Here is a 57671-nt window from a genome sequence, read left to right on the forward strand (position 1 = left end):
GCACTCCAGGAGGAGACGGCGCAACCGGCACTCCAGGAGGAGACGGCGCAACCGGCACTCCAGGAGGAGACGGCACGACCGGTACTCCAGGAGGAGACGGCACGACCGGTACTCCAGGAGGAGACGGCGCAACCGGTACTCCAGAAGGAGACGGCGCAACCGGCACTCCAGAGGACGGAGCAACAGCTGATTCAGAACAGGATAGAGATCCCTCTCTAGCAGAGAGACTTCCATCTACAGCGACCGCATTGTGGACGATTGGACTGATTGGTCTGGTGACAGCGGGAACTGGAGCAGGTATCAAGCTCTTCAAAAAGAATAGCAACAAGTAATAAGGGAGAATGAATGAGTGAGCAGGAACACGCTGATTTTTTAAGCAAAGCGTTCCTTCTTGCAGTTCATCTGCCGGCACAAATACAGCACCTTCCTCCCAAGATCGATACCCCCGGAGGAGGGTGCGTTTTGTTTGAACGGAAAAGATGTATACTATAAATAACGAAACAAGTCGGACGATGGTCCGCCAAACTGAAGGAGATGATCTTATTACTGCACATGAGAAAAACAGGACAAAAATGCTGGCATCAGCGAAATTGCTGTCCGTAACTGAATTGGCTATTTACTTTGAAAATAAAAAATCGGCGGACGTATTGGCATTGGACACTGTGATGGTCAAAGATGAGAGCGGGCAATCCTGTCCAGTGGAATCTATAGACAGACAAAAAGACAAGGGGAGTGTGGTCCTGAAGGGACAGTTTAGCGTTGAAGCAGCTCCCTATACGGTATCTTTGGATGAAGAAAGCATCCCGGTTCTAATAGGATGGAAAATCAAGGATCAGCTTTACAACTATAAGGATGTACTGGGAGCCACACTTCAGTTGGACGGAACGGCAGAACTGACTGTCTGGTCACCCAGTGCTGACCGGGTAACGGCCGTGCTCTACGATAAGACTGACCCGGAACAAAAGCTTGGTGAAGGCATCGCAATGAATCGAAAACAGCAGGGGGCCTGGAGTGTGAGGCTGAACGAAGAGAATACCGGACTGGAGGACTTGACTGGCTATTTCTATCATTTTGAAATAGAAAGAGCAGGAAAAACAGTCTTGGCCCTGGATCCCTATGCCCGCTCACTGGCTGTATGGGACAGCTCACGTCCGGAGCACAGAGTGGCGAAAGCCGCGATTGTCGATCCCAAACGAATCGGTCCTGAAATGGGGTATGCAGAGATTGCAGGGTTCACTAAGCGTGAAGATGCGGTGATTTATGAAGTGCACGTCAGGGACTTTACATCCGACCCTTCCATCAAAGAAGAGCTGGCAGAGCCTTTCGGTACCTTCAGAGCTTTTACAGAAAAGCTAGACTACATCAAGGAACTGGGAGCCACACATATCCAGCTGCTGCCGGTCATGAGTTTTTATCATATAAACGAAGCTAAAAAAGACGAACGTTTGCTTCACTATGCCTCCAATGATGTGAATTACAACTGGGGCTATGATCCTCAAAGTTACTTTGCATTGACCGGCATGTATTCCACAGATCCGACTGACCCCGAAAAGCGGATCGAAGAGTTCAAAGAACTGGTTCAAGCGATTCACGAGCGGGGAATGGGCGTCATTTTGGACGTAGTCTACAACCATACAGCTCAGACCCATATCTTTGAAGACCTGGAGCCAGAGTACTATCATTTTATGGACCGGAAAGGCCACCCAAGGGAGAGCTTCGGTGGAGGCCGGATTGGAACGACACACGCGATGTCTAGACGCCTGCTGGTCGATTCGATTCTGCACTGGGTTGATACGTATAAGGTGGACGGTTTCCGTTTCGATATGATGGGCGACCATGATGCTCAGACCATACAGGAAGCATATGACCAAGCGGCTGCTTTGAATCCCAATCTTTTAATGATTGGTGAGGGCTGGAGAACTTATGTTGGAGATGAGGGGGAAGAGGATATTACGCCCGCTGATCAAGACTGGATGGCTTACACCTCAGCTGTCGGTTCCTTTTCCGATGATTTCCGAAATGAATTGAAGTCAGGCTTTATGAATGAAGGCGAACCGAGCTTCCTTACCGGAGGTCCGCGCGCCATTAACAGGCTATTTGATAATCTGACGGCCTGTCCCCATAATTTTAAAGCAACCGATCCTGGTGACGTGGTCCCGTATATTGAAGCGCATGACAACCTGACTCTGCACGATGTGATTGCCAAGGCAATCGGCAAGGACCCGGATGCCCATCAGGAAGAGATCCACAAACGGATCAGGCTGGGGAATGTCCTAACACTGACTGCTCAGGGAACGGTTTTTATACATGCAGGTCAGGAATACGGGCGGACAAAACAGTTCAGAGACGATGCCTTTACAGAAGCTGTTCCTGAAGAGCAGGTGCCTGACCGGTCAATTTTTGTGACGGACAGCCAAGGCAAACCGTTTAACTACCCTTACTTTATTCATGACTCGGTCTATGCGACCGATGCGGTAAACCGTTTTGACTGGTCTAAAGCACTGGACAATGCAGCGTATCCTCTGCATACAGAGACTCAAAAGTATACCCAAGGCCTGATTCAGCTGAGAAGAAAAACAGACGCTTTCCGTAAAGGCTCTCTGGAGGAAATCCGTCAGTCGGTCTCACTGATCGAAGCACCGGAAATTGCTGAAGAGGATCTTGTGATTGCCTTTCAGGCTGTGGATTCGTCCGGGGACCGTTACGCTGTCTTGGTCAATGCGGATGAGACTGAACGTGTACTGACAACAGATACGGATTTTTCAAAGGCTCAGGTCATTGTCGATGCAGAAAAAGCGGGGACAGAGACAATCCGTTGTCCGTCAGGCCTAGCTATAGACAAACAGACGGTGACCCTGAAGCCGTTGAGTGCCGCCGTCTTGCTCATGAAAAAGAGCTGACAGGAGGCACGAAAGGCAGGGGGTCCCAATCGATACAGGCAGGGGCCCACCTTATGTTCACGGCTCAGGATGGATAAACATTCACTGAAGCAGGATGGCCTGTGTATAAAGCACATCACTTATCTGTTTGTGGAAGCCGGCAGATTAGAGCATTTTATTTTATTAAGCCTTATCAAGGCCCAAGGACCTTACTTCAGATAAATAGATAACTAAATAGGGTATAATATCAGTAATCACAAGAGTTTTCTAAAAGTGAATAAGTATAAGGAGGGGAGCATATGAAAAGCCAATGGTGGAAAGAGGCGGTCGCCTACCAGATTTATCCGCGGAGTTTTTACGATTCAAACGGAGACGGAATTGGTGATCTGCAGGGAATCATCCAAAAACTTGACTACTTGCAAGAGTTGGGAATCGATGTGCTGTGGATCAATCCTGTCTACCAATCCCCCAATGACGATAATGGCTATGATATCAGTGATTATTATGCCATTATGGATGAATTCGGCACGATGGTCGATTTTGATGAACTGCTTGAGGCAGTACATAAGCGTGGCATGAAAGTGATTATGGACCTGGTGATTAATCACACCTCAGACGAACACGAATGGTTTATATCATCCCGCTCATCAAAAGACAGTCCCTACCGTGATTTTTATATCTGGCATCCCGGAAGGCCTGACGGCAGTGAGCCGAACAACTGGGAGTCCTTTTTTGGAGGCTCGGTGTGGGAATACGATGAACAATCGGAAGAATACTACATGCATATTTTCTCGAAAAAACAGCCGGATCTGAACTGGGAAAATCCTGAGGTCCGCAAGCGGCTCTATGAAATGGTCAACTGGTGGCTTGATAAGGGGATTGACGGCTTTAGAGTTGATGCGATTACGCATATCAAAAGAAAAAGCGGCTTTCCTGATCTGCCCAACCCGCTGAAGAGGAAATATGTGCCTTCCAATGCGGGCCATGCCAACCAGCCCGGTATCGATGTATTTCTGACAGAATTTGTGGAACAGACCACGAGACACTATGATGTCATGACGGTAGGCGAGGCTGGTGGGGCGACCTTTGAAAATGCAAGGCACTGGGTAGAGAAAGACGGCTACTTTGACATGATTTTTCAGTTTGAACATCTCGGCTTGTGGAAAGCCAGAGAAGGCCAGTTGGATATGGCGGAGCTGAAAAGCGTTTTGACCAAGTGGCAGACGGGTCTGAATAATCGAGGCTGGAACGCCCTTTATCTGGAAAATCATGATTTACCCAGAAGTGTGTCTACGTGGGGAGACGACAAAGATCTGAGAAAAACATCAGCCAAAGCGCTGGCGACTTTTTACTTCCTCATGCAAGGGACCCCTTTTATCTATCAGGGTCAGGAAATCGGTATGACCAATGTTCGCTTTGATTCAATCAGAGACTACAATGATGCCGGGCTAATCAGCATGTATGCCTATGAAACCAGCAACGGCAAGTCTCACGAAGAAATGATGGAATTTGTCTGGAAAAATGCCAGGGACAATGCACGTACACCGATGCAGTGGTCCAGCGGAGCAGAAGCCGGCTTCACGACCGGGACGCCCTGGTTTAAGGTCAACCCTAACTACCCTGACATCAACATTGAGGAATCCACCCGCAACCCGGACTCCGTTTACCATTACTACAAAAAGCTGATTACCTTAAGAAAATCAGTTCCGACTCTGATTTACGGTTCCTATGCACTGATTGCTGAAGACCATCCACAAGTCTATGCCTATCTGCGCGAGCATAACGGCGAGGTGTATGCCATCATTGTCAACCTGACAAATGAAGTAGCGGACTTTAGCCTGGATAAAGGTCTGTCATGTGAACAACTGCTGCTGTCCAACTATCACGTGGAAGAGGACCATTTGTCGACCATGACTCTGCAGCCTTTTGAGGCCCGCGTTTATAAAGCAGCAAAAGGGTAAAAAGAAAGGTCATGCTGCTGATTCAAAACAGAGCCTGTCCCGCCCCTTGCTCCGAACATCCCCGCTATAACTAAAACGGGCTCTCAACAGCAGTGGGAAGATGCCAAAAAGCTTTTACATTAAATCATACGGATGCACTCTTAAGAGTGCACCCCGTATGATTTTTTACTATTAATAGAAAAAGGCCAGTCAAGTGTTTGGTCAGTGACTTGACTGTATGTAAATAGACCCTAAGAGGCGAATATGTTGCTTGGTGAACAGAGTCGCCCGAACATAAATGCTTTCATCATCAAGAGCAAGCTACCGAGATGGCTGATTTTGCTGCTTTCGTTGCAAGTGTGCGTTCAATCAGTGTCCACTGATAACGATTAGAAGCTATTCATGACAAATAGCGTCAAAAAGAACAGTGGATCTAACGATTAATCTTTAATCGTTAGATCTTCTCTCTAAAAACCATCTGACTCATAAGGATTAAAGGTTCGTCTTCATGAGAAGAGCTCAGTGGGATAAAGTATAGGGGGTGTCTTTCATTCACCTGTCTAAAGGGGAACAAGCAGGTTCAGCTCGCCAAGTTGACTGACCTGTCATCACTTACAGATAGCCGTCGTCCGTGAATAGGACGACGGCTATCTGTTGTCTGACGGAAGAAAGTGCAAAAAAGGGGGAGTGAAATAAAAACAGCAAAAGATGATACCGATAACAGAGAGAAAAGTATTGAAAGCATTTTAATCTGGGCGTATGATTAGTTCTGTTGTCCTAAGTGGACAAGGAAAACGTTTCTCAGGATTCGGAAAACATTATGACGGAGAGTGCAGTGACATGAAGAAGCAGTGGTGGAAAAAAGCGGTCGCCTACCAAGTGTATCCGCGGAGTTTTTATGATTCAAATGGTGATGGTATCGGTGATCTGCAGGGGGTTATCGAAAAACTGGATTACATCAAAGAGCTGGGTATCGATGTCATCTGGATCAGCCCAATCTATCAGTCGCCCAACGATGATAACGGTTACGACATCAGTAACTACCATGCCATTATGTCGGAATTTGGGACAATGGATGACTTTGATACCTTGCTTAAAGAGGTGCATCAGCGTGGAATGAAAGTCATCATGGATCTGGTGATCAACCATACATCGGATGAGCATGAATGGTTTATTGAGTCCCGGTCATCCAAGGATAATCCTTACCGTGACTTTTACATCTGGCATCCGGCCAAGCCTGACGGATCAGAAATTAACAACTGGGAATCGATCTTCGGCGGATCGGTCTGGGAACTGGATGAGCAGACGGGAGAGTATTACATGCATGTCTTTTCCAAGAAACAGCCGGATCTGAACTGGGAAAATCCCAAAGTCAGAGAACATGTTTACGAAATGGTCAACTGGTGGCTGGACAAAGGAATCGACGGCTTCAGAGTGGATGCCATTTCCCACATCAAGAAGAAAAGCGGCTATCCTAACTTGCCGAACCCGATGGACAAGGACTATGTGCCATCCTTTGACGGTCACATGAATCAGCCGGGCATTGATCTGTTTCTTTCCGAGTTTGCCGACCGGACCATCAGCAATTATGACGTGATGACCGTTGGGGAAGCGAATGGGGTAACGATTAAAGATGCAGACCGCTGGGTTGGTGAAGATAAAGGATACTTCAATATGATTTTCCAGTTTGAGCACCTGGGTCTGTGGGGAGCTAATGGAGAAGGCCTCGACCTCAAAGAACTGAAAGAAGTCATGACTAGGTGGCAGAAAGGTCTGGATGGCCGAGGTTGGAATGCCTTGTTTATTGAAAACCATGACCTGGCCCGCAGCGTATCGACTTGGGGCAATGACGGGGATTTAAGAAAAACATCAGCCAAAGCTCTGGCGACTTTCTATTTCTTTATGCAGGGGACCCCGTTTATTTACCAGGGACAGGAAATCGGCATGACCAACGTTCAGTTTGATTCAATCGAGGACTATGATGATGTCGGCATGAAAAATATGTATGAGATAGAAACCAGCAACGGTACAGCGCATACAGAAGTCATGGAGTACATCTGGAAAAATGGACGCGACAATTCACGTACACCGATGCAATGGTCCAACGCACCTGAAGCCGGTTTTACAACCGGCACACCCTGGCTGGGTGTAAATCCGAACTATCCGGACATCAATGTCGAGCAGGCAGTGAACGATCCGGATTCCATCTATTATTTCTATAAAAAGATGATTCAGATGCGCAAGTCGACACCGGCTCTGATCTACGGACACTATGAGCTGATTGCCAAGGAGCATGAGCAAGTCTATGCCTACCTCAGGGCATATGAAGGAGTAGAGTATGTTGTCATTGTCAACTTGTTCAATGAGTCAGCAGAGCTGGATATCAGTGAAGAACTGGACCTGGGAGAGTTGAAGCTAAGCAACTATACGGTGACGGATACGCAAAATGCAAAAATGACGCTCAGACCTTACGAGTCTAGGGTGTACAAAGTGGCCAAGCAGAAGATTTGGCACGATCCAAACTACTATACGCTTTAAAAGAATAGGTATGAGGAGTATGAACATGAAAAAGACGGCAATCGGTATTGACCTGGGCGGCACAACCATCAAGTTTGCCTGGATAACTGAAAGCGGAGAAGTGACGGAGCAGTGGGTCGAACCGACCCCTGTTCATGATCACGGAAGTCAGATTGTTCCGACGATTCTGGCTTCCCTTCAAAACAAAATGAAAGCGCATGGATTGACGCCAGGAGACTTTTTTGGTATAGGTATGGGTTCTCCTGGTGCAGTCGATCATCAGGCAGGAACGGTTACGGGAGCGTATAACTTGAACTGGACAAAAACGGTTCATATTAAACAGCAAATAGAAAGCGCTCTTAATCTCCCCTTTGTTCTGGACAATGATGCCAATGTGGCAGCCTTGGGTGAGCAGTGGAAAGGGGCAGGAAATAACGCAGCAGATGTTGTCTTTGTCACGCTCGGTACAGGTGTTGGGGGCGGCGTGATTTCAAGAGGGAAACTGGTCCGGGGCGTGTCTGGTGCAGCCGGAGAAATCGGGCACATCAAAGTAGAACCCAATGGCTTTCCCTGTACTTGTGGAGGCACAGGTTGTCTGGAGACCGTAGCCAGTGCGACAGGGATCGTCAATCTGGCAAAAGCAGAAGCAGAAAGCTTTGCGGGCACGTCTGGTCTAGCTCAGCTCATCATGAAAGAGGAAGCCGTATCGGCTAAGATAATTTTTGACCGGGCAAGACAAAAAGACCCTTTTGCAGAGCTGGTTTTGCAGAAGGTCGGGGGCTATCTGGGCATAGCTTGTGCGAATATAGCCAATATTCTCAATCCTTCAGCCATTGTTCTGGGCGGAGGGGTATCCAAAGCAGGGGAACTGCTGCTGCACTATGTGAGGCCTTATTTTGAACAGCATGCCTTTCCGTCGGTTAAGGAAACGACCAGCCTTCGTATTGCCACACTTGAAAATACAGCCGGTGTACTGGGAGCAGGCCTTTTAGTGTTTAAACAGGTGGAGACAGACGAAACAGTTAAGCAGCACGTACAAATCCAACAGAGAACAGGAGCATAAAAATGAAAAAGATGATGAATTTTGAGTTCTGGCAGAAGTTCGGTAAGGCATTGATGGGTGTGATTGCGGTCATGCCAGCCGCTGGTCTGATGATCAGTATCGGTGGATCGATTCCGATGATCAATCCGGACCTGGCTGCTTTAGTAGCTTTTGGAAGTGTAATAGAAAATATTGGCTGGGCAATCATTGGGAATCTACATATTCTGTTTGCCTTGGCCATTGGAGGAAGCTGGGCCAAGGATAAAGCGGGCGGTGCATTCGCTGCCGGAATTGGCTTTATTCTGATCAATCGGATCACTGGAGCGATTTTTGGTGTCTCCAGCAGTATGCTGGCAGAAGAAGGTGCCGTCACTCAGACGTTATTCGGGACAGAGATTCCTGTGGACGGATACTTTGTTTCGGTGCTCGAAGCTCCTGCGCTGAACATGGGTGTCTTTGTCGGGATCATTGCCGGGTTCATGGGCGCCATGGCATACAATAAGTACTACAACTTCCGTAAACTGCCGGATGCCTTATCTTTCTTCAACGGCAAGCGTTTCGTTCCTTTTGTCGTGATCGGCTGGTCGCTGATTGCCGCACTGATCTTGTCCGTTGTATGGCCTGTAATTCAGGGAGGCATCAACAGCTTTGGCGTCTGGATTGCCGAGTCGCAGGACAGTGCACCTGTACTGGCTCCTTTCCTGTTCGGGACACTTGAACGACTGCTGCTACCTTTTGGCCTGCACCATATGCTGACAATTCCAATCAACTATACGCCTCTGGGAGGCACGTATCAGGTTCTTAGTGGTGCACAGGAAGGGGCTCTTGTCTATGGACAGGATCCTCTATGGCTGGCCTGGACACGTGATCTGGTTAATCTGGATGCTGCTGGAGATACCAGCACGTATCAGTATGCAATCGAAAACTTTGTCCCGGCTCGTTTCAAAGTAGGGCAAATGATCGGTTCATCCGGTATCCTTATGGGACTGGCTTATGCCATGTACAAGAACGTGGATGAAGACAAGAAAAAGGGTTACAAGTCTATGTATCTGTCTGCCGGACTGGCTGTTTTTCTGACTGGTGTGACGGAGCCGCTGGAGTTCATGTTCATGTTTGCCGCCATGCCGCTGTACGCTATTTATGCGGTTCTTCAAGGAGCGGCCTTTGCCATGGCTGACATTGTAAATTTAAGAATTCATGCGTTCGGAAATATCGAGTTGTTGACCCGGACCCCACTGGCGATGAGAGCCGGCCTGGGACTGGATATGCTGAACTTCTTATGGATTACGGCTGCTTTTGCAGTCGGGACCTACTTCCTGGCTAACTACCTAATCAATAGATTTGGCTATGCGACACCAGGACGCAAAGGGAACTACGAAAACACAGGGGCAGCCGCAGAAGGTGGCGAACCCGTAGATGCTTCGCAGCAGGTCTATGATGTGATTCATCTCCTTGGGGGCAAGGATAATATTGAAGACGTCGATGCCTGCATGACCCGTCTGCGTGTCAGTGTTAGGGATACAGACAAGGTCGGCAGTGAGGATAAATGGAAAAAAGCCGGAGCGATGGGACTGGTGCATAAAAATACCGGTGTCCAGGCTATCTACGGTCCTAAAGCGGATATATTAAAATCCGACATCCTGGATGTGCTGGAATCCAATGCAGCGATTCCGTCCTCTTCTATAGAATAGGACGCTTGTGTTATGATTAAATCAGCTGGCTGGATGAATATTTAGAGGCGGTAAAACAAATAGTCAGGTTCGTATCATCACGAGGCGTGCAGGCCGGCCGGAACAGCTGGTCTGGATGTCCTGGCTGATGACTGTCGGGCCTGATTTTTACTGTGCCGAAGGGCGTCGATGGAAGCCTGTGACGTTTTGACTGTCAGCAGAAAGAAAGACAAGCAAGCATATTTGAGCATAAACGACAAAGGAGCACAGAAATGAACGTATTGACACTGAACACGCACGCCTGGATGGAAGATGACCCACTTGAAAAGCTGGACAGACTGGCTGAACGGATTGCCGCTTCTGCTTATGACTTTATCTGCCTGCAGGAAGTCAATCAGTCTCTCGCCGCAGATGAAGCCGAAGACCCGTTTTTTATCACACCGGAGGAAAACCGGCATACGGTCGCTGTGAAAAAAGACAATTATGCCCTGCTGCTGATTCAGAAGCTCAGGGAACAGGGGATAAACTATTACTGGAGCTGGACGGCTAATCATATTGGCTACAGCATGTACGATGAAGGAGTCGCTCTGCTTAGCTTGCAGCCTTTTGTAGCTGAAGGACATCTAGTCTCTCTGTCGACAGACTATGAGCATCACTATACCCGTAAGATACTGAAAGCCAAGGCTGAAAGAGGCGGGAAACTCTGGACTGTTTTGTCTGTGCACTACTCCTGGTGGCAGTCAGAAGAAGGAGAAGCGCTTTTTCAAAGTGAATGGGACAAGACCCTTGACCAGATCGGTACGGGGGAAAAAGACCATCTGCTGATTATGGGTGATTTTAACAACGATCCCTCGGCTGAGTCCGAAGGGTATCACTATGTCAGACAGACGGCTCCTTATTTGCAAGACGCTTTCCTGGTTTCTGAAAAGCAGACCGGTGAAGCGACAGTTGAGAAGGAAATCGATGGCTGGGAAGGGCACAAGGCCCATAAGCGGATCGACTATGTCTTTGCGGGACAGAAACTGGAGATAAAGAGCTACCGGGTTGTGTTTGATGGAATCAGCGGGCCTGTCATCAGCGACCATTTTGGAGTGGAAGCGGTTATAAATGAGGAATAACTCATGTTCTTACTAAAAGTTAGGGATATGACGTGACACGCCCGGGTCAAGATGATATAGTAAGCACTGGATATTTAACCATTCAGTGCTTTTTTAATGCATGGATAAGAAAAGGGGAGTATTTAGTATGAAAAAGTCTTTACTATACACAAGTGTTTTGACCATGAGCGGTTTCCTGCTGGCCTGCGGTAATGGCGCAGATGACAGCGCGGACGAGGCGGAAATGGATGCAACAGAAGAAACGGCTGAAGACACGGGAGAAGAAACAGCTGGGGACGATTCTTGGGCTACAGTTGAAGAAGAAGGTGTACTGACCGTGGGGACATCAGGGACTTATGCGCCCATCACTTTCTTTGATGAAAACAATGAGCTAACCGGCTTTGAAGTTGAACTGGTCCGTGAAATCGGTGAACGTCTTGACTTGGAAGTTGAATTTGAAACCATGGACTTTGACGGCATCTTGCCTTCTCTCAGAAATGGTCAGATCGACGTGGCGGCACATGATTTTGCCATCACCGAAGAGCGTCTAGAAGTGTTTGACTTTGTCGATCCGCATAAATTCTCATACGGCTCAGTAATCGTACGGGCAGAAGATCAGGACCGCTTTGAATCTGCCTACGATCTGGAAGGTGTTGACGTCGCTGTCGGTTCCTTGACTAGTAACTATGCAGTGTTTGCTGACAACATCGGTGCTAACGGTACCGCCTATGACGGAGGTGTTGAAGCGATCTTAAGAGATGTCATCAACGGCAATCAGGATGCCTACCTGAACGATTATCTGGTTTTAAGCAATACCCTGGAAGAATTTGGTGATGATCGTCTGGCGATTGCAGAAGACGTACGGTTCCACGCAACAGAAAGTGCCATGGCTGTTCTACAGGGCAACGAAACACTGAGAGACCAGTTGAGCGAAGCGCTCGCTGAGCTCCAGGAAGAAGGCGTTGTATCTGAACTGGCCATCGAGTTTCTCGGTGTAGACGTTACAGAACCGCTTGACGACGAGGACATTGTCGGTTTGGACGGAGAATAAGCAAGAGAATAAACATACAAGAAGCCAGCTCTTCTTGTATGTTTTCTTTTTAAGCTGTGAAATCATAAAAGAAAGAGGGTTCTAAGATGTTTGAAACGTTCCGTGAAATCCGCTGGGACTACCTGTTTGATTTTGAATTAGCGGCAGACTCGCTGCCGTTTCTACTGGAAGGCCTGCAGGTGACCATGATTATCGCCCTGTTCAGTATGTTTTTTGCGCTGATACTGGGGATGGTGATAGGTATTGCCCGCATGTCCAAGTATGCTGTGCTGCACTTGCCGGCAAGGCTGTATATCTCTTTCATGAGAGGTACCCCTTTACTGGTGTTTATCTTTATTCTTTATTACGGCTTGCCCGTGATTGGTATCGAGTTTGACAGTGCGGTGGTGGCTGCAATCGTCGGAGTCAGTCTGAACTTTGCAGCCTACAATGCAGAAGTTGTCCGATCGGCAATCCTGTCGGTGCCCAAAGGACAGTGGGAAGCGGCGGCAACACTGCAGATGGATTATTTCCAGACTCTGAGAAGAATCATTATTCCGCAGGCGACCCGGATCGCCCTGCCGCCGACGTTCAATATTTTTATGGATGTAGTCAAAGGAACATCGCTGGCTTCGGTTATTACCGTCCAGGAACTGCTGTACAGCTCACGTCTGGTTGCGGGAAGAACATTTGACAGCATGACCATGTACATTACGGCTGCGCTGATTTACTGGCTAGTGTGCATTGTGATCGGTTATTTCCAGGACCGCCTGGAAATTCGCTACAATCGCTACCTGACTAATTAAGGAGGATACACAATGATAACGGTTAAAAATCTCAAAAAAAGTTTTGACGATACCCCGGTGCTGAAATCGATTGATCTTCAGGTCGAAAAAGGAGACGTGGTCTGCCTAGTCGGGGCATCAGGCTCAGGGAAAACCACCCTATTACGCTGCTTGAATCTGCTGGAGACTCCCGACGAAGGAAGTATCAGAATCGGAGACAAGGAAGTACAGTTCGGTGAAAAGCCACTGACCAAAAAAGACACCAAGGAAATCCGTCATTATTCAGGTATGGTTTTTCAGGGGTTTCACCTGTTCCCGCATATGACGCTGATAGACAATATTACAGAAGCCCCGCTAACAGCCAAAGAGCAGGACAAGGACACAATCATGCAGGAAGCACATGCGCTGCTTGAGAAAGTAGGTCTATCTGAGCATAAGGATAAATATCCGGATGCCCTCTCTGGCGGACAGCAGCAGCGGGCAGCGATTGCCCGGGCGCTGATGATGCACCCGGATGTCATGCTGTTTGATGAGCCGACTTCCGCTTTGGATCCTCAGCTTGTTCGTGAAGTACTGAAGGTTATCGAAAGTCTGGCCAAGGAAGGGCAGACCATGGTGATTGTCACACATGAAATGAACTTTGCCCGACGGATTGCAGACAAGGCATTCTTTATGGGTGACGGCTATATCGTGGAAGAAGGACCGGCTGATCAGGTACTGGCGGATCCGAAAGAAGACCGGACTCGCGAATTTCTGGCGCTGCTGGAAGATGAATAATCTTTTTCGACCTATTATTGCCTGTGTTGTTGAGTGTAAGCAGGCCAGCACGCCATAAGTGGCCTGCATCGAGTCTACCAGATAGTTTATCTGAACATGTCTTTAAAAAGTGTAGTTTTGGGGCTAAAAGTCAGTTCAGCCTAGAAGAAGGAGCCTGAACTGACTGGTCAGCTCTCAAGATAGGAATAAGTGAGGCTAAGCATATGAGCACACCCGCATGGCACTTTGTGTCTCTTTGAGTAGAGAGCAAGGCAGCACACGGGTGTGTTTTTTATAGTGGAAATGTAAGGCTTTTCTTTTTTGTGATAGAGGTGTTTTTGTTATGGTGAAGCTGTATAAAAAAACGAAGGGAGTCTATAGATAAAATGAAGATAAGCGCAGCTGTTACCGCAGAAGACGGGAAGGCATTTGACATCAGGGAGATTGAACTTCAGGAACCTAAAGCCAATGAGGTGCTGATTAGGGTCGTGGCTTCAGGAGTCTGTCATACGGATATGGTAGCCAGAGATTCAGGGATTACGCCGAAACCGGCGGTACTGGGACATGAAGGGTCAGGTATCGTTGAAAAGGTGGGTACGGGAGTCGAGCATTTTGAAAAAGGCGATCATGTGGTCATGAGTTATGTACATTGCGGAAACTGTGAGCAGTGTCTGACCGGCTATCCGGCGACCTGTGAATTTCTGACACCTATGAATTTTGAAGGAAAAGCTCAGGACGGGACCCACCGCCATTTTGAAGGGGAACAGAGCTTATCCATGTTTTTCGGCCAGTCGTCCTTTGCAACCTATGCGATTGCGCATGAGCAGAATATTGTCAAAGTAACCAAGGATGTCGACTTAAATATTTTAGGTCCGCTCGGATGCGGGATTCAGACAGGGGCCGGTACGGTCTTGAATAATCTGAAGCCGGCATTTGGGACCAGCATTGCGATATTTGGAGCCGGAGGGGTAGGCTTGAGTGCAGTGATGGCGGCCAAAATTAAAAACTGCCAGCACATTATTGCAGTGGATGTGCATGACAGCCGGCTTGAGAAGGCCAAAGAGCTGGGAGCTACTCATACAATCAATAGCAAGAACACTGAAGATGTCGTGGAAAAAATCAGAGAAATCACCGGTGGCGGCACACACTATGCCCTGGATACGACCGGTATTTCTCCTGTCGTCAAGCAGGCCCTGCAGGGATTAAGAGCCCGAGGGGAGCTGGCTGTTGTGGGGATTGGATCGGACTTTGAAATGGATCTGATGCAGGACCTGATGGGACAAGGGAAGACTATCAAAGGAGTTATTGAGGGAGATGCCGTACCGAAAGTCTTTATCCCCAAGCTGATTGCCTACTATCAGCAAGGACTGTTCCCCTTCGACAAGCTGATCAAAGAATATGACTTTGAAGACATCAATCAGGCCTTTAGTGATTCAGAGTCAGGGAAGACAATCAAGCCAGTGCTGAAAATCAAACAGTAGAGCGGCACCTGTAGCCAGGATGCAGCTTTGTCTGCTCGGATAGTCAGGATAAACGGCAGAATCCCCCCGGTCCAAAGCCATTAAAAGGCTGGACCGGGGGGATTCGTTTATTTAAGTTCAGGCCAGTAGCCTTTATTGGCTTCGATCAGGTCGTCCAGCAGCTCTTTAGCTTTCTCCGCGCTGGGCACAATCTTCGAGAGACTCAAAGCCTGCCAGAGTTTCTGATAGCTGCCTTCTACGTAAGCTTCTACTACCATTTTCTCCACTGTGACTTGCTGCAACATTAGAGCCCGTTCAAAGTTAGGTATTTTTCCTTGAGATAAAGGTTCCGGTCCGTCGCTGCCTACAATACAGGGAACTTCAACCATGGCGTCATCGTCAAAATTGGCAATAGCTCCATTGTTTTCTACAATCAAAAGCATGCGTTCTTTGGCATTGAAAGCTATCGCCCGTGCAAGGTCAACGATAAAGGAGGCGTGACTATCGATGTGAAAACCGCCGTTTTCAGCAGTGCCTCGGGCGATAATATCTCTGGCAGCTGAAAAGACCTCTCTCTCCCGTCCGTTCATAACTTCATTAGCACGGGTGAAAGTTGGGTTTGACAGGCCGACTTCATAATCTGGATAGAAATAGTATTTAAGATACGTATTAGGCAGGAAGCGGGGTTCAATAGCCAGCAGGTCCTTGGCTTTTTTGTGCGTAGCCTGCCAGCTTTCATCCATATGCTGAGTATCGACTTCAACTTGTGTCAAATAGCCGTTCTCTGCTACATAGGTTTTGATGTCCTCAAGGTAGTCATAGCCGCTTTCCTTATCTTTAACACTGGTCCACCAGCCGAAATGATTCAAGCCGAAGTAGCTGACTTCCAGTTCATCTGGTGTCTTGCCGACGATTTGTGACATCCGGCGGAGGGTGCCGACGGGCATGTCACAAATATTCAGTACCTTGGAATCCGGGCGCAGGACTCTGCAGGCTTCAGCAACAATAGCAGCTGGGTTGGAATAATTGAGCATCCAAGCTTCAGGTGAATACTCCTCCATGTAGTCAATAATGTCCAGCATGCCTGTGATGCTGCGCATGCCATAAGCGATGCCGCCGGGTCCACAGGTTTCCTGACCGACAATGCCGTATTTCAACGGAATCTTTTCATCCTGTTCACGCATCTCGTATTTTCCGACACGGATGTGGGCCATGACGAAATCCACTCCGCTAAAGGCTTCCTTCGGATCTGTTGTATAGGAAAATTTTAAATCAGGTGCCTGTTCTTTTAGAAGAATTTCAAGGGCTTCACCCAGAACAGCCTGCCTATCTCCATCATTATCGTATAGTTTCAGTTCTTTCATCGGGAAGCGGTCACTATTTTCTAGCATCATCATGACAATACCGGGTGTAAATGTGCTGCCTCCACCTGCTATAACTACGGATTGGCTTTTTTTCATAACTAAATCGTCTCCTTCTATAATGAATAAATTAATCTTCAGACGGGCGGCCCAGATAGGCTTCTACGGATCGTCTGACTTTGTTGACCTGAAGACCATAAACAACTTGGACGTTACGGTCTTTGACAATCACTCCGCTGGCGCCGGTCTGATCTTTCAGAACAGACTCATCGACCCTACCAGGATCATCCAGTGTCAGTCTCAGTCGGGTGTAGCAGTTTGTTATGGTTTTGATGTTCTCATCTCCACCCAAGGCGCTGACAATGGTATGAGCTATACCATCCTGTGGATGAACCTGTTCAGAACCAGGTGCTGTACTGGACTGTCGTTCCTTATAATCTTTTTTGGAATAGAGGCGGGTATCTTCAGCTTTGTCTTCACGCCCAATTGTTTTCAGGTTGAAACGGGTGATTAGAAAACGGAAAAGGGTATAATATAGGCCAAAGTAGAGCAGACCTACAAGAATGTAAAGTGGCCACCTAGTTCGTTCAACTCCGAGCGGGATATTGTATAGCAGAAAATCGATAAAGCCATTAGGTCCGATTGCCCGAACGTTAAGCAAGTTTAGCGTAACCATGCTGAGTCCACTCAGAACGGAGTGGATAACAAACAGCACAGGTGCAATGAACATGAAAGAAAATTCGATAGGTTCTGTTACACCTGCAATAAAAGAAGTGAATACTGCTGGAATCAGGATCGCCTTGGCCTTGGCTTTATGTTCAGGCTTAGCAGTATGGTACATTGCTAAGCAGGCTCCAATCAGGCCAAACATTTTAGAAATTCCGCGCGCATCCCAGATTACACTTTCAGATAGAACACGAACCGTCGGATCTGCCATTTCCGCAAAGTAGATATTGCGTGCCCCTTCAAAAACTTCACCACCAATTTCGGCCACACCGCCCAAAGAAGTATAAAGGAAGGGAGTATACACCAAGTGATGCAGTCCGGTAGGAATCAGAAGTCGCTCCAACGTACCGTAAAGGAAAAGGCCAAAATTGCCAGCCTGATTGATGAAAACCCCAGTTGAATCAATAGCTGACTGAATGACTGGCCAGATGAAGCTCATTAAAATGGCGGACAAAACAACAATAGGAATAAGGACAATAAAGACAAAACGTGACCCGCCGTATATCTGGAAAGCATTATCGAACTCGATGTCTGCATACTTGTTGTGAACTAAAGCAGTAATGACACCAAGTATAATACCGAGAAAAACACCCATGTCGAGGACTTGCACGCCTAGGACCATAGTCTGTCCTGTTCCCTGTAACGAGGAAGAGTCGACTAGCAGGTCATTGAAAGACAAGTAATTGTTCATGGCATGGATGAAGACCAGAAAACCGAGTAAGGAAGTAAAACCAGCCTCTGCTTTTTTCTTGTCAGCCAGGCCAACTGCGATACCCACGCAGAAAATCAGTCCCAGGTTGGTCAGTATTGAAACAAGTGAGCCGGACAGGATACTGCCGAAGCCGGTAGTGACCGGATTGTCCATGATCGGAAAGGTTTCTATCAACTGCGGATTGGTAAAGAGATTGCCGAAAGCAATCAGGATACCGGCAATCGGCAGGATTAGAACAGGTATGAACATAGCTTTGGCAAAGCGCTGCATGCCGTTCATCAGTGTGTCTTTCATAAGTATTTCCTCCAAATAAAATAATTTTCAATCCAGCTTATGTGATCGATGCATTGAGTATAACGTGTAAGCGGTTAAAATGTTAGGGTTCTCAAAGCAAAGGAAACGTGTTTCACCGAAGTGGAACACGTTTCCTGATAAAGTATGCGGGATTTAATTCAAGTAGCGTTCAACAATTAACTCAAATGAGAGCAAAACTCCTGGAAAGAAAAGGTTAGGTAGCAGATTTCGGTCATCCAGAGAGTGAGAGTCGCGAATTTTTAGATTCAAATTAGAAATTTCAGCTATCCGGTTAGGTGCTTCATGCGTGTAGGAAACTGTAAATATCTTGGCATCAGCCGCTTTTTTTAGTTTTTCGTACACTTGCTCGGTTTCACCGGAACGGGATATCACTAGCATAACCGCAATATCATCCAAGTTGTTTTCAAAAATGCCGACCGAATCAGACCCACTTGCGAGTATCGCTTTTTTACCTAGGACCAGAAGCTTTTTGTAAAGGTATTCCGCCACAATTTTTGAAAAGCCGGTAGCATAGAGAAAGACATACTTGTCTTTGCTGTTCAGGACTTTGTCGATGAAAAGATCCATTGTTTCCTGAGTACAGTTTGCCAACATGTCTATTGAATCGGTATTTTTAATCAATCTAGAGTCATCGTAGTCCGTGTACTCAGCTTGCTTGACGAGAGGGAGCAGTGAATAATACATATCTGTGAAGCCGCTGTAGCCTAATTTTTTGGACAAGCGAATAACAGAGGCGGGAGATGTAAATGTTTCTTTAGCTACAGCACGAACGCCCATATCCTGTATTTCAGAGATATGAGCAATGATGTATGTTAGGATATCAGTCTCCATAGCTGTCAGTTTTTTTCCTGAAGTCAGTTTATTCAAATCAATCAACAAGGCAGCCTTCTTTCTATAATAACAATCACTTTAGCATTTTTTTCGTTTATGCTGAATAGCCTTTCTGACTTTATCCAGTGAATCTGCTCCCTGTTTATCCAAAGTCATCATAAGAGTGACAAAAAGAGCATCTAAAATACTCAACTGAGCGATTCGGGAAGCGAGGGCTTCGGAACGAAAGTCGGTCTCTTCCGACAAAGTATAAAGAGGGATGTCTACGGCTTGGCTGAGAGAAGACTGGGTAAAGCCGGTAATGCCTATAGTTGAAACCTTGTTCTCACGGACGATATCGAGAACATCCAAAATGTCTTTTGACTGGCCTGTATGGGAAATAAGGATAGCAACGTCGCCTTCCTTCAGCTGAGAAGCCGACATCAGCTGCATGTGCCCATCGATTTGAACATTGACGGAAAGGCCGGTACGGATAAACTTGTGGTAGCCGTCCAGAGCAATAACATTGGATCCGCCAAAGCCAAAAAATTCGATCCGACTAGCCTGGCTGAGTGCCTCGGCAGCTGCGCAAAAATCTTTTTCATCGATGACGGTCAGGGTGTCTTCCAGTGTCTTGATATTGAAATGAAACACTTTTTCTAGAATTGTCTTTTCATCGTCATCTGCCTGGATCATATCATGAATATCACCGCTCAGCTGTGCTTTCTCTGCTGCCAGAGATATTTTAAGGTCCTGGTATCCAGTATATCCGAGCCTTTTGCAGAAACGAAAGACGGTCGAATCAGCAATAGCCAGCTCGTCGGCTATCTGATTGATGGTGCCGCGGATAATGCGTTCCGGCTGTTTCAGAATATATTCCGCTATGAGATGTTCTTTCTCACTCATGGAGGAATTCAGCAGGCGGACCCGTATCTTAAAAGGCTTGCCCTCTAGTGATTTACTCAAATTTTTCACCTCTTCTGTAGATTGCTCATACTCACAGTATAAAAGGTAAAAGCAAAAAAAGAAATAATTTTCTTTAAAGCGCTTGCAAAAAATAAAATTCTTTTATATAATTCAACTATCGAAAATAATTTCACGGAGGAGATCAAAATGAAACTGGGAATATGCGGCTTGGGGAAAATGGGACTCAATCTGGTAGATAATTTGATTAGAAATAACCATGAAGTCGTGGCCTATGACATCGACGGCAGTCTGGTCGCTGCTGCAGAGTCACTGGGGGCGCAGGGCACCCATTCACTAGAAGAACTGACGGGAGCTTTTGAGGGTAAGAAAATCGTCTGGATGATGGTGCCTTCGGGAGAGATCACGCAAGGACTGCTGGAAGACTTGACGCCTCTCTTATCCGAAGGAGATGTGCTGATGGACGGGGGCAACGCCTTTTATAAAGATTCTATTCAAAGACACCGTACACTAAAAAGTAAGGGCATTCATTATGTGGATGTCGGGACTAGCGGTGGCATGGAAGGAGCCAGAGACGGCGCCTGTACGATGGTCGGGGGAGACAAGGAAGTTGTTTCGGCTATCGAACAGATATTCAAGGATATATCGGTTACTAACGGCTACCTGTATACCGGTGAAGCTGGAAGTGGGCATTTTCTGAAAATGGTTCATAACGGCGTTGAATACGGCATGATGCAGGCGATCGGAGAAGGCTTTGATATTCTGGAAAAAAGTCCATATGACTTTGATCATGAATCTGTGGCCCGTGTCTGGAACAACGGGTCAGTGATCCGGTCCTGGCTGATGGAACTGATGCAGGATGCGTTTTCCGCAGATCCGAAACTAGACGATATCAGAGGCGTCGTTCATGCTTCAGGAGAAGGCAAGTGGACGGTAGAAACGGCTATGGAACTGGAGACAGCAGCACCTGTGATCGCCTTGTCTTTAATGATGCGTAACCGCTCGCTTGAATCAGATACATTCAGTGGCAAAGTCGTGGCTTCTTTAAGAAATCAGTTCGGTGGCCATGCAGTTGAAACGCACTAAGATCTACTACAGGAGAGGATGAAAATTATGTCAAATACAATGCTTATACTCGTTGCAGCTGCCGGTATAGCTTTGCTGCTGTTTCTGGTCATTCGTGCCAAACTGCACGCTTTCGTAACCATCATGCTGGTCAGTCTGCTGGTCGGGGTCGGAACGGGGATGCCCTTAGATACAGTCATCGATTCAGTCCAGCGAGGAATGGGAGGCACCTTGGGGTTTGTGGCCATCGTGGTAGGCCTGGGTGCCATGTTCGGGAAAATGCTGGAAGTATCCGGAGGAGTCGAGCGGCTTGCAAGCTCACTGCTGGATAAATTTGGAGAAGATAAAGCCCAGTGGGCCTTCGGCATCGCGGGCTTTCTTGTAGCCATCCCGGTATTTTTTGATGTTGGCTTTATCATCCTCGTGCCGATCGTCTACGGTCTGCAGAAGAAAACGGGGCGATCACTCCTGTATTACGGTATTCCGCTACTTGCGGGCCTGGCCGTTACCCATGCATATATTCCGCCGACTCCGGGACCGATTGCAGTAGCCGATTTGGTCGGTGCTGATCTCGGGTGGGTCATCCTGTTCGGTGCCATTGCAGGCTTGCCGTCCATGATCTTAGCGGGTCCTGTATTTGGACGTTATATCTCGAAAAAAGTACATATCGAGATTCCAGAATACATGAATTTTGAAGACAAGGAGTGGGAAAAAGAACTGCCGAGCTTTGGACTGGTTGCTTCGATTATTCTTGTGCCTTTGGCGCTGATATTGGCTAACACGTTATCCTCAGTAATTTTTGAAGCAGGCAGTCTGATTCGTCAAGTCACGATGTTTATCGGGAACCCGATTGTTGCTCTGCTGATTGCGACACTGATTACCTTCACGGTGCTGGGAACCAAGCGTGGCTATTCAAGAAAAGATGTTCAGGACATCGCCACCAAGGCACTTGAGCCAGTAGGCATCATTATTCTGGTTACTGGGGCTGGTGGAGTTTTCAAAGAAATTCTCGTTGATTCTGGTGTAGCGGATATTTTAGGCCAGCAGATGGCTGCTTCGCCACTGCCGCCAATCCTACTGGCCTTCATGATTGCGGCCGTCGTGCGGATTGCTCAGGGATCAGCAACTGTAGCCATGGTCACAGCTGCCGGACTGATTGCTCCCGCGCTTCCAGCCATGGGAGTCGAGGGTCCCGGCCTGGCACTGATCGTGATTGCCATCGCGGGTGGCTCGACCGGCTTCTCTCATGTCAATGACTCTGGCTTCTGGCTGGTGTCCCGCTTCTTCGGCTTAAGTGAAAAAGACACACTGAAAACATGGACAATCATGGGATCGATCATCGGTTTTGTCGGTCTGGGGATGGCACTTCTGATGGGATTGTTTATTATCTAAAGATCGACTAAAGTAAAGAGGAAGCATGCACTGATTTTATGATAGGAAAGGGATGCACATATGGGCAAGTATTCTATGGGAGTCGATATCGGCACGACCAGCTGCAAGGCTGTGTTGTTCAAGGATGACGGAAGTATTTTATGTCAGTCAGCTGTTGAATATCCGATGCTGACGCCGGAACCGAAGGCGGCTGAGCAGGATCCGGAAGAACAGTTTGAAGCAGTAGTGGTGGCTGTCAGGGCGGTGATGGATCATCCGGCTGTAGAGGCAAAAGACATCAAGCTTGTGTCTTTCAGCGCTGCTATGCACAGTCTGATTGCACTGGACGCAGCGGGTAAGCCGCTGACCCGGTCAATCATCTGGGCTGACCAGCGAAGTGAGCCGCAGGCCCGAAAGATTAAAGAAGATAACGGACACCGGTTGTATGAAAAAACGGGGACGCCGATCCATCCGATGTCACCTCTGTGCAAGCTGGTCTGGCTGAGAGAGGAAAAGCCGGAGCTGTTCAGACAAGCGCACCGCTTCATCGGTATCAAGGAGTACGTTTTTTACCGCCTGTTCAATAACTATGTTGTAGACTACTCCATCGCTTCGGCGACCGGCCTTTTTAACATGTATGACCTTTCCTGGGACCAAGAGGCACTGGAAACAGCCGGGATCACTTCCGGCCAGTTATCCGAAATTGTCCCCACAACCGAGGTGTTTACAGGACTGAATACCCTGATGGCTGAGAGAATGGGGCTCGATCCTCAGACACCCTTTGTTATCGGGGCCAATGACGGCTGTCTGGCTAATTTGGGAGTCAATGCAATCGATAAAGGGGTCGTAGCTGTGACAATCGGCACCAGTGGGGCGATTCGAACCGTGACTGACAAGCCGGTCACGGATCCTAAAGGGCGGATCTTCTGCTATGCCCTGACCGACAAGCACTGGGTGATTGGTGGTCCGGTCAATAACGGGGGGATGATCTTCAGGTGGCTGAGAGATGAGCTTTGTGCTGAAGAAATGGCTCAGGCAGAGGCGGAAGGACGGGACAGCTATGATGTGATCACGGAAAAGATCGCGCAGGTTAAGGCGGGTTCCAACGGTCTGCTTTTCCATCCCTACTTGTCTGGTGAACGGGCACCTTCCTGGAATGCCAATGCCAGAGGCTCCTTTTTCGGACTGGCCTTGGATCACAAAAAAGAGCATATGATGCGGGCTGTGCTTGAAGGCATCAACTTGAACTTGTACATGGTCCTTTTGGCGCTGGAAGAAATCATCGGTCTGCCTGAACGTGTCCACGGTACAGGAGGCTTTGCCCATTCACCTGTCTGGAGGCAGATGCTGGCGGATATTTTCGATCAGGAAGTCCATATTCCTGAAACAGTGGAAAGTGCCTGTTTGGGAGCAGCTGTTCTGGGACGCTATGCCATCAAAGATATCGATGAGCTGACCGAAATTCGCCAGATGGTCAGCACCAAGGAGATAAACCGTCCGCAGAAAGAGAATGTAGCAGTGTATGAGCAGCTGATGCCTCTATATATCAGGCTAAGCCGGCTCTTTGAACAGGAATACGAAGCGATTACGACTTTCCAGCAAAAGTACAAATGATGTATAAATCAACGTTCCAGTCAGCCTGACGCTGGCTGGAACGTTTTTGTCTGCTGTAATTTAATTTTTTTTGCACGACCGTGCATGCTGAATGTATATAAAAGAAAGAGCCGCCTAGGGAGAAGGAAGGGTTCCTTGAAGAGGAGACAAGGGCTGCTGTTTAGGGTTTTAAACAGCTACTGGCTGTCAGTGAAAAACAAAGTAAAAATGGCACAGTTTATTTGAAAGCGCAGTCATTTGTATACAGTTATAATACACATAAACCCTTTTTTAAACAAAAAAGCCCCTTTTTTATAAAATATATTGCATAAATATTTTATAAATGATATCATTCTCCTCAAGTGATAAAAGAAAAAGGAGAAAAGGGATATGAAAAAAAGATTAATAGGATTTATTACACTATTATTAATGCTGACTGGACTAGGCCTGGCACCGGATCAGGCTAATGCTGAAGACGGTTCAGCTCTGCAGAGAATACAGGACGCAGGGGTCCTGGTTGTGGGGACGAGTGCAGACTTTCCGCCGTTTGAATTTTATGCGGTCGTTGATGGGGAGCGTCGGGTTGTCGGGATGGATATCATGATTGCCGAGCAGATTGCTGATGACTTGGGCGTCGAGCTACAGATACAAGATATCGGTTTTGACAGTCTGCTTCCGGCTCTGGAAGCCAGAAATGTGGATGTCGTGATTGCCGGGATGACTCCGACGGCTGAGCGCCGAAGAAGTGTTGATTTTTCTGATATTTATTTTGAAACCTTTCAGAATCTGATGGTCCGAGCAGAGGATCAGGAAGTGTTTGACTCAATCGAATCACTGAGAGGTCAGCGCATTGGCGTCCAGTCGGGCTCTCTGCAGGAAGGGCTAGCCGAACAGATTCCGGATGCTGAAATCATGAGCCTGACGGATTTAAGTGACTTGCTTTTGGCACTGAGAACCAACCGAATTGATGCCATGGTCATGCAGGGGCCGAACGCGGAAGCCCATGCCGGTCATGATGATTCGCTGCATACCTTTGTCGGCGACTTTGATCTGGAAGATGATGATGCTGGATCCGCAATTGCTTTCAGACAGGGAGAGGATTCACTTGTCGAAGCGGTGAATGAAACATTGAGTTATATTGCTGAAGAAAATTTGACTGAAGAATTTCTGGCTGTAGCGGGTGAATACATGGCTCAGGCTGAACTGGATGAAGAGGGAGAAGAGATTGAAGAAAGCTTTATTTCCAGCTACTGGGAGTATTTCAGAGATGGAACCTTGATCACTTTGCTGATTTCTGCCTCGGCTGTCTTTTTCGGATTGGTGCTTGGGTCGCTGCTGGCTCTGATGCGTTTGTCCAATAAATTCCTGATCAGACCGCTAGCTACGGCTTACATTGAATTTGTCCGCGGTACACCGCTTCTGATTCAGGTCATGTTCATCTACTTTGCTTCAGGGATGCTCTTCAACCTTCCTGCGCTGACTGCCGGAATCATTGCGGTTTCCTTGAATTCAGGGGCCTATATCGCTGAAATCATCCGAGGAGGCATCAACTCGGTCAACACGGGTCAGGAAGAAGCCTCCAGAAGCCTGGGGATGAGCAAGAAACAGGCTATGCGCTATATTATTTTCCCGCAGGCCTTGAAAAACATCTGGCCGGCATTGGGGAATGAGTTTATTACTATCATCAAGGAATCATCCATTGTTTCCGTCATCGGTGTGGGAGAACTGATTTTCCAGACACGAGTGGTCCGTTCCATTTCTTTCCAAGGCATTCTGCCGCTCTTTGTCACGATGCTGATTTACTTCGCTTTGACCTTCTCACTGACGAAGCTACTGAATTACTATGAGGGGAGCATGAACCATGATTAAAGTGAACCATTTAAAAAAATCCTTCGGTAAAAATGAGGTACTGAAAGATATCAATGAAGAATTCAATCAGGGAGAGGTCGTCGTCGTCATCGGCCCGTCCGGTTCAGGGAAATCTACTTTTCTGCGCTGCCTGAACCTGCTTGAAGAGCCGTCGGATGGGGAAATTGTATTTGAAGGCACACCGCTGACCGGTTTGAAAGAAAAAGAGCTGAACCAGCTGCGTCAGAAAATGGGAATGGTATTCCAGCAGTTCAACCTGTTCCCGCATAAGACAGCCAAAGAAAACCTGACGATTGCTCCGGTCAAATCCAAGGGAGTAAACGTCAATGAAGCCAATCATAAGGCATCTCAGCTCCTGCAGCAGGTCGGCCTAGGAGATAAAGAAGAGGCATACCCAGCCAATCTGTCCGGGGGGCAGCAGCAGCGTGTGGCGATTGCTAGAGCGCTGGCAATGAAGCCGGATGTCATGCTCTTTGATGAGCCCACTTCCGCCCTTGACCCGGAAATGGTCGGAGAAGTCCTGAAAGTCATGAAAGATCTGGCTCAGTCCGGAATGACTATGGTTGTTGTGACTCATGAAATGGGCTTTGCCCGTGAAGTGGCCGACCGTGTCCTCTTTATGGATAACGGCTCCATCGTCGAGCAGGGGACGCCGGAGGAAATCTTCTCCAATCCGAAAAACGAACGTACTCAGGACTTCCTTTCCAAAGTGCTGTAATAGAAGAGGTGGCTATCCCAATTTGGGTAGCCACTTTTTTTAATGCAATAATTTATCCAATCTAAAGCCACTGATGAATATGTTACGTCATACGACTTCTTATCAACCTTACTCTCGATAGAGTTTAGAAGGACTATGATGAATGAACTACACCGTGCGTGTAGTTCAGCCCACTTTAAAAAACTGAACTGCATCCTGGCAGTGAAACAACGGCATATTGTTTAGTTTAGAAATCTGAACTACATTATTTTAGCTGTTTGGTTGAGTTCAGCGATACATAAACAAATCTACTATACCAACGGGCGAGTTTAGTTTTATGTAGCGACATATGTTGATGAAAAAGACAAGTAGTTCGTTATTTTATAAAAACACAACACTTATAATCATGATTATTTAAAAACAAGACCATAAATACGAACATTAAGCGATTAGAATAATTTGATATTCATCAAAAAGGTTGACTCGTTCATGTAGTTTAATTAAGATGAAGACACAGTTATAAGTGAACGATATATCGGATAAGCAATTTTAATGTTCGGTTTTGTATAAAATAAGGAGGCACCAACTAGTGATAAAAGGTCAGTTATTATATGAAGGCAAGGCGAAAGCGTTATATACTACCAGCGACAAGGACCAGCTTTGGGTGGAGTACAAGGATCAGGCGACAGCCGGAAATGGCGAAAGAAAAGAAACGATCGCCGGTAAAGGTCAGTTGAATAATCAGATTACTAGTACGGTTTTCGAGTATTTATTGTCTGAAGGCATACCGAGTCATTTCGTCAAGAAACTGTCCGATACTGAACAAGTCATAAAAAAAGTCGATATGTTCAGCCTGGAAGTAGTTGTGAGAAACGTCACAGCCGGAAGCTTTTCCAGACGCCTGGGGGTTGAAGAAGGAACTCAGCTTGATTTTCCTGTAGTCGAGTTTTACCTGAAAGAAGATGAGCTGAACGATCCTTTTATCAATGAAGACCATATAAAAGTGCTGAAGTTGGCAACTGATTCGGAAGTGTCTGAACTGAAGGAGAAAGCGCTGGAAGTGAACGGAGCGCTCAAGAAACTGTTTGATTCAATTGGCATCACACTCATTGACTTCAAGCTGGAATTTGGCAAAGACAGTGAAGGGGCCATCCTTTTGGCAGATGAAATTTCACCGGATACATGCCGCTTATGGGAAAAAAACACGAACAATCGTCTGGACAAGGATGTATTCAGACAACAAACTGGAGACATTGTTCCAGTCTATCAGGAAGTATTGAATCGACTGACACCATCACACGCGAGATAAAAAGGAGACGAAAATTAATGTACAACGTCAAAGTATATGTAACTTATAAAGAATCCATTCTTGATCCACAGGGAGAGGCCGTCAGAGGAGCCGTTCACCGTATGGGGTTTGAGGAAATTGACTCGGTCAGAATGGGTAAGTATTTTGAAATAAAAGTACAGAATCATGATGAACGCTCAGTTGAAGAGGTTATCGAAACAGTCTGTGACAAGCTGCTGGCTAATGTAGTGATGGAAAGTTACCGTTATGAAATCGAAAAAGTAAAGGAGACCGTGTAGCCATGCGTTTTGCAGTCATACAATTTCCCGGTTCAAACTGTGATGTTGATTTGCTTCATGCCATTATAGACGGGACCGGCGAAGAAGCTGAATATGTTCCGCATACTGCCGAGAGTCTGGAAGGCTTTGATGGTGTTCTCCTGCCAGGGGGCTTTTCTTATGGGGATTATTTAAGAAGTGGAGCTATTTCACGTTTCTCAGCGGTGATGGATGAAGTGAAGCGGTTTGCAGAAGAAGGCAAACCCGTTTTCGGTACTTGCAATGGTTTCCAGATTTTAGTAGAGGCGGGTCTGCTTCCCGGTGCCCTTCAGCGCAATAAAGGCCTGCATTTTATCTGCAGACAGTCAGAGCTCAAAGTCGTCAACAATACAACTCGCTTCACGTCAGCCTATGACAAAGACGAACAGTTGACCATTCCGATTGCCCACGGGGAAGGAAATTACTACTGTGATGACGAAACACTTAAAGAGCTTCAGGAAAACAACCAGATTGTCTTTACCTACGCATCGGAGAATCCGAATGGCTCTGTAGCTGATATTGCCGGAATCATCAATAAAAAAGGCAATGTGCTCGGAATGATGCCGCACCCGGAAAGAGCCGTGGAAGACCTGCTTGGTTCAAGTGATGGCCTGCGCTTTTTCCAGTCAATGGTACAGAATTTTGCAAAGGAGACTGCCGACGTATGAAAACAATTTTCGAACCGTCACCAGAACTAATCAGAGATGAACGCATTTATGCTCAGTGGGGATTGACGGATGAAGAGTACCAGCTGATTTCAGGAGATATTTTAGGCCGTCTGCCGAACTATACAGAAACCGGCTTGTTTTCTGTGATGTGGAGCGAACACTGCTCATATAAAAACTCTAAACCCGTTTTGAGAAAGTTTCCAACAGATGGCCCGCATGTTTTGCAGGGTCCAGGTGAAGGTGCCGGTATTGTCGATATCGGAGACAATCAGGCCGTTGTTTTCAAGGCAGAAAGCCACAATCACCCCTCAGCAGTTGAACCTTATGAAGGCGCAGCTACAGGAGTGGGCGGGATTATTAGAGATATTTTCAGTATGGGAGCCCGCCCGATAGCGATGCTGGACTCTTTGCGTTTTGGTGAACTGGATAATGAACGCACAAAGTATTTACTGGAAGAAGTAGTGGCTGGAATCGGCGGCTACGGTAACTGTATCGGTATTCCGACCGTTGGTGGCGAAATCGGCTTTGATCCGGTCTATAAAGGCAACCCCCTCGTTAATGCGATGTGCGTCGGTCTGATTGATCATAAAGACATTCAAAAAGGTCAGGCAAAAGGTGTCGGCAATACCATTATGTATGTAGGTGCCAAGACTGGCCGTGACGGGATTCACGGGGCTACCTTTGCCTCAGAAGAATTTAGTGATGAAGAAGAAGCAGAACGTTCGGCTGTACAAGTCGGCGATCCTTTTATGGAAAAACTGCTGATGGAAGCTTGTCTGGAACTGATTCAAGATCACAGTGACATTCTTGTCGGCATTCAGGACATGGGCGCTGCCGGGCTTGTTTCGTCCAGCTCGGAAATGGCTTCAAAAGCCGGGAGCGGACTGATTCTGAATCTGGATGACGTGCCTCAGCGTGAAACAAATATGACGCCATATGAAATGATGCTGTCGGAATCACAGGAGCGCATGCTGATTTGTGTGACTAAAGGGACGGAAGAACGTGTCAAGGAACTGTTTTCCCGCTATGAACTGGATGCTGTGACGATTGGTGAGGTAACCGATGACGGGCAGTACCGACTGTATCATCACGGTCAGCTGGTAGCGGACCTGCCTGTTGATGCCCTGGCGGAAGATGCGCCGGAGTACCAGAAAGACTACACAGAGCCCGAACGCATTCAACAATACAGAGAAATGAAAGCTTTTGAACCGAAAATAGACAAGGCGGAAGACACACTGAAAGCTCTGCTTCAGCAGCCGACAGTGGCGTCGAAAAAATCAGTATTTGAAACGTATGATTCGATGGTTCGCACCAGCACGGTTGTGGGACCTGGAAGTGACGCGGCAGTGGTCCGTATCCGCGGAACTAAAAAAGCTCTAGCCATGACGACCGACTGCAATGCGCGTTACCTGTATTTGAATCCGGAAAGAGGCGGACAGATGGCAGTGGCAGAAGCGGCTAGAAATATCGTTGCCAGTGGGGGAGAACCATTAGCCATTACGGACTGTCTGAATTACGGCAACCCGGACAAGCCGGAAGTGTTCTGGGAACTGTGGACATCTGCAGACGGGATTTCAAAGGCCTGCCAGACACTAGGCACACCGGTCATTTCAGGAAATGTGTCTTTATACAATGAAACAAGCGGCGAAGCAGTCTATCCAACACCGGTTATCGGAATGGTTGGACTCGTCAAAGATTTGGATCACGTGACAACTTCGGAATTCAAGCAGGCAGGGGACGTTATTATCGCTGTTGGAGAAACGAAGGCAGACTTTAACGGAACGGAACTACAGAAAATGCAATTGGGGAAAATCGAAGGCGAGCTGTTCGATTTTGATATAGAAAAGGAAAAAGCAGTGCAGGATAAGGTGCTGAAAGCTATCCGAAGCGGCTGGGTACAGAGTGCTCATGACTGTTCTGAGGGCGGATTGGCCGTTGCATTAATGGAGGCAGCATTTACAAAAGAGTTGGGACTGTCTGTGAATCTTGATATGCCTAAAGAATGGCTGTTTTCCGAATCACCGTCACGCTTTGTTTTGAGTATTAAAGCAGAAGACATCGGGGCTGTTGAGAAACTGTTTGGCAGCGATGCGTCAGTGATAGGAGAAGTGACCGATAACGGCATGGCTTCGATTCAGACAACAGATCAGCTGCTGGAATGCAGTGTAGGAGAATTGAAAGAGCTTTGGGAAGGAGCAATTCCATGTTTGCTGAAGTCAAAAGTTTAAACGAAGAATGCGGCGTGTTTGGTGTGTGGGGCCACCCCGATGCAGCCCAGCTGAATTTCTTTGGGCTTCACAGTTTGCAGCACCGCGGTCAGGAAGGGGCAGGCATTGTTACTAACCATAATGGACGCCTTAGAGGACACAGAGATTTAGGGCTTCTGTCAGAAGTATTTAAAGATGAAAGAGACCTTCAGAGACTTAAAGGAGAAGCTGGCATCGGGCATGTCCGTTACAGCACGTCCGGGAACAACAGTATCTTGAATATTCAACCTTTCCTCTTCAAGTTTCATGATGAAGAAATTGCTCTGGCACACAACGGGAATTTGATTAATGCCTTGAGCCTGCGTCAGGAACTGGAAAAAAACGGGGCTATTTTCCACTCCAATTCGGATACGGAAGTACTGATGCACTTGATTAGAAAAAGTAGACAGGAAACCTTGCTTGAACGTATTAAAGAAAGTCTCAACACGGTCAAAGGGGCCTTTGCTTATGTGATGCTGACACCGGACGCCTTAATTGGTGCACTGGATCCGAACGGTTTTCGTCCATTGTCAATTGGACAGATGGATAACGGTGCTTACGTGCTAGCCAGTGAAACCTGTGCCCTGGATGCCGTCGGGGCAGAATTTGTCCGTGCTGTTGAGCCGGGCGAACTGGTCATTATTGACGACTCCGGCTACACAATAGAAACGTATACAGATTATACAATGAAACAAATCTGTTCGATGGAGTTCATTTATTTTGCACGACCGGATTCCAACATTGCCGGTGTGAACGTGCATACGGCCCGTAAAAAAATGGGGAAACGCCTGGCATTGGAAGCACCGGTTGACGCGGATATGGTTATTGGTGTGCCGAATTCATCTCTATCGGCAGCCAGTGGCTACGCTGAACAAAGCGGCATTCCTTATGAAATGGGGCTCGTCAAAAACCAGTATGTAGCCAGAACCTTTATCCAGCCGACTCAGGAACTCCGTGAACAAGGTGTACGAATGAAACTGTCTGCTGTCAGAGGCGTTGTGGAAGGGAAAAAAGTTATCATGGTGGATGACTCTATCGTTCGCGGAACGACAAGCCGGCGCATCGTTCAGCTGTTGAAGGAAGCAGGAGCGGCAGAAGTGCACGTCCGTATTTCGTCACCGCCACTCAAATACCCGTGTTTTTACGGCATTGATATTCAAAATCAGAAAGAACTGATTGCTGCGGATTATTCTGTAGATGAGATTCGAGAGAAAATCGGTGCGGACAGCCTTTCTTTCTTGAGTGTCGAAGGAACCGTAGACTCCATTGGTCTGACGTTTAATGCACCGCATAACGGTTTATGCATGTCTTACTTTACTGGGGTTTATCCGACACCTTTATATGACTATGAAACAGATTACCGGGCAACGTTGAACAAAATCAAAGAAAGCAATCCATTAATGGTATAAGTTGAATGATTTATCGAACAAATAATACAGAGGAGCGATGAAATGGGAAATGCCTACAGTGCTGCAGGTGTGAATGTCGAAGCAGGATATGAAACCGTCGAGCGCATCAAGAAGCACGCAAAACGAACCGAACGTCTTGGAGTCATGGGTGCTTTGGGAGGCTTCGGGGGAGCCTTTGATTTATCCAGTCTGAATGTAAAGGAACCCGTGCTGGTATCCGGAACAGACGGTGTGGGGACAAAGCTGATGCTGGCCATCGGGCAAGACAAGCATGAGACCATTGGCATCGACTGCGTGGCCATGTGCGTGAATGATATTTTAGCACAAGGAGCAGAGCCTCTGTATTTTTTGGACTACATTGCGACCGGCAAAACGGTTCCCGAAAAAATGGAACAGATTGTGGCTGGTATTTCTGAAGGCTGTGTTCAGGCAGGCGCAGCGTTAATCGGGGGAGAAACGGCTGAAATGCCTGATATGTACGAGGAAAACGACTATGATGTTGCGGGTTTTTGCGTCGGTGTGGTTGAAAAAAGTCAGCTGCTGACGCCTGAACAGGTGAAAGCGGGCGACTCGCTTATTGGCCTGGCATCAAGTGGTATTCATTCCAACGGCTACTCTCTGGTCCGAAAAATCTGTTTTGAACAGAACACTTTCAGTTTTGAGGACACCTTTGAAGAGCTGGACGGCAAAAGACTCGGAGACTTGCTTTTGGAGCCGACAAAAATTTATGTTCAAACCGTTCTGCCTCTTTTAAAGAAAGGTTGGATAAACGGCTTGTCACACATTACAGGTGGCGGTTTTATCGAGAACCTGCCGCGCATGCTGCCTGAAGGCTTGTGTGCAGAAGTTAATGTGGAATCATTTGACACGCCGGCAATTTTCGGATTTCTTGAACACCACGGTCAATTGAACAGAAAAGAGATGTACGGCATTTTCAATATGGGCATCGGTATGGTGCTGGCCGTTCCAGCTGAAAAGGAAGCAGAAGTTATGGCGACTCTTACTGAAGCAGGCGACTCTGCCTTTGTGATAGGAGAAGTAACTGAAAATAAAGAGGAGGCCGTCCGTCTTGCTTAAGCAACAACCCATCAGACTGGCTGTCTTTGCTTCCGGAAACGGGTCGAATTTTGAAGCGCTTGTTCACTCCGTTCATGAAGGCGTGATAGACGGGAAGATTGCGCTTTTGGTGAGTGACCAGCCGGATGCCTATGTCCTGACCCGTGCAAAAAAACTGAATGTACCATCGGTCGCCTTTACACCGAAAGCATTTGAATCCAAAGCAGCCTATGAAAAGGAAGTGCTGGATCACTTAAAAGAAGCGAAAGTGGATTTAATAGTTTTAGCCGGTTATATGCGTATCGTAGGAAAAACGTTGCTTCAAGCCTTTCCTGAAAGAATCATCAATATTCATCCCTCACTCTTGCCAAACTATCCCGGCAGACAGGGGATTTTGGATGCCTTTATGGATAAAGCGGAACAGACTGGCGTGACGGTTCACCTGGTGGATGAAGGAGTCGACACCGGCCCGATTCTTGCTCAGGAAACAGTTGCGATAGAAGAGCATGATACGATAGACTCATTGGAGAGGAAAATTCATGCACTTGAACATGAACTGTTTCCAAAAGCCATACAAAAGGTGATAAAAGAACTGCAGAAGGAGCATGTTAAATAATGAAGCGCGCACTCATCAGTGTATCAGACAAAACAAACATAGTGGAATTTGCAAGAGGATTAGAAAAACAGAACATAGAAATTATTTCGACTGGTGGAACCAAAAAAGTTCTGGATGAAGCAGGTCTAAAGACCGTATCCATCGAAGACGTAACTGGCTTTCCAGAAATGATGGATGGGCGGGTCAAAACGCTTCATCCTCTGATTCACGGGGGACTTTTAGGGAGACGCGATTTGACTAGTCATATGGATGCCATGAAAGCACATGACATTCAACCGATTGATCTGGTCTGCGTAAACCTGTATCCCTTCAAGGAAACCATTTCCAAAGAGAGTACCACGCCGGAAGAAGCGATTGAGCAGATTGATATAGGCGGCCCGAGCATGCTGCGCAGTGCAGCGAAGAACTTTGCATCCGTAACTGTCGTGGTTGATACAGCTGACTATTCCCTGGTGCTTGATGAACTTGAGTCAAATGGCGAAACAACTCCAGAAACAAGACAGCGTCTGGCAGCCAAGGTGTTCCGACACACAGCCAGTTATGATGCACTGGTAGCAGACTACTTAACTAACTTAACTGAAGAAGTAGAACCCAAAACACATACGCCGACGTATACATTAAAGCAGCCTCTTCGTTATGGAGAAAACAGTCATCAGACTGCTCTCTTTTATGAAGAACCGGTAGCATCGAGTTTCTCTATCGCCAAGGCTGAACAGCTGCATGGCAAAGCGCTATCCTATAACAATATCAAAGATGCGGACGCAGCCATTCGTATAGTCCGGGAGTTTGACGAACCGGCTGCAGTGGCACTGAAACACATGAATCCATGCGGTATCGGCGTCGGTCAGACAATTGAAGAAGCTTTCAGCCGTGCCTATGATGCAGACCCGGTATCTATTTTCGGAGGCATCGTAGTGGTCAATGAAGAGGTTTCTTTTGAATTGGCTGAAAAGCTGAGTCAAATTTTTCTGGAAATTGTCATTGCCCCAAGCTTTTCTGAAGATGCACTGGCTAAGTTGACGAAAAAGAAAAATATCCGACTGCTTCAACTCGACTTCTCACGGGCCAAACAAGGTGGCAAGGAAGCCGTCTCAGTTCTTGGGGGACTTCTGGTTCAGGATCAGGACTGGCTGGAAGAAAATCCGGATAGCTGGGAAGTGGTCACTGACAAAGCACCGACAGAAGAGCAGTTGAAGGCAATGGCTTTGACCTGGAAAGCGGTCAAGCACGTAAAAAGCAATGCGATTGTGGTTGGAAATGACAAGCAGACTTTGGGTATCGGGGCCGGACAGATGAACCGGGTCGGCGCGGTAAAAATTGCTGTTGAACAGGCTGGAGAAAAAGCCAAAGGTGCCGTTCTGGCAAGTGATGCTTTCTTCCCTATGGACGACAGCGTCGAATATGCTGCAAAGCACGGCATTTCTGCCATTGTTCAACCGGGTGGCAGTATTAAAGACCAGGCATCCATCGATAAAGCGAATGAACTGGGCATAGCGATGGTATTCACCGCTGTCCGTCACTTCAGACATTAACTATTAGATATTAATTGGTTCAATCTGGCCTGGCCAGATTGGCATACATAGACAAAAACCATCCATCAAAGGGGAGAATACAGTGAAGGTACTAGTCATTGGGGGAGGCGGCCGTGAACATGCGGTTGCAAAGAAACTGCTGTCAGGAGAGTCCGTTGACTCAGTTTACTGTGCACCGGGAAATGCCGGAATGAAGCGAGACGGTATTACTGTCGTCTCCATAGCGCAGGATAATCACGACGCACTGATTGATCTGGTGAAGTCAGAAGGCATTGACTGGACCTTTGTCGGACCGGAAATTCCTTTATTCAATGGCATCGTGGATGACTTTCAGGCAGCAGGCCTGGCCATTTACGGACCCACTCAAGCAGCCACACAAATTGAGGCATCCAAAGAATTTGCAAAAGAACTAATGATGAAAAATGATATTCCAACTGGATCCTACCGGTCTTTCGATAAGTATGAAGAAGCCTGCCGATACGTTGAAGAAGGACCTGTTCCAACAGTTATTAAAGCAGATGGACTGGCGGCTGGAAAAGGTGTCGTTGTAGCGGAAACAAAAGAAGAGGCATTGGCTGCTTTAAAAGATATGATGTGCGATGAAAAATTTGGCAGTGAAAACACCCGAGTTGTGATTGAAGAGTACCTTTCAGGTGAAGAGTTTTCACTGATGGCTTTTGTGTCGGGAGAAAAAGTGTATCCAATGGTGATATCTCAAGATCATAAGCGCTTGCTTGAAGGAGACAAAGGCCTTAACACAGGTGGGATGGGCGCTTACGCTCCTGTCGCTCACATTGACGAATCGATAATCGACCAGGCAGTAGAGCGCATCTTAAAACCAGCCGCTAAAGGCATGGTGAAAAACGGCACGCCATTTACCGGTATCTTATATGCGGGTGTCATGGCCACAAATGATGGTCCGAAAACGATTGAATTCAACGCCCGCTTTGGCGATCCGGAAACACAAGTCTTGATGAACCGTCTGGAATCTGATTTGGGTAAAGCCATTTTGGCTATTTTAAATAATGAAGAACCTGACTTGGAATGGAAAACAGAAGGGGTCAGCTTAGGTGTGGTGGTCGCCGCAGCAGGCTATCCTGCAAGCTATAAAAAACAGCTCCCACTGAACTTGCCTGAAGAAAATGAAACCCTGCAGCTCTACTTTGCAGGCGTTACAGAAAAAGAAGGAGAGCTAGTATCAGACGGTGGGCGAATTTATTTAGTTGAAGCATCAGCAGATACCATAGAAGAAGCTCAAGAGGTCATTTATACAGCCCTTGATTCAGTTAATAACCCGGGCTGTGTCTACAGAAAAGATATTGGCCACCAAGCGGTCAAACCTCAACAGATTAAAAGCACAGCAATTTTAAATCAGCATACTTTATAGGAGGCAATACATTTGGCTATTGAAATAGGCATTGTTATGGGAAGCACGTCCGACTGGGATACAATGAAGCACGCCTGCGATATTTTAGATGAACTGACTATTCCTTATGAAAAGAAAGTCGTCTCGGCGCACCGCACACCCGATTTGATGTTTGAATATGCACAACAAGCACGAGAACGGGGACTGAAAGTGATTATTGCCGGAGCAGGAGGAGCAGCTCATCTGCCAGGCATGCTGGCGGCTAAAACAACTTTGCCGGTCATCGGTGTGCCGGTTCAGTCCAAGTCACTTAATGGTCTCGATTCTCTCTTGTCGATTGTTCAGATGCCCGGCGGTGTACCTGTGGCAACCGTTGCAATTGGAAAAGCCGGCGCAACCAATGCCGGTCTGCTCGCTGCTCAAATGCTTGGAGCCACCCAGCCGGCTGTTGCCGAGCGAATCGAAGCACGCAGGGAAGCCTTAAAACAGAAAGTAATGGAAAGTAGTGACGACCTTGTCTAACGTGATTAAACCGGGAAGTACAATAGGCATTATTGGAGGAGGTCAGCTGGGTAGAATGCTGGCCTTTTCGGCTAAGAAAAAAGGCTACCGTATAGCTGTTCTGGATCCGACTGCGGACTGTCCGACAGCTCAGGTTGCTGACTGTCATGTTCAAGCTGCTTATGATGACGTTAATGCCTTGAAGGAACTTGCTGACGTGAGTGATGTCTTGACCTATGAATTTGAAAACGTTGATGCACAAGCGATTCATCAGGTTCAGAAAAGCAGCAGGACAGCTATTCCTCAAGGGACAGAACTGCTTTTAAACACCCAGAACCGCTTAAGTGAAAAAGATTTTCTGAAAAAAGCAGGCATTCCTATCGCTGCCTATGCTAAAATAAATAGCGAAGACGATTTGAAAAATGCCGTCGAGACAATCGGCTATCCTTGTGTTTTGAAAACTGTTCAGGGTGGCTATGACGGGAAAGGTCAGGTTGTTTTACACTCAGCATCTGATCTGGCTGAAGGAAACAGGCTGTGTGAACACGGCACGTGTGTTCTTGAAGAGTGGATTGCTTTTGAAAAAGAGCTGTCCGTCATGGTGGCGCGAAATGCATCAGGCAATATCGTTACTTTGCCGGTATCCGAAAACATCCATCAGAACAATATTTTGATGACAAGTATCGTTCCTGCCCGTGCGTCGGATGATACATTGAAAAAAGCCCAAGCAATCGCAGAGACTATTGCTGAAAAAATGAACTTGGTTGGCGTAATGGGTGTAGAACTTTTCCTCACTGAAACGGGTGAACTCTACGTTAATGAACTGGCACCGCGTCCCCATAACTCCGGGCACTACTCGATAGAAGCCTGCTCACACTCGCAGTTTGATCTGCATATCAAAGCCATCTGTGGTTACCCACTGCCTGAAGTTGACCTCTTAAAACCGGCTGTGATGGTTAATATTCTAGGTGAACATCTGGAGTCAGCCTTGAAGCTGAATGAGACAGAGCCTACTTGGCATGTACATGATTATGGAAAAAAAGAGGCTAAAACCGGCCGCAAGATGGGGCACATAACTATTTTGACGGATAATAGAGAACAGACACTTAAAGCAATTGAGGAAACGAAAATTTGGAATTAGGAGACTGTGACTATGATTGAACGTTATACACGACCTGAAATGAAAGAACTCTGGTCAGAAGAGAACCGCTATAAGTCTTGGCTGGAAGTTGAAATTCTGGCTGACGAAGCATGGGCTGAATTGGGGGAGATTCCTAAAGAAGACGTGCAGAAGATTCGAGAAAATGCTTCTTTCGATATTACCCGTATTTTGGAAATTGAACAGCAGACAAAGCATGACGTGGTGGCGTTCACCCGCGCAGTTTCCGAATCCCTTGGCGATGAAAAGAAATGGGTTCACTACGGTCTGACCAGTACCGATGTTGTGGATACAGCTTACGGCTACCAGCTGAAACAAGTGAATGATGTCTTGAGAAAAGACTTGCAGCAGCTGCTTGAGGTGATTGGTGAAAAAGCGAAAGAACATAAATATACTGTGACAATGGGACGGACTCATGGTGTGCATGCGGAACCGACCACTTTTGGTCTGAAACTGGCTTTATGGTATTCAGAAATGAAACGCCACATTGAGCGCTTCGAACACGCAGCAAAAGGCGTGGAAGCCGGTAAAATCAGCGGGGCAGTCGGAACTTTTGCCAATATCCCAACTTTTGTCGAAAAGTATGTCTGTGAAAAACTGGGCACGCGTCCACAGGAAATTTCAACTCAAGTTCTTCCGCGCGATCTGCATGCGGAATACTTAAGTTCGATTGCGTTGATTGCGACCAGTGTGGAGAAGTTTGCGACCGAAATAAGAGGCCTGCAGAAATCAGAAACGCGCGAAGTCGAAGAAGGCTTTGCCAAAGGACAGAAAGGCTCATCTGCTATGCCGCATAAGCGTAATCCAATCGGTTCAGAAAACATGGCCGGTCTGGCACGTGTCATTCGCGGACACATGGTAACGGCTTATGAAAATGTCAGTCTGTGGCATGAACGTGACATCTCACATTCTTCTGCCGAACGGATTATCCTGCCGGACAGCACGACTCTACTGAACTATATGCTGAACCGTTTCTCCAACATTGTCCGTAACTTGACAGTGTTCCCAGAAAACATGAAGCGCAATATGGATGCAACACTTGGTCTGATATACTCTCAGCGCGTATTGTTGAAACTGATTGACAAAGGTCTGAGCCGTGAAGAAGCATATGACTTGGTTCAGCCGAAAACCGCTGTTGCCTGGGATGAACAGACGGCTTTCCGTCCCTTGCTTGAAGAGGACGAAAAAATCATGTCCATTCTATCTACAGAGGATATCGAAGAAGCTTTTGACTACAATTACCACCTGAGAAATGTCGATGAAATTTTTGAACGCGTTGGCTTAGACTAAGCGGCGTGTTACCCTATAGAAACAGAGAAATCTGTCTCTATAGGGTTTTCTGTTAGCTGAATTAAGTGAGGGAAGGATGACGATAAATGAAGATAATTATGTTCAGTGTCCGTGAAGACGAAAAAGAAGCGGTAAAAGCATGGGAAGAACGTAATAACATCAGCGTCACCACAGTGGGTGAAGATTTATCCAGTGCAAATATTGATTTGGTCAAAGGCTTCGATGGGCTCTCCATCCAGCAGGTCACCGACCTTCACGATGAAGCCATCTACAAGAAGCTTGCTGATTTCAAGATTAAACAAATTTCCCTCCGTACAGCTGGCTATGACGTCATCGATACCGAGATGGCCAAAAAATATAAGCTGACAATCACGAATGTGCCTGCGTACTCTCCGCGCTCCGTTGCTGAACTGGTTCTGACCCAGACGATGCGTCTGATTCGTCATTTCCCAAGCCTGGAGTCACATATGGCTCACGGAGACTTCCGCTGGCGCGGACTGGTCGCCAGGGAAATTCACACCCTGACCATCGGGATTATTGGTGCCGGAAAAATCGGCAGTACGTCTGCCCGTTTATTTCACGCACTGGGAGCAGAGGTCATTGCTTACGATCCGGTTCGAAGAGAAGAGCTGGAGGCTGTGCTGACTTACAAAGAGTCTCAAAAAGAGGTGCTGGAAGCTTCAGATGTCGTCAGTCTGCATGTTCCGATAGACCTCTCCACTATAAATTTGATTGATGAAGAAGCTTTAAATCAGATGAAGCCGGAAGCTTACCTCATCAATGCAGCCAGGGGACCGGTCGTTGACACAGAGGCCTTAATCAACGCGCTGGAAGCAGGGAATCTCGCCGGAGCGGCTCTGGACACCCTGACCAATGAACAGGGCGTCTTTAACCAGGATTTGAGAAAGCAGGAACTGCCTGACGACCTGGAGAAGCTGATGGACAGGGACAATGTGCTGATGACTCCGCACATCGGCTTTTACACAACGGAAGCCGTACGCAACATGGTGGATATTGGCTTGAACAATACAGTGGAGGTTTTACTGAACGGAAAAAGTGAAAATGAAGTTCGGTAAAAAACAGGGAAGCAGACCAGTTTAACGGTCTGCTTCCCTGTTTTTTACTTTAAAATAACGGCTTAATCTGTCCGGTATTTTCTAGGAGCAGAAAAGTAGCGGGACATTCCAGTTGCTATGGTAGGAAGCAGAAACAAATATATATCCTATTTTAATGGGATTTTAAAAGCAAACGCTTTAGTCAAACTAGTTCGAATTGGAAATTTATTAGGAAAATGATATAAAAACGCTTGCATCCGGTTTTCTTCCGTGATATAGTTTACACAGAGTTAAATATATGGACGCAGTTGGATTGTTACTGATCTGATATCAGATGCAGGCAAAACCTAAATTGATCCGAGAACTTACCTGAAGAATAGCTGTTTTTTCGGGAAAGGTCTGGGATGAGTTTAGGTTTATTTTTTTGATAAAATCTGTTGGGGGGTGTCAAACAGGTGTAATGAAAATAGAAAAAGTATTGAATAACAATGTCGTACTGACTTTAAATGAACACAATCAGGAAACAGTCGTTATGGGGAGAGGGATTGCGTTTCAGAAAAAAGCAGGTCAGAGCATTGAAGAAGATAAAATCGAGAAAATTTTCATACCTGAAGGTCAGGATGTACTGGAGAATCTGGCGAATTTGTATCGCGACATTAATCCGGACATTCTTGAAGTAGCGACGAATGTGATCAAATATGCCCAGAGTATTCTTCGTTTAAAACTCAGCAATCATATTTATCTGACATTACCGGATCACTTAAGCTACGCCATCAGTCGGACTCAGGAAGGTCTGGACATCAAGACACCGCTCATATGGGAAATCAAACGCTTCTATAAGGTGGAATATGAAATAGGCCTGAAAGCGATAGAGCTGGTCGAAAATGAAATGGGTGTGGACCTGCCGGAGTCCGAAGCTGCCGCTATCGCCCTTCATATTGTGAATGCGAGGCAGGATGATTCAGATTTAAGGATTACCATCCGCATGACTGAACTGGTTCAGGATATCATCAACATTGTTCACTTTTATTATGGCCAGACGTTTGATGAAGACTCCTTTCAGTACACCCGCTTTATCACACATCTGCAGTACTTTGCCAGACGTCTGTTGAATCAGGAACGGCGTGAGTCAGATGATGACTTTCTCTACGAGCAGATTCAAAAAAAGTACCAAAAAGCTTTTAAATGCACAGAACGAATAAACGACTACCTGAAAAAAGTAGAACAGACCGCGCTAACTAAGGATGAACAGCTATACTTGGCTATCCACATTCAGCGTGTGACATCTGAAAGCAGGTAACTAACTGAATACACTAATCTGTCACTGATGGATTGTTACTGGTTCGACCAGGCAAAACCTAAGTTGACAGTCATGGCACGGAACTCTGATGTATTGGAGACGCAGACCATTGACTGTCGATTTGGGTTTTTTTCATTAATTTGGAAATAAAAACTAAAAAATAAAAAAGAAAGAAGGAAAAGAAAGTGGCATATGAAGAACTCGCAAAAGACATTTTAAGTAATGTCGGAGGAAAAGAAAACATCAGCAGCGTTACACACTGTATCACTCGTCTGCGCTTTAAATTAAAGGATGAGAATAAAGCGAATACAGACGTACTTAAAAATATGGATGGAATTGTAACCGTTATGAAGAGTGGCGGACAATACCAAGTGGTCATTGGGAATCACGTACCTGATGTTTACGCTCAGGTACTAGAAGAAGGAAACTTGGGTGGCGATTCCAGTTCAGCAAGTGATGAAGGGGAAAAAGGAAATCCATTTGATCAGTTTATCGATCTTATTTCCGGTATTTTCCAGCCAGTTCTGGGTGTACTTGCGGCGACTGGAATGATTAAAGGATTTAATGCTTTGTTTGTAGCGCTAGGCTTGCTGTCTGACACTTCAGGAACCTATCAGGTGCTGGATGCAACAGGAGACGCACTCTTTTACTTCTTCCCTATCTTTTTAGGATATACAGCATCCAAGAAGCTTAAATTGTCACCATTCATTGGGATGGCAATTGGGGGGGCTCTGGTTTATCCAAGTATTACAGGTTTTGCCGGTGGAGAGGCACTCTACACATTATTCCAGGGAACCTTGCTTGAATCACCTGTAGCTCTGGAGTTTCTAGGTATTCCTGTGATGCTGCCGGTTGCTGGCTATGGAACCACAGTTATTCCAGTCATCTTATCTGTTTTCTTTGCAGCAAAAGTTGAACGATTCATGAAAAAAACAATACCTGATGTAGTGAAAATGTTCTTAGTACCGTTTCTTACTTTATTAATTGTTGTCCCTCTGACGTTTATCGTCATTGGTCCGATTGCAACATGGGCAGGTAACATTATCGGTGCTGTAACAATAGCGGCGTATGACTTCAGTCCAATTGTTGCTGGGTTACTTGTTGGTGGATTATGGCAGGTTTTTGTTATCTTTGGTTTACACTGGGGATTGGTCCCAATTGCTATAAACAATTTAGTTGTTTATGGTTCTGACCCGATTTTAGCCATGTCCTTTATTGCATCCTTTGCACAGACAGGAGCGATAATCGGTGTTCTTCTAAAAACGAAAGAACAGAAAGTTAAAACGTTAGCCATACCAGCTATTATCTCCGGTTTCTTTGGCGTAACAGAACCGGCAATTTACGGTATATCTCTACCCCTGAAAAAACCATTTTACGTCAGTCTGGTAGGTGGAGCTTTAGGTGGAGCGGCATTAGGTCTCATTAATGCTCGAGGATACATTGTTGGAGGATTGGGAGTCTTTGGTTACACAAACCACTTGAATCCTGCAGAATCAGGATGGGGAAATGTGCCTTGGATTATTCTAATTTCAGTATTAGGTGTGATTTTTGGCGCAGTAGCAACTTATTTAATCGGTTTTGGAAAAGTGTTTGAAGACGATGAAGTGGCTACAGCTCAGGGTGTTGAAACCGATAATAGTGCAGAAGGTGCTGTGATTCAGGCAAACGGCGAAACGTATATTGAAAAAGAAGTACTGGCCAGCGTAATGGAAGGAAATGTTGTATCATTAAGCGAAGTAAATGATGAAGCCTTTGCCTCTGGAGCAATGGGTAAAGGGATTGCGATTGATCCATTGGATGGAAAAGTTGTTTCACCTGTCACAGGGACAGTATCGGCTTTATTCCCGACGCATCATGCTATTGGTATTAAGAGTAATGAAGGTGTAGAAGTGCTTATTCACATAGGCATGGACACGGTTCAGTTAGACGGAAAAGGCTTTACAGCTCATGTCAAAGTCGGCGATCAGATAGAACTTGGCCAACTGCTAATTGAATGTGACTTGGATGTTATAAGAGATGCTGGTTTCAGCACGATTACTCCGGTTATTGTAACGAATTCAGATGAGTATTTAGATGTGGTAACAACGGATGAAGTAGCTGTTAAATCAGCAGACCATCTCATGACTGTCGTTATATAAAACGCGTAAAGAAAAATAGGAAGAGGCAGAATTTGTGACTGGCTCTTCGGCACGTAATGAAGAAAAGGGGAATATTATAATGAAAGAACAAGTATTTAAAGACGGATTTTTATGGGGCGGCGCAACAGCTGCCAATCAATTTGAAGGGGGATTTGATGAAGGCGGCAGAGGACTGAACTTAGCTGACGTTTTGCCGGGCGGAAAAGCACGTCTGAAGTTAATGGCTTCTTCCGGCTTTGATTTCGAAATGGATACAGAGAAGTATTCCTATCCTAACCACGAAGGAATTGATTTCTATCACCGTTACAAGGAAGACATCGCCTTGTTTGCAGAAATGGGTTTCAAGGTTTTCCGTATGAGTATCGCCTGGAGCCGTATTTTTCCAAAAGGTGACGAGCTGGAGCCGAATGAAGAAGGCTTAGCTTTTTATGACAGAGTATTTGATGAGCTGGCGAAATATGATATTGAACCATTAGTGACCATTGCCCACTACGAAACGCCTCTGCACCTGATTAAAGAGTACGGCGGATGGAAAGACAGACAACTGATTGAATTCTTTGACCGTTATGCGGAAACTCTGTTTACTCGCTATAAAAATAAAGTGAAGTACTGGCTGACATTTAATGAGATTAATGGAGCGACCCATATGCCTTTATTCGGGCTTGGTTTCTCTCCTGAAAGTCCTGAAACAAGGCTGCAGGAAAGTTTCCAGGGACTGCATCACCAGTTTGTGGCAAGTGCTCGCGCCGTTCAAAAAGCACATGAAATTATCCCGGGCTCTCAAGTCGGCTGCATGCTGATTTATGCACCTGTTTACGCTTTTGACTCCAATCCTGACAATGTCATGCATGCCAGACAGGAAGCAGACTTGTTCAACTTTTTCTGTGGCGACGTGCATGTTCGCGGAGGATATCCTTATTTTGCAGACCGTTACTTCAATGAAAATGATATCAATATTGAAATGGAAGACGGCGATCTGGAAACCATCAAAGCAGGCACAGTTGACTTTATTTCATTCAGCTACTACATGTCCCGAACAGATAAGAAGGAAAAGTCAGCTGAGGAATTAGGACAGGGGAATCTGATTGGCGGCGTCAAGAATCCGTTTCTTGAAGCGAGCGACTGGGGATGGGAAATTGACCCTGTTGGACTGCGCATAGCCTTAAACGAATTATATGGTCGCTACCAGTTGCCGTTGATGATTGTAGAAAACGGTCTGGGTGCTTACGATACAGTGGACGAAGATGGATCAATCAATGACGATTACCGCATCGACTACCTGCGCGAGCATATCAGAGAAATGAGCGAAGCAGTCAAGGATGGTGTAGACTTGATCGGGTATACAAGCTGGGGCTGTATTGACCTGGTCAGTGCCTCAACGGGAGAGTACTCCAAACGCTACGGCTTCATCTATGTCGACAAGCATGATGATGGTTCAGGAACGATGGAACGCAAGAAAAAGAAATCCTTCGACTGGTACAAGCAGGTCATTGAAACAAACGGTGCTGAACTATAGCATGCAAGGCAAAAAATCACCCCACACAATTGTGTGAGGTGATTTTTTGTTGATACAGCGGGCTCGAGGTGCATACTGAGTCAGTTACACAACAACGTAAAACAGCATCAGGGAGACGCCGAGGCCAAAAGCTGCATTTGTCAGACTGGAAAGCATAATTAATGTGTCCAGGTCTTGCTTGTCAGGTGGTGTCTGTGTGCGTGAGAAAAAAAATACCTGAATGAGAATAAAGAGGATAAGGACAGCAAAGACAAGCAGGGCAAACCACTGATTCAGGACTGTAGAGAAATACAAGGCAGTACCGGAAAGAGACAGGATGTAAAGGACTAGAATTAGCAGTTCAGTGACTGTCGGTCCAAGTTTATTCATTAAAGCCCTGTTAGTGCCCGAACGGTTGGAGATATTATCCTTCATTGAAACTGAAACAGCTGTGGCCAGTTGAGCCGGCAGGAGCAGCAGAAGTAACAGCCAGGGTATATTCATAACCAAACCACCCTGAGACAAATGGCCGATTATCGGCAGCAGCAGACCGGTACCAAGCATTTGAAGACTGTCAGGTGAGAGGCGTTGAGGGACTTTGAAAAGATAGAAGCTATTTGACTGAAAAGTCAAAAGGCTGAGGGCAGCGGCTGCAAATAGAAGCCAGTTCCTTGTCCAAAGAGATAATATGGCGCTCACCAGCAGGCTGGAGGCAGCCACAAGAATGGCTCCGTTAAATACTGTCTTATGTCTGAAGCGGTCTCTGGCAAGCGCCAGGGAAGCTGGGGTACTAAATCTTGAAGTATTTGGAATGGGACCCATTTTGCAGTCCGTTACGTTGCGGGTATAAATAATGTATGCATGGATACACAAACCATAGAGATGTACGAGTATGAAGACCAGCCAGCTAAAGGAACGACGGGTCGAGACAGTGATCATTTGACCCATTAGTAGACTCGGAAATATAAATAGCTGGGCAGAAATACACGAAAACTTAATGCGGGAAAATACCGTTGACATGGAAAATCCTCCTATATGCCAAGGCATATGTATTTGAACCAAGAGTTGAGTATATCAGAAGTGGGAATATTGCTATAATCATAAGCCTTTTACGTGAAAAGAATAAATAGAGAATGATCTATTTATAAATTTGAACTGAATTTATATTCACTTACTTTTGATAAACAGCTGAAAAAACTCACCCGCTTTTTTGGTATATAAGAAGCTAAAAAAAGAAGGTTAAAGAAAAATGCAAGCAATATGCTATAAACAAGGTGTTTTTTCAGAATATATAATGACGCTTTTTGTCAAAAATTTGACTAAATTCAAGTGTAACAGAACTGTAATGACCTCAAAGCTTAATAAAAATTCTTTTGATGCTATTATAAGTTTAGATTAATTATCGATGTATAGCCTATTTTGAAACGATAACAGTAGAAAACATTACTGAAATATAACAGATGTGAAAACGTGAGACTAGTGGAGGAATAAACTTTGAAGAAAAAAATTACTCTTGGATTCTTGACCTCAATTATTTTAGCCGGTTCGATGCCCTTTGGCGGATCCCCTGTCCAGGCCGAAAGTGTACTGGAAGAGCTGCAAAAAGAAAAAGAAGAAGTGGAAAGCCGTTCAGGTGAACTGGATTCCGTGATTGAACAGACGGATCAGGAAATGCAGGAACTGGACGCAGAAAGACAGGAACTCGAAAGTAATATCCAGGCGCTGCAGAGTCGGATTTCAGAATTGACGGGAGACCTGGTCAATCAAAATGAAAGACTGGATGCGACCAATAAGGAAATCGACCGCCTGAACGAACAGATCGACCGCCTGAGCGTACTTATAGAACAAAGAAATGAGCAATTGATGCAGCAGGCGCGCGCGACCCAAACACAATGGAATGCGACAAATATAATACATATTATTTTGTCCGCTGAAGATCTTTCCGACCTGATCAGCCGTGTAGGTATTGTTAGCCAGCTGGTGTCAGCCAATCGCTCGATTGTAGAAGATCAGATCCGTGACCAGAAACTAGTCCGGGAATCTGAACAGCAAGTCCAGGCTGAGCGTGAAGAAGTCACCCAGGTCCTTGCCGACATGGAAGCGACCCGTGAAGAATTGACGGCGCAGCAGACCGAGTTGGACAACGAAATCATGCACGTGGCTGAACTGTACCAGATGAACGAGCAGGAAAAAGAGCAGTTTGTCAGTGAACAGTATGCCTTGTCACAGCAAGTCATGACGCTGTCTTCTGAAATTGAAACAGAAGAAGAGCGTATTGAAGAGGAACGGCGTCTGGAAGAACAGCGCAGACGTGAAGAGGAAGAACGTAGAAGAGCGGAAGAGGAAGCTGAGCGTCAGGCAATTGCGGAAGCAGCGAGAATCGAAGCGGAAAGAGAAGCTCAAGCCCGCCGCGAGGAAGAAGAACGTCAGCAGGCCGCAGCTGAGCGCCGTGAAGAGGAAGAGCGTCAGCAGGCGGAAGCCCAGGCTGCAGAACGTCGCGAAGAAGAAGGACGTCAACAGGCAGCGGCTGAACGTCGTGAAGAAGAGGGACGTCAGCAGGCCGCAGCCGAGCGTCGTGAGCAGGAAGAACGTGAGCGAGCAGCAGCCCAGCGTCGGGAACAGGAAGAACGAGCAGCAGCCCAGCGTCGCGAAGAAGAGCGTCAGCAAGCAGCAGCCCAGCGTCGGGAACAAGAAGCGCGTGAACGTGCAGCAGCTGAGCGCCGGGCAGAAGAACGTCGTCAGGCTGAACAGCGAGCAGCAGCTGAAAGAAGAGAACAGGAAGCAGCAACTGCCTCTCAAAGCAACTCAAGTTCCAGTACAAGCAGCTCTCAGACTAGTACGACTTGGAGCAGACCTGCCAGTGGCCGTCTGACTTCACCATTCGGTTACCGTACGCATCCGATTTTCGGTACACGCCGTATGCACACCGGTATCGACATTGCCGGAAGCGGAGCGATTACTGCTACCCGTGCGGGAACCGTCAGAACAGCCGGCTTCAACCGTGCGCTTGGTTATTACGTGGACATTGATCATGGTGGAGGCTACTCCAGCCGTTATGCACACTTGACACCGAATCTGCTTGTATCAAGAGGACAACAGGTTTCTCAAGGTCAGCGTATCGGAACTATGGGAACGACAGGGGATTCAACAGGGGTTCACTTGCACTTTGAAATCCACCGTAATGGTCAACCGGTCAACCCGCTAAACTACGTCAGCTATTAAAACAGGTAAATAAGAGACAAAGCAAGAGGCTGGGATACTGTCCCAGCCTCTTTTGTCTTTTTTTAAGTGTATAATTTAAGCTCTTTATGAATGCGCAAGAGGGAAGCTCCAAGAAGCGGAACGGTTTTTTCTCGAGCATGACATGTTTTTCCGTCAACAAGTCAAGCATCTGATTAAGGCAAATAACGTTTTTCACGTTTGGCAAAGGCCCGATTGGAAAATACCTGGAAAAGTCCACTATTGACGGAAAGACCCACAGCGATTGCACCGGAAATCAGAAAGGTTTCTGTCGCATACATAAATGCAAAATCAGAATTGCCCTCCACAAAGGCCCGCATCATGTTATAGGCTGATCCTCCGGGAACAAGTGGGATGATACCGGGAATAGCAAAAACGATGACAGGCATCCGGAAATGCCGGGCATACCACTGGCTGAAAAAGGCCACCAGAAAAGCGGCAACGCCGACTCCAACGAACAGGTCTAGGTTCAGTTCGAAGGCAAGAAAATAATAGACCATCCACCCGACAGCTCCGGAAAAACTGGAGGCGACCAAGGTACGGGTCGGAACATTGTAGATGACGCCAAAGCCGAATGTACCGGCCAGTGCAGCGATGAAATAGGTGATCAAGGTAAGATCCATGGAAAAGCTCCTTTCTTTCCAGTTTGTTTATTGAATAAAGGTCAGAACGGTTGCGATACCGATACCGATGGCACCGGCAGTGAGCATCGCCTTGGCTAAGACGGCAACGCCCGAGAGTAAATGTCCGGCCATCAAGTCACGGAAACTGTTGGTGATGGCCATACCGGGAACCAGAGACATGACTGCGCCGATGATGATGACATTAAGGTCTACACCTAGTCCAAAGGTTGTAAATAAAAGGGCAAGAAGGCCGATAAAAAAGGCAGCAACCATTTCAGCAAAGAAACTGACATTGGTCCAGTCGTTGACAATCTCATAAAGTAAGTGACCGAGCCCACCAGCAATCATGGACGGCAGCATATCTCCGTAAGTTCCGCCGAAAAGCAAGGGGAAACCACCGCAGGCAAAGGCGATGGCGAGGTTTCTCTGCCAGCGGTTAAAGTTCCTGGGAGTATCCTTGATGATTTTGAGCTTGGCTCTGACTTTTGAGGGAGGCAGCGTTTTTCGGGACAGCTGGCGTGACAAGTCGTTGACCATGGAAACTTTTTCAAGATTAGTTTGGCGGTCGGCCATGCGCAGGAGTTCCGTATGGTCCTGTCCATCTTCACCCTGGACAGTTAAAATCAAAGCAGTAGGCACAACAAAGACATTGATATAGATAAGATTGTAGCTTTTGGCGATACGGTATAAGGTGTCTTCCACCCGGTAAGTCTCAGCGCCGTTCTCCAGCATGACCCGTCCGGCTTCAACACATATATCCAATATATCCGCTACGGGATAATTCTGCATAACATTACCTCCTGAAACTGTTCAATACGCTAAGTATAACGATTTTCCCGTCATTTGGATACTGCTTTTTAATAATAATACTGACAGAATACGCGAGGTTGAGCGGCAAAAGATAATATCTATAACAGGTGCGGGCCGGCTCTGTCCGATAAGACCTGGTTATGTTAAAATGAATCAGTCTGTCCATGCGGCAGCGTGTGGACCAATGATTATAGGAGAGATACAGTGAATACAATCAATCAAACACTTAAACAGTATTATGGCTATAGCAGTTTCAGACCAGGCCAGCAGGGGATCATCGAAGCTATTATGGAGGGGCGGGATGTATTGGGGATCATGCCGACTGGTGGAGGAAAGTCCCTCTGTTATCAGATTCCAGCCGTCGAGATGCCTGGACTGACCTTAGTGATTTCCCCGCTGATCTCACTGATGAAAGATCAGGTCGACGGACTGGTCACCATGGGGATCAAGGCCGGATATTTAAACAGCCAGCTGACACTGGATGAACAGAATCAGACCATCAGAGAAGCCATTGGGAATGAACTGGATCTGCTTTATGTCTCACCTGAGCGTCTGGAAAATGAGTACTTCTTGAGCCGGCTGCGACAGATGCACATCAACCTGATTGCAGTGGATGAAGCGCACTGCATTTCTCAGTGGGGTCATGATTTTCGTCCGAGCTATCAGGCGATTCCTGCGGTAAGAGACCACTGCAGGAATCGCCCTCCTTTTGCAGCCTTTACCGCAACGGCAACGCAAAAAGTCCGTGAAGATATCATTCAAAGGCTCGATCTTCAGGATCCCTATGCCTTTACTGCCAGCTTTGACCGGCCTAACCTGACTTTTTCGATTGCGCACCCTAAAAATAAGCAGCAGAAACTGCTGGAACTGATAAAGAAAAATGAATCCAGCGTGATTTACTGCAATACCCGTAAAAATGTGGAGCGGGTCTACAGCTTTTTGAAAAAGAAAGGCTATGATGCCGGCTATTATCACGGGGGACTGAGTGCCGAAGAACGCACCCGTTATCAGGAAGATTTTCTCTATGACAAAACGCCGGTAATCGTTGCGACCAATGCCTTTGGGATGGGGATTGATAAAAGCAATGTGCGGTATGTGATCCACTACAATATGCCCCTGGATATGGAAAGTTACTACCAGGAAGCTGGCCGTGCCGGCAGGGACGGTGCGCCTGCAGAGGCGGTACTGTTTTATTCCAGTCAGGATATCATCACCAACAATATGCTGATTGAACAAGGCAGTCATCCGCACGCCAAAAAAAATCTCAATACGATTATCTCCTACTGCAAAACGGGGCAGTGTCTGAGAAAAGTAATCCTGGCCTATTTTGATGAGACGGCCCAATCAGATGTCTGCGGTAACTGTTCCAACTGTAACGGTGAGACTGAACGCATTGAAGTCACGGAAACCTGCCAGAAGATCCTTTCCTGCATCTATAGGATGAACCAGCAGTTTGGTATGGGCATGATCACGGATGTTTTGAGAGGGAAGAATAATGCCCGAATCAGAAGTCAGCGTTTTGATGAACTATCGACATACGGAATTATGAAAGCCGCTTCTGATCAGACAATCAAAGATACTATCGCCCTTATGGTTAGCGAACAGTTTCTTCAGGTGGGTGGCGACCAGTATCCGATCCTCAAGTTTACTGACAAGACAGTGGATCTACTGCATGCCCGGGAAAAGCTGTATATGATAAAACACCAGGAAACCGAGCAGAAAACCAAAGCGGCTGTCAACGAGGACTATGACCAGGCGCTGTTTGAAGAACTACGGGCTTTAAGAAAAGCTATTGCAGGAGAAATCGGCAAGCCTCCTTTTGTGGTCTTTACTGACCGGTCTCTGATGAGCATGGCTGCTGTCTATCCAAAGACACCGGCAGACTTGCTGACCGTTCACGGTGTAGGAGAGGCCAAACTCGATAAGTACGGAGAAGCGTTTCTTGAACGAATCGGAGAATATCTGGCGAATAAAGAAGACAGTTGAATACGGACTTTCGCAGTTGAGCAGATCATGAGCAGCCGTAAAATTGTCCTTCTGAAAGGGTAAGCGTGTAAAGCTACAGCGTAACCGGTGAATGATTCTGAAAATCTAAGTTGCTGGCTTTTTTTGGAAACGGGCCCGTAAGCGACCGGCATGTGACAGAATGATAAAAGCTTGCTTATCTTATGATGAGAAGGCTCAAGGGCGCTTTTTTCGCCTGAACGATTATGCTACAATTAACGGGCCGAACTATATCAGAATGACTGACTGGAAGGAAGTATGAACAATTATGAATGAAATCAAAGACCTGATTCAAATTAACCCTCTACTGGGAGCGGTTCAGCGCTCCGAAGAGATTTTCTGGAGCAACCCGATGTACTTGCCGACAGAAGAAGCGACCAAAGCGACCCCTTATTCAACAACAGATATTGAAGATGCTGAGGCCCGTCTCCAGCGCTTTGCCGCATTTATCCGAGTCGCTTTTCCGGAGACGGAAGCTACGGATGGAATCATTGAATCACCCTTGTCAGAAATAAGCGAGATGAAAAGCCATCTGAACGCCTCTCTTGAGACTGACCTGAGCGGTAGACTGCTGCTGAAGCGGGATGACCTGCTGCCGATATCCGGAACCATCAAAGCCCGTGGAGCAATCTATGAAGTGCTCAAGCATGCTGAAGAGCTGGCACTGGAAAAAGGGATGCTAGAATCAATCGAAGAAGACTATGCTGTCTTTGCCAGCGAGGCATTCACTGAATTCTTTTCTCAATTCCATATCGCTGTGGGTACGACCGGTAATTTAGGAATCAGCGTGGGAATGATGGCACGCAAGCTTGGTTTCAACGTAACCGTTCATATGTCAGTCGAAGCCAAGCAGTGGAAAAAAGAATACCTGCGTGATAAAGGAGTGGAAGTCATTGAACATGACACCGACTTCTCCAAAGCAGTGGAAAACGGCCGGGCCGAGTCCGATGCGAATCCAAGCAGTTACTTTGTTGATGACGAGCATTCGGCAGAACTGTTTTTAGGTTATACAGTCGGCGGTTTCCGGATGAAGAAACAGCTTGAAGAAGAAGGAATCACCGTCGACAAAGACCACCCACTCTTTGTTTATCTGCCTTGTGGAATCGGTGGATCTCCAGGAGGCATTACATTTGGTCTGAAGCAGGCTTTTGGTGAGCATGTACACTGCTTCTTTGCAGAGCCAACTAAGATGCCGAGCATGCTGGTCGGATTGCTCTCCGAAAAATATGATGGTATTTCTGTCTTTGATTTCGAGCTGGGCGGATTGACCATCGCTGACGGACTGGCAGTTCCTCGTACATCTGGTCTGGTTGCTAAACTGATGCGTACCTTTTTCAGCGGAGGCTATTCTGTTCAGGATGAAGTGTTCAAGGGACTGCTGTCCAGTCTATACGACAAAGAGTCTGTTTTTCTTGAACCAGCAGCTGTTGCCGGCATGGTTGGTCCTTACCGCCTGCTGAATACGCTAAACGGTAAAAGCTATCTAGAAGCAGCCGGTCTAAAGGACAAGATGCATCAGGCTACACATATTGCCTGGGCAACTGGGGGATCTATGGTGCCTGAGAAAGACCGTGAAGTTTTCCTTGAAGAAAGCAGCCTGCATGCGCTTTGATCAATAGTGACGAAGAAGATGGAAGATGAAAAAGCTGGGGCTTCACCTCCAGTGAGAAGTGAAAAAGCAGCCTTGCCAGGATCAGTTCAATGACTTCTGGCAAGGCTGCTTTTATTTACATTGAAAGTAAAGCTTAAAGGTCCATATCGATGACCATGCGGCCGGTAAAACTGCCAGCCTGCATCTCATCAAAGATAGCATTGATGTCTTCAATCGGACGCTTCTCGACTTTAGGGATAACCCGTCCCTCGGCAGCAAATGCGAAGGCTTCACGGAGATCCTCGCGGGTGCCGACGAGAGAACCGATGACTTCGATTCCATTCAAAACAAGCCGGGGGATGCTCAGGTCCATGGCTTCAGGCGGCAGTCCGACGGCCACAACGACGCCTCCGGCCCGAACACAGTCGATGGCTGAGTTGAAGGCAGACTTGGCCACGGCAGTAACGACTGCAGCATGCGCCCCACCTATCTTGTCCTGCATCATGTCTTCAGGCTTGTCTTTTTTAGGGTTGATAACCATGTCTGCTCCCATTTCTCTGGCCAGTTCCAGCTGAGAGTCATTAATATCGACAGCGATCACTTTGGCATTGAATACATTTTTGGCATACTGCAGCGCGAGGTTACCCAGTCCACCCAATCCGTAAATTGCAATCCACTGACCAGGCTTGATTTTGGCTTCCTTGATAGCCTTGTAAGTGGTCACGCCGGCACAGGTCACGCTGCTGGCAGCTGCCGGATCAAGACCGTCTGGGACTTTGACGGCATAGTCGGCCGTTACGATACATTGTTCCGCCATGGCTCCGTCCACAGTATAGCCGGCATTTTTAACTTCCCGACAGAGTGTTTCCCGTCCACTTATGCAGTATTCATAGTGTCCGCAGCCTTCAAAAAACCAGGCAATGCTGACACGGTCGCCTACTTTTAAACTACTCACGTCATCAGCCACTTCTCTGACGACTCCGATACCTTCATGGCCGAGTGTTACCCCCGTCTTATCACCATAATCAGCATTTTTTACATGCAAATCAGTGTGACAGACTCCACAGAATTCTACATCGACTAGAGCTTCTCCGGAACGGATTGGTCGAATAGTCTTATCTTTAACTTCAACACGCTTGTCGCTTGTAACAACTGCTGCCTTCATTTATATCTTCCTTTCGGTTTTAGTCTTAACACGATTATAAAGCGTTTACATTGTGAGGTCAATCACCTTTTTTGTTTTATATTGCATTTAATAGAGGATAATATGTTTGATAAATAGAATTAAAAATGTGTAAAAATGTACAATGTAATGATTTTTTTGTTTTTGTTTAGTAGCTGAAGTCAGAAGTAAACAAAGGTCCAAAGTAAAATAAATCTGCTGAAAAGTGCTCTCCTAGTTGATGAAGGCGGTGAAAAAGCGGTATGATAGAGATAGGCATTTTATCCATTAAGTTGAAAATGTTTGGAAAAACTAGTTAAGGGAGAATATTAGATAAATGGAAAAGTATAAACGTTTACCAAAACATATTGGTGTGATCCCCGACGGCAACCGAAGATGGGCAGTCAATCAGGGGCTGAAAAAACAAGATGGATACAATCATGGAATCGGACCGGGGCTGAAATTGTATGAAGCCTGCCTAGAACTTGGTGTAGAAGAAATGACATATTACGGCTTCACGATGGATAATGTGAAACGTCCTTCCCTTCAGACCAAAGCCTTTCAAAAGGCCTGTGTCGACTCAGTCAATGAACTGAAGAAACGGGATGCGGACCTGCTGGTTATCGGAAATACTGATTCAAAGGTGTTTCCTAAAGAATTGCTCCCTTACGCCATGAAGCGGACTAAATTTGGTGAAGGCCGGATGAAAGTCAATTTTCTGGTCAATTATGGCTGGAACTGGGATTTGAATTATGCACTGGAGAACAATGACGCGATGGAAACGAAAAACCTGATCGATCATATCGCTTCCAAGGATATTTCCAGAATGGACATGATCTTGAGGTGGGGCGGGCGCAGACGCCTGAGTGGCTTCCTTCCAATCCAGTCTATCTATTCAGACATTTACGTTGTCAATGAGTACTGGCCAAACTACACAGATCAGCATCTGCATGATGCGCTTCAGTGGTACCAAGAAACAGATGTCACTTTAGGCGGCTGATTCACAAGCGAGAGAAAAGGAATGAGCAGCAGGAGTCTGTTTGTTCCTTTTCGATTTTTTTAAAGAGAGGGTTCTGATATGAACAGCAAAAGAATCATCGTACTGGTGGGCCCAAGCGGCAGCGGTAAGACGACAATTGGAGAAAAATTGAGTGAGAAAGGTTTGCACAAACTAGTCACGACGACTACGCGTGTTCCCCGTGCAGGGGAGACCGATGGGGTGGATTACTACTTCAGAAACGTGGATGAACTGGATCCAAAAGACTTTATAGAACAGACAATTTACAATCACCGGCTTTATGGTCTGACAAAAAGTGAAGTATCCCAGGCGCTTGATCGCTATCCGCTTGTACATGTATCGCTCGACAAAAATGGTGCCCGGGCGATGAAACAGGCCTTTCCTGAAGAAACGCTGATTATTTTTCTGACCGTATCGGCTGAAGATATGAAAAAAAGAATGGAATGCAGGGGAGACGCTCCTCAGAAAATTATCGAGCGGCTGACGTTCAGTGAAGAAACCGATGAGCTGAAACCTCTGGATGAAGCGGATGTAATTTTGGAGAATCGTACAGTGGAGGAGACAGTAGAGAGTATCTTTAGTGTCATCGATGGCAGCCGCCAAGCAGACATTTCAGCAAATGGAGCCTGAATAATGGATATCGATCCAAAATCCATTGTATGGTATCCACTGTTCACACTGCTTTTATACCTGTTGTTAAGTCTAGTTATCGATCTGCCTTTCTGGACCATTTTTTTAGTCCTGTTCTTTGTCTTTCTTTATATTATTGTCATCATCATTATTGAAATAAAAAAAGATCTGTAAATTAAAAAAGGAGCAGGCTGCTATAGCGGCCTGCTCCTTTTTAATTGATACTATACAGAATAGTTGAATGAACCATAACTATCGGGCACATCGATGCCACTGGCATTGTAGTTCTCACCATTCATGATTGAGTTTTTGACAATGACATAGTCTACCTTGCGGAGTGATTCAATGTCGTTTCCGCCGGCATAGGAGATTGAGGACTGCAGGTCCTGTTTCATTTCCAGCAGGGTATCAGCAATATCTCCTTTGTAATCTGTTAGGATTTTCTTTCCTTCGACATTCTTGCGCTCACCTTTCTGATGGGCAGAAGCGCTGCCGAAGTATTCCTTGTAAGTGCGGCCATCAATTTCGACCATTTTTC

Annotated in this window: 46 protein-coding genes and 1 pseudogene (1 of these 47 running past the window's edge); 38 read left to right on the forward strand and 9 right to left on the reverse strand. The window is 46.6% G+C overall.

All coding sequences use genetic code 11. The annotated features are described in order from the left end of the window. From ADIAL_RS11425 to ADIAL_RS02350, 11 genes and pseudogenes are all read left to right on the forward strand, one after another. A partial coding sequence (locus ADIAL_RS11425) for a hypothetical protein (protein ID WP_034299610.1) occupies positions 1-332 on the forward strand: 332 nt, incomplete at its 5' end. A gap of 147 nt (positions 333-479) precedes the next feature. Then, positions 480-2900: a pullulanase gene (locus ADIAL_RS02305; protein ID WP_155849155.1), complete on the forward strand. Its 2421-nt coding sequence runs from the start codon at positions 480-482 to the stop codon at positions 2898-2900. Between the two features lie 278 nt (positions 2901-3178). Continuing rightward, positions 3179-4840 carry a glycoside hydrolase family 13 protein gene (locus ADIAL_RS02310; RefSeq protein ID WP_034299612.1) on the forward strand — a complete coding sequence of 554 codons (1662 nt, stop codon included), beginning with the start codon at positions 3179-3181 and terminating at the stop codon, positions 4838-4840. An 819-nt stretch (positions 4841-5659) separates the two neighbouring features. Next, positions 5660-7357 carry a glycoside hydrolase family 13 protein gene (locus ADIAL_RS02315; RefSeq protein ID WP_051503656.1) on the forward strand — a complete coding sequence of 566 codons (1698 nt, stop codon included), beginning with the start codon at positions 5660-5662 and terminating at the stop codon, positions 7355-7357. 19 nt (positions 7358-7376) lie between these two features. Beyond that, entirely contained in the window at positions 7377-8399 is a 1023-nt protein-coding gene (locus tag ADIAL_RS02320; protein WP_081757616.1) for an ROK family glucokinase, read from the forward strand. 2 nt (positions 8400-8401) lie between these two features. Continuing rightward, positions 8402-10051: pseudogene (locus tag ADIAL_RS02325) on the forward strand (PTS transporter subunit IIBC); the annotation flags it as partial. A gap of 269 nt (positions 10052-10320) precedes the next feature. Then, positions 10321-11166 (forward strand): endonuclease/exonuclease/phosphatase family protein, encoded by an 846-nt coding sequence (locus ADIAL_RS02330; protein WP_034299615.1) that lies wholly within the window; start codon positions 10321-10323, stop codon positions 11164-11166. Between the two features lie 127 nt (positions 11167-11293). Then, a complete protein-coding gene (locus ADIAL_RS02335; protein WP_051503658.1) occupies positions 11294-12196 on the forward strand; it encodes a transporter substrate-binding domain-containing protein in 903 nt (300 codons plus the stop codon). Between the two features lie 86 nt (positions 12197-12282). Further along, the gene (locus ADIAL_RS02340; protein WP_034299623.1) at positions 12283-12981 is read left to right on the forward strand and encodes an amino acid ABC transporter permease; all 699 of its coding nucleotides are present in this window, start codon (positions 12283-12285) and stop codon (positions 12979-12981) included. Between the two features lie 12 nt (positions 12982-12993). After that, the gene (locus ADIAL_RS02345) at positions 12994-13737 is read left to right on the forward strand and encodes an amino acid ABC transporter ATP-binding protein (protein ID WP_034299626.1); all 744 of its coding nucleotides are present in this window, start codon (positions 12994-12996) and stop codon (positions 13735-13737) included. 365 nt (positions 13738-14102) lie between these two features. Then, positions 14103-15197 (forward strand): NAD(P)-dependent alcohol dehydrogenase, encoded by a 1095-nt coding sequence (locus ADIAL_RS02350; protein ID WP_034299629.1) that lies wholly within the window; start codon positions 14103-14105, stop codon positions 15195-15197. A gap of 107 nt (positions 15198-15304) precedes the next feature. On the opposite strand, the gene ADIAL_RS02355 is transcribed toward ADIAL_RS02350, so the two are convergent. From ADIAL_RS02355 to ADIAL_RS02370, 4 genes are all read right to left on the reverse strand, one after another. Next, positions 15305-16636, reverse strand: coding sequence for a 6-phospho-alpha-glucosidase (locus tag ADIAL_RS02355; protein ID WP_034299632.1), 1332 nt, complete (start codon positions 16634-16636; stop codon positions 15305-15307). Between the two features lie 31 nt (positions 16637-16667). Next, positions 16668-18269 (reverse strand): PTS transporter subunit EIIC, encoded by a 1602-nt coding sequence (locus ADIAL_RS02360; RefSeq protein WP_034299635.1) that lies wholly within the window; start codon positions 18267-18269, stop codon positions 16668-16670. A gap of 153 nt (positions 18270-18422) precedes the next feature. After that, positions 18423-19166, reverse strand: coding sequence for a MurR/RpiR family transcriptional regulator (locus tag ADIAL_RS02365; protein WP_051503659.1), 744 nt, complete (start codon positions 19164-19166; stop codon positions 18423-18425). Between the two features lie 33 nt (positions 19167-19199). Beyond that, positions 19200-20066 (reverse strand): MurR/RpiR family transcriptional regulator, encoded by an 867-nt coding sequence (locus ADIAL_RS02370; protein ID WP_034299638.1) that lies wholly within the window; start codon positions 20064-20066, stop codon positions 19200-19202. A gap of 147 nt (positions 20067-20213) precedes the next feature. Here ADIAL_RS02370 and gnd point away from each other — a divergent pair, with 147 nt between their 5' ends. The 21 genes from gnd to ADIAL_RS02475 all read left to right on the forward strand — a co-directional run bounded on the left by gnd (position 20214) and on the right by ADIAL_RS02475 (position 46076). Further along, the gene (gene gnd, locus ADIAL_RS02375; protein ID WP_034299641.1) at positions 20214-21110 is read left to right on the forward strand and encodes a phosphogluconate dehydrogenase (NAD(+)-dependent, decarboxylating); all 897 of its coding nucleotides are present in this window, start codon (positions 20214-20216) and stop codon (positions 21108-21110) included. Between the two features lie 27 nt (positions 21111-21137). Further along, positions 21138-22481 carry a GntP family permease gene (locus tag ADIAL_RS02380; RefSeq protein ID WP_034299643.1) on the forward strand — a complete coding sequence of 448 codons (1344 nt, stop codon included), beginning with the start codon at positions 21138-21140 and terminating at the stop codon, positions 22479-22481. Between the two features lie 60 nt (positions 22482-22541). After that, complete coding sequence (gene gntK, locus ADIAL_RS02385) at positions 22542-24074, forward strand: gluconokinase (RefSeq protein ID WP_034299644.1); 1533 nt, start codon at positions 22542-22544, stop codon at positions 24072-24074. Positions 24075-24443: 369 nt separating this feature from the next. Further along, entirely contained in the window at positions 24444-25922 is a 1479-nt protein-coding gene (locus ADIAL_RS02390) for an ABC transporter substrate-binding protein/permease (RefSeq protein ID WP_034299645.1), read from the forward strand. Then, positions 25915-26640, forward strand: coding sequence for an amino acid ABC transporter ATP-binding protein (locus ADIAL_RS02395; RefSeq protein ID WP_034299646.1), 726 nt, complete (start codon positions 25915-25917; stop codon positions 26638-26640). Before ADIAL_RS02390 ends, ADIAL_RS02395 begins: the two co-directional genes overlap by 8 nt. A 568-nt stretch (positions 26641-27208) precedes the next feature. Further along, positions 27209-27928 carry a phosphoribosylaminoimidazolesuccinocarboxamide synthase gene (gene purC, locus ADIAL_RS02400; RefSeq protein ID WP_034299647.1) on the forward strand — a complete coding sequence of 240 codons (720 nt, stop codon included), beginning with the start codon at positions 27209-27211 and terminating at the stop codon, positions 27926-27928. 17 nt (positions 27929-27945) lie between these two features. Further along, on the forward strand, positions 27946-28206 hold the full coding sequence (gene purS, locus ADIAL_RS02405; protein ID WP_034299648.1) for a phosphoribosylformylglycinamidine synthase subunit PurS: 261 nt from the start codon (positions 27946-27948) through the stop codon (positions 28204-28206). Positions 28207-28208: 2 nt separating this feature from the next. Next, positions 28209-28892: a phosphoribosylformylglycinamidine synthase subunit PurQ gene (gene purQ, locus ADIAL_RS02410; protein WP_034299649.1), complete on the forward strand. Its 684-nt coding sequence runs from the start codon at positions 28209-28211 to the stop codon at positions 28890-28892. Then, positions 28889-31120 (forward strand): phosphoribosylformylglycinamidine synthase subunit PurL, encoded by a 2232-nt coding sequence (gene purL, locus ADIAL_RS02415; protein WP_034299651.1) that lies wholly within the window; start codon positions 28889-28891, stop codon positions 31118-31120. Before purQ ends, purL begins: the two co-directional genes overlap by 4 nt. Then, entirely contained in the window at positions 31096-32547 is a 1452-nt protein-coding gene (purF, locus tag ADIAL_RS02420; RefSeq protein WP_034299654.1) for an amidophosphoribosyltransferase, read from the forward strand. The genes purL and purF overlap by 25 nt, the downstream gene beginning before the upstream one ends. Positions 32548-32589: 42 nt before the next feature. Further along, a complete protein-coding gene (gene purM, locus ADIAL_RS02425) occupies positions 32590-33624 on the forward strand; it encodes a phosphoribosylformylglycinamidine cyclo-ligase (protein ID WP_034299655.1) in 1035 nt (344 codons plus the stop codon). Positions 33625-33634: 10 nt separating this feature from the next. Further along, positions 33635-34219, forward strand: a complete 585-nt coding sequence (purN, locus tag ADIAL_RS02430; protein WP_034299769.1) for a phosphoribosylglycinamide formyltransferase — start codon at positions 33635-33637, stop codon at positions 34217-34219. Continuing rightward, the gene (gene purH / locus ADIAL_RS02435) at positions 34219-35751 is read left to right on the forward strand and encodes a bifunctional phosphoribosylaminoimidazolecarboxamide formyltransferase/IMP cyclohydrolase (RefSeq protein WP_034299657.1); all 1533 of its coding nucleotides are present in this window, start codon (positions 34219-34221) and stop codon (positions 35749-35751) included. The genes purN and purH overlap by 1 nt, the downstream gene beginning before the upstream one ends. A gap of 82 nt (positions 35752-35833) precedes the next feature. Further along, positions 35834-37138 carry a phosphoribosylamine--glycine ligase gene (gene purD, locus ADIAL_RS02440; protein WP_051503660.1) on the forward strand — a complete coding sequence of 435 codons (1305 nt, stop codon included), beginning with the start codon at positions 35834-35836 and terminating at the stop codon, positions 37136-37138. Positions 37139-37174: 36 nt separating this feature from the next. After that, positions 37175-37639, forward strand: coding sequence for a 5-(carboxyamino)imidazole ribonucleotide mutase (gene purE / locus ADIAL_RS02445; RefSeq protein WP_034299773.1), 465 nt, complete (start codon positions 37175-37177; stop codon positions 37637-37639). Beyond that, entirely contained in the window at positions 37632-38759 is a 1128-nt protein-coding gene (gene purK / locus ADIAL_RS02450; RefSeq protein ID WP_034299659.1) for a 5-(carboxyamino)imidazole ribonucleotide synthase, read from the forward strand. The genes purE and purK overlap by 8 nt, the downstream gene beginning before the upstream one ends. A 12-nt stretch (positions 38760-38771) precedes the next feature. After that, complete coding sequence (purB, locus tag ADIAL_RS02455; RefSeq protein WP_034299661.1) at positions 38772-40067, forward strand: adenylosuccinate lyase; 1296 nt, start codon at positions 38772-38774, stop codon at positions 40065-40067. A gap of 86 nt (positions 40068-40153) precedes the next feature. Continuing rightward, positions 40154-41143 carry a D-2-hydroxyacid dehydrogenase gene (locus ADIAL_RS02460; protein ID WP_034299663.1) on the forward strand — a complete coding sequence of 330 codons (990 nt, stop codon included), beginning with the start codon at positions 40154-40156 and terminating at the stop codon, positions 41141-41143. A 439-nt stretch (positions 41144-41582) separates the two neighbouring features. After that, a complete protein-coding gene (gene licT / locus ADIAL_RS02465) occupies positions 41583-42422 on the forward strand; it encodes a BglG family transcription antiterminator LicT (RefSeq protein WP_034299665.1) in 840 nt (279 codons plus the stop codon). Positions 42423-42607: 185 nt separating this feature from the next. Beyond that, a complete protein-coding gene (locus ADIAL_RS02470) occupies positions 42608-44560 on the forward strand; it encodes a beta-glucoside-specific PTS transporter subunit IIABC (protein WP_034299667.1) in 1953 nt (650 codons plus the stop codon). A gap of 79 nt (positions 44561-44639) precedes the next feature. After that, a complete protein-coding gene (locus ADIAL_RS02475; protein WP_034299774.1) occupies positions 44640-46076 on the forward strand; it encodes a glycoside hydrolase family 1 protein in 1437 nt (478 codons plus the stop codon). A gap of 84 nt (positions 46077-46160) precedes the next feature. Here the strand turns inward: ADIAL_RS02475 and ADIAL_RS02480 are convergent, their stop codons facing one another. Next, complete coding sequence (locus ADIAL_RS02480) at positions 46161-47075, reverse strand: UbiA family prenyltransferase (RefSeq protein ID WP_034299670.1); 915 nt, start codon at positions 47073-47075, stop codon at positions 46161-46163. A 474-nt stretch (positions 47076-47549) separates the two neighbouring features. Between ADIAL_RS02480 and ADIAL_RS11005 the strand changes: the two genes are divergently transcribed. Next, the gene (locus ADIAL_RS11005) at positions 47550-49277 is read left to right on the forward strand and encodes a peptidoglycan DD-metalloendopeptidase family protein (RefSeq protein WP_051503661.1); all 1728 of its coding nucleotides are present in this window, start codon (positions 47550-47552) and stop codon (positions 49275-49277) included. A gap of 173 nt (positions 49278-49450) precedes the next feature. On the opposite strand, the gene ADIAL_RS02495 is transcribed toward ADIAL_RS11005, so the two are convergent. Together ADIAL_RS02495 and ADIAL_RS02500 are read right to left on the reverse strand one after the other, a co-directional pair. Beyond that, positions 49451-49918 (reverse strand): threonine/serine exporter family protein, encoded by a 468-nt coding sequence (locus ADIAL_RS02495; RefSeq protein ID WP_034299672.1) that lies wholly within the window; start codon positions 49916-49918, stop codon positions 49451-49453. Between the two features lie 27 nt (positions 49919-49945). Next, positions 49946-50707 (reverse strand): threonine/serine exporter family protein, encoded by a 762-nt coding sequence (locus ADIAL_RS02500; protein ID WP_034299674.1) that lies wholly within the window; start codon positions 50705-50707, stop codon positions 49946-49948. A gap of 225 nt (positions 50708-50932) precedes the next feature. Between ADIAL_RS02500 and recQ the strand changes: the two genes are divergently transcribed. Further along, positions 50933-52714 (forward strand): DNA helicase RecQ, encoded by a 1782-nt coding sequence (gene recQ, locus ADIAL_RS02505; protein WP_034299676.1) that lies wholly within the window; start codon positions 50933-50935, stop codon positions 52712-52714. Positions 52715-53000: 286 nt separating this feature from the next. Then, a complete protein-coding gene (locus tag ADIAL_RS02510; protein ID WP_051503663.1) occupies positions 53001-54344 on the forward strand; it encodes a D-serine ammonia-lyase in 1344 nt (447 codons plus the stop codon). Between the two features lie 133 nt (positions 54345-54477). Here ADIAL_RS02510 and adhP read toward each other — a convergent pair whose 3' ends face one another. Next, on the reverse strand, positions 54478-55488 hold the full coding sequence (gene adhP, locus ADIAL_RS02515) for an alcohol dehydrogenase AdhP (protein ID WP_034299679.1): 1011 nt from the start codon (positions 55486-55488) through the stop codon (positions 54478-54480). A 334-nt stretch (positions 55489-55822) separates the two neighbouring features. Between adhP and ADIAL_RS02520 the strand changes: the two genes are divergently transcribed. From ADIAL_RS02520 to ADIAL_RS11335, 3 genes are all read left to right on the forward strand, one after another. Further along, positions 55823-56485 (forward strand): undecaprenyl diphosphate synthase family protein, encoded by a 663-nt coding sequence (locus ADIAL_RS02520; RefSeq protein ID WP_034299682.1) that lies wholly within the window; start codon positions 55823-55825, stop codon positions 56483-56485. 78 nt (positions 56486-56563) lie between these two features. After that, on the forward strand, positions 56564-57133 hold the full coding sequence (locus ADIAL_RS02525) for a guanylate kinase (RefSeq protein ID WP_034299684.1): 570 nt from the start codon (positions 56564-56566) through the stop codon (positions 57131-57133). 3 nt (positions 57134-57136) lie between these two features. Further along, on the forward strand, positions 57137-57307 hold the full coding sequence (locus ADIAL_RS11335; RefSeq protein ID WP_155849157.1) for a hypothetical protein: 171 nt from the start codon (positions 57137-57139) through the stop codon (positions 57305-57307). Between the two features lie 50 nt (positions 57308-57357). Here ADIAL_RS11335 and guaC read toward each other — a convergent pair whose 3' ends face one another. Continuing rightward, positions 57358-57671, reverse strand: the 3' end of a protein-coding gene (gene guaC, locus ADIAL_RS02530; RefSeq protein WP_034299686.1) for a GMP reductase. Its footprint extends 718 nt past the window's final position; 314 of the gene's 1032 nt are visible here — the last part of the coding sequence; its start codon lies beyond the right edge, outside the window — the gene reads right to left on this strand; it ends in the stop codon at positions 57358-57360.

Origin of the sequence: Alkalibacterium sp. AK22 (assembly GCF_000585255.1) — a bacterium.
In the GTDB taxonomy this organism is placed as follows: domain Bacteria; phylum Bacillota; class Bacilli; order Lactobacillales; family Carnobacteriaceae_A; genus Alkalibacterium.

Coding starts and splice junctions, on each gene's coding strand:
- ADIAL_RS02305 (WP_155849155.1), top strand. CDS start 480: ATGTATACTATAAATAACGAAACAAGTCGGACGATGGTCCGCCAAACT.
- ADIAL_RS02310 (WP_034299612.1), top strand. CDS start 3,179: ATGAAAAGCCAATGGTGGAAAGAGGCGGTCGCCTACCAGATTTATCCG.
- ADIAL_RS02315 (WP_051503656.1), top strand. CDS start 5,660: ATGAAGAAGCAGTGGTGGAAAAAAGCGGTCGCCTACCAAGTGTATCCG.
- ADIAL_RS02320 (WP_081757616.1), top strand. CDS start 7,377: ATGAACATGAAAAAGACGGCAATCGGTATTGACCTGGGCGGCACAACC.
- ADIAL_RS02330 (WP_034299615.1), top strand. CDS start 10,321: ATGAACGTATTGACACTGAACACGCACGCCTGGATGGAAGATGACCCA.
- ADIAL_RS02335 (WP_051503658.1), top strand. CDS start 11,294: ATGAAAAAGTCTTTACTATACACAAGTGTTTTGACCATGAGCGGTTTC.
- ADIAL_RS02340 (WP_034299623.1), top strand. CDS start 12,283: ATGTTTGAAACGTTCCGTGAAATCCGCTGGGACTACCTGTTTGATTTT.
- ADIAL_RS02345 (WP_034299626.1), top strand. CDS start 12,994: ATGATAACGGTTAAAAATCTCAAAAAAAGTTTTGACGATACCCCGGTG.
- ADIAL_RS02350 (WP_034299629.1), top strand. CDS start 14,103: ATGAAGATAAGCGCAGCTGTTACCGCAGAAGACGGGAAGGCATTTGAC.
- ADIAL_RS02355 (WP_034299632.1), bottom strand. CDS start 16,636: ATGAAAAAAAGCCAATCCGTAGTTATAGCAGGTGGAGGCAGCACATTT.
- ADIAL_RS02360 (WP_034299635.1), bottom strand. CDS start 18,269: ATGAAAGACACACTGATGAACGGCATGCAGCGCTTTGCCAAAGCTATG.
- gnd (WP_034299641.1), top strand. CDS start 20,214: ATGAAACTGGGAATATGCGGCTTGGGGAAAATGGGACTCAATCTGGTA.
- ADIAL_RS02380 (WP_034299643.1), top strand. CDS start 21,138: ATGTCAAATACAATGCTTATACTCGTTGCAGCTGCCGGTATAGCTTTG.
- gntK (WP_034299644.1), top strand. CDS start 22,542: ATGGGCAAGTATTCTATGGGAGTCGATATCGGCACGACCAGCTGCAAG.
- ADIAL_RS02390 (WP_034299645.1), top strand. CDS start 24,444: ATGAAAAAAAGATTAATAGGATTTATTACACTATTATTAATGCTGACT.
- ADIAL_RS02395 (WP_034299646.1), top strand. CDS start 25,915: ATGATTAAAGTGAACCATTTAAAAAAATCCTTCGGTAAAAATGAGGTA.
- purS (WP_034299648.1), top strand. CDS start 27,946: ATGTACAACGTCAAAGTATATGTAACTTATAAAGAATCCATTCTTGAT.
- purQ (WP_034299649.1), top strand. CDS start 28,209: ATGCGTTTTGCAGTCATACAATTTCCCGGTTCAAACTGTGATGTTGAT.
- purL (WP_034299651.1), top strand. CDS start 28,889: ATGAAAACAATTTTCGAACCGTCACCAGAACTAATCAGAGATGAACGC.
- purF (WP_034299654.1), top strand. CDS start 31,096: ATGTTTGCTGAAGTCAAAAGTTTAAACGAAGAATGCGGCGTGTTTGGT.
- purM (WP_034299655.1), top strand. CDS start 32,590: ATGGGAAATGCCTACAGTGCTGCAGGTGTGAATGTCGAAGCAGGATAT.
- purH (WP_034299657.1), top strand. CDS start 34,219: ATGAAGCGCGCACTCATCAGTGTATCAGACAAAACAAACATAGTGGAA.
- purE (WP_034299773.1), top strand. CDS start 37,175: ATGGGAAGCACGTCCGACTGGGATACAATGAAGCACGCCTGCGATATT.
- purB (WP_034299661.1), top strand. CDS start 38,772: ATGATTGAACGTTATACACGACCTGAAATGAAAGAACTCTGGTCAGAA.
- ADIAL_RS02460 (WP_034299663.1), top strand. CDS start 40,154: ATGAAGATAATTATGTTCAGTGTCCGTGAAGACGAAAAAGAAGCGGTA.
- licT (WP_034299665.1), top strand. CDS start 41,583: ATGAAAATAGAAAAAGTATTGAATAACAATGTCGTACTGACTTTAAAT.
- ADIAL_RS02475 (WP_034299774.1), top strand. CDS start 44,640: ATGAAAGAACAAGTATTTAAAGACGGATTTTTATGGGGCGGCGCAACA.
- ADIAL_RS02480 (WP_034299670.1), bottom strand. CDS start 47,075: ATGTCAACGGTATTTTCCCGCATTAAGTTTTCGTGTATTTCTGCCCAG.
- ADIAL_RS02495 (WP_034299672.1), bottom strand. CDS start 49,918: ATGGATCTTACCTTGATCACCTATTTCATCGCTGCACTGGCCGGTACA.
- ADIAL_RS02500 (WP_034299674.1), bottom strand. CDS start 50,707: ATGCAGAATTATCCCGTAGCGGATATATTGGATATATGTGTTGAAGCC.
- ADIAL_RS02510 (WP_051503663.1), top strand. CDS start 53,001: ATGAATGAAATCAAAGACCTGATTCAAATTAACCCTCTACTGGGAGCG.
- adhP (WP_034299679.1), bottom strand. CDS start 55,488: ATGAAGGCAGCAGTTGTTACAAGCGACAAGCGTGTTGAAGTTAAAGAT.
- ADIAL_RS02520 (WP_034299682.1), top strand. CDS start 55,823: ATGGAAAAGTATAAACGTTTACCAAAACATATTGGTGTGATCCCCGAC.
- ADIAL_RS02525 (WP_034299684.1), top strand. CDS start 56,564: ATGAACAGCAAAAGAATCATCGTACTGGTGGGCCCAAGCGGCAGCGGT.
- ADIAL_RS11335 (WP_155849157.1), top strand. CDS start 57,137: ATGGATATCGATCCAAAATCCATTGTATGGTATCCACTGTTCACACTG.